Source organism: Streptomyces sp. NPDC088746, from assembly GCF_044751065.1.
Taxonomy (GTDB): Bacteria; Actinomycetota; Actinomycetes; order Streptomycetales; family Streptomycetaceae; genus Streptomyces.
Genome location: NZ_JBIVLA010000011.1, coordinates 62880 through 120550, shown reverse-complemented (window position 1 = coordinate 120550; position 57671 = coordinate 62880). Strand labels below are relative to the sequence as shown.

Sequence of the window (57671 nt, the reverse complement as noted above, 5' to 3'; positions counted from 1 at the left end):
GCCGGGCGTTTCGATGACGCCCTGGCCATCCTCGACGAGCGCGATGCCGAGTACATCGACGAGCACCCGTCCTGGTTCCACACGAACCGGATAGGGCTGCTGGGCGAGGCAGGCCGGTACGAGGAAGCCCTCGCCTACGCCAAGACCCTACCGACGGACGTGTACGGGCTGACATCCAGCACCGCGTGGATCCTGGAGCAGTCAGGACGCGTAGACGAGGCTCTCGGCCTGCTCCGGGCAGATGCCGACGTGGAGGCGTGGGAGGTGGCCACGCTACTCATCAAACACGGACGTGCAGAAGAAGCGATGGACAGCATGCCGTCTATCGCCGATCTCCGCGCAGCCGGCCGGTGGGGGTAGTCGGAACCGTTCTTGCTGCGAGATCCCGCCGGGCAGGCGGATCACGCAAGGCCGAAGAACCGCGTCCACCAAGTGGGCCGCGCTTCGAACAGCACCAGCGCACTTGGGCCCTCGTAGTCGCTTTCCAGCAGTTCCTCGGGGACGCTCACGTAGCCGATTTCGTCCAGCGCTCGCTCCACGGTGGCAAGGTCGGAGGGGTCCAGCGCGCCTTCCTCTCGGGCGTCGTCCGTGCCGAAGTAGGCCCCTGGATTGTCGGCGCAGACCTCGGCGAGAGAGCCGAACTTGCTCACGCAGACCACGATCCGCGTCCCACAGAGCGTCGCCTCGGCTGGCACGCGTACACGCCCGTACTCGCTGGAGTCCTGCGTTTCCTGCTCGAACTCGCACTGGACCCCGAAGTCCGCCTCGAGCCGGCGCACCAGCCTGCTGAACGTGAGGCTGGCTGCGGCGCGGTCGTAGTTCAGCGGCCACTCCAGCCGCTCGGGGTCGTCGAGTTCACGCAGGAGGGCCAGCAGTTCCGTCTCGCTCATCGCCATCCGTCCATCCTGCCGCTCGGCGGGTGGGAACAGAGAGGCGGGGGAAAGCAGCGACAAGATCCGAGAGAGACGGCCTAGCCTCCCGGAAGCAGCACACGCCCACGTCTGCCCAGCCTGTGTCGTATCGAACTGCGGGCCACACCACCAGTACGAGATCGGGCCCCCGCGCGATCAGGTGAGCGTCAGGCGTGCCGAGGTCGGGGAGCTGATACGCGAACTTGGCATATGACTAGTTGTCACCGTCCGGCTTCTGATAGTTGTTGCAGCGGGGTACGGGCGCAGGCCCGTAGCGGCGCTCACGGGCGCCCGCAGGGAGGATGCACATGGGCACCACCACGCACGACGAGGTAATCGCCACCGAGCAGACGGCGGTGGACCACGCGTACGCCTGTTACACCGCGAAGCTGGCCGAGATGACCGGGACGTCGGCCGCGACGGCTTCGGCGAGCGGGAAGGACGGCATCGCCAACCGGATGCACGCGGAGGCGCAGGCCGAAGCGTACGGAGGGCTCGGCGACGAGGCGCTGGTCTTCTCCCGGGTGGACGCGCCGGATGACCCGGGCGTGAAGCCGCGTCCCTGGTACATCGGTCGGCGGGGTGTGCGCGATGCCAAGAACGATCCGGTGGTCCTGCTGTGGACCAGCACGCTCGCCAAGAAGTGGGCCGAGGCCTTGCCCGAGGCACCCGGGGAGGTGGTTCTGCGGCGGCGGTTGCGTTGCGTACAGCGTGTCGTCCAGGACTACTTCGACGAGATCGCAGCTGCGGACCCTTCCCCCGCATCCGTCCCGCAGCCGCGCCCGGCCGCGGACGACGTGGCCGTGGCAGATTCGCAGACGGCCCGCGAGACACCCCTCGCGACGCGTCCGGAACCGGGCGACGAACAGCCCGTGGGACGTCCGCCTTCCCCGACGCCCGGCGACGTCGTCCGTCACCAGCGCCGTAAGCCGCTCCAGCCGGACGATTTTTTGCTGCGCGAGCTGCGGCGCTCGCGCGGCGGCCGGATGCGGGACATCGTCGAGACCATCCGCCGTGACCAGATGGACCTGGTCACCGGCTCGCCCTCCGACATCCTCGTCGTGCAGGGCGGCCCTGGTACCGGCAAGTCCGCCGTCGGGCTGCACCGCGTGACCTGGCTCGTCAACAACGAGCACTTCAAGGCCCAGGACATCCTCGTCATCGGCCCCCACCAGAGATTCCTCGACTACGTCGGTCAGGTGCTGCCCACGCTCGGCACACGCGACGTCAACGTCGTCCAGCTGAACCGGCTGTGGGAGGGCGAGACCCTCGGCACCGACTCCTCGCAGGCGCGGCAGGTGAAGTCCGACGAGCGGATGGCGGCCGTGCTGCAGCGCCGTGTCGAGAGCGACTGCCGTCCCGAGGCGCTCGACGACCTCACCACCGCGCCCTCCTACGAGGGCGACGAGCCGGCCGTCGTCGTCACCGCCGGGAGTACGACGCTCCGCGTGCCGAAGTCCGAGGTCCTCACACTCCTCGACGAGGCACGCGCCGTTGACGGCCCCTACCGGCAGCGCCGCGAACGCTTCCGCAGTCTGTTCGTCGACCGACTCCTCCAGGAACTGGCCACCGTCGCCCCCCGGCGAGGCCAGGGCGGCACGATCCGTCGCGACCTCGAACGCAACCGCCGCGTCGAGCGGCTCGTCGAACGCATCTGGCCGTCGCCCGGCGCAAGGGAGGCCTTGCGCAGCCTCTACGACTCGCCCGACCTCCTGCACGCCTGCGCGGACGGCATCCTCGACGCCGACGAGCAGGCAGCCCTGCACCGGCCCCGGGCCGCCAACGCCGACGCCGAGCCCTGGAGTCTCGACGACCACGTCTGTCTCGAAGAACTCCGGTTCCTCATTGCGGGGGAGACACCCCGCCGTTACGGGCACATCGTCATCGACGAGGCCCAGGACCTCACCCCGCTGCAGGCCCGCGCGCTGCGCCGCCGCTGCGCCGTCGGCGGCTCCATGACGGTCCTCGGCGACCTCGCCCAGGCCACCGGCCCCCACACCCACCTCAGCTGGGACCCTCTCGGCGCACTTCTGTCCGATCACGGGGACTGGCGCGTCGCCGAGCTCAACACCAGCTACCGCGTGCCGGCCGAGATCATGGACTTCGTCGCGCCCCTCGCCGGCGCGGTCGCCCCGGGACAGCTGTACCCGCAGGCTGTGCGAAGAGCGGGGAAGGACGCCGTACGAACAGTGGCGACCGAACCGGGGCAGCTGCTCGACGACACCCTCACCCAGATGACCCGCCTGGTCGGCACCAGCGACGGGAACACACCGCGCTCCGTCGCCGTCATCGTCCCCGACGACTCGCCCTGGCTGGAGGAGATCAGCCGTCGCCTCGATGAGGGCGCCGACCTCGCGGGAACGGGCCATGAGGCGGTGTCTGTTCTGGCCGCCGCTCAAGCGAAGGGCATGGAGTACGACCATGTCCTGGTCCTCGAGCCCGCCACCTTCGCCGACCGCGGTCCGACCGGCCTGCGGCAGCTGTACATCGCCCTCACGCGCAGCACGCAGAGCCTGACGGTGCTGCACACCTCGCCGCTTCCGGATGTCCTCACGGAGACGGATCCCGGCCACCAGGACGCCCCCTCCGCCGAGACAGGATCCGGTACGGACCGGGGCGACGTCCCCGAGATCGGGGCAGACATCCGCGTCCGGGTGCTCGGCCCCGGGCCGGGCGGCCGCTACAAGGTTCAGGCACTCAGCCCCGAGACGGACCGGCCCTTGGCCCTCACGGTCCGGCACGGTTCCACGCCTCCCCGCCCCGGCGACGAACTGGACTGCTGGGTGTTCGCCAACGAGACCGGCCAGAGTGTGCTCACCACTGACAGTCGGGGCCGCCTGCCCATCTCGACGAAGATGGCTCAGCGCTATCTGGCGGCGCTCGGCGTGCTCGACGACCTCGTCGTCGGCGAGCAGGGTGCTGTCGCAGATGCCCGCGCCCGGCTGTCCGATCTGCAGGGCATGGCCAACCGCATCCTCCGCCGCGACCAGGCGGACTGGGTGGACGTGTACCGCGTCCTCGGCTCCCCCGACCGGCAGCGCCTGGGCGTGCTGCGAGACCTCGCATCACGCACCAACCGCGCGCTGAAGGACAGCACACTGGAGACCGGCCGCCTGCGGGCCGAACTCGCCGAGTCCGGATGGGCCGCGGCTCTGGCTGAAGCACAGAAGACGCTCCGCACCCGCCTGGCCGACGCCGTGACCCTCGACAACACCACCGAACCCGCCGCCCACCAGCCCGAGCACGCAGATCAGAAGGAAGCCGAACTCGTGACCACCGTCGAAGAAGCACCCGCCGTACCGGCCGTGACCTCGAAGGAAGGCTTCCTGCGCGCCCTGGAGGCCTCGGCCGCCGCCGACCGCACCTGCAAGAAGCACGAGGCGGTGCGCCACGCCTTGAAGTCGGAGCTGCTGTGGGCGGACCTTCAGCCGAACGACTCCGAGGCCGTCGACGTCCTCTGCACCGTGGGCGACGGGCTGTACGTCTACGAGGTTCTGGGAGTGGGCCACTCCGCGTACGAGGATCTCCGCTCGGGAGCGACCCGTCTTCTCGAGATCAACCACACCCTGCACACGCCGGCCGACCGCCTGCACCTGGTTCTGTGCGAGCCGCCTACCGAGGACTGGGCTGCCGAGACCGTGCGCGAGGTCTTCGGAGTTCACGTCATGTGGCGTACTCGGGGTGGGTGGGGCGGCGACGATTCCGACGCCGCCTTCGGCCGCCCTCAGGCATGAAACCGCTGCCGGTACAGCGTATGGCTGGCTACGCCGCCGCTCGTCCAGCGCCCGCGATCACGTCCGCAAGCACCATACGAGCAGGGGAGAGCGACCATGAGCCACGATTCCCAGAGATCCAGCCTGGAGCACTCGATTCGCACGCTCGGTGGCCTGTGGGGCACGATCCGCGGCGTGACCGTCCTGCGCGATGCCGGATACACCCCCGACGAGAAGCACGTGCGCGGCACCTATCGGCGCCTCGCCAAAACCGGTCTGCTGGTCAAGGTGCAGGACCGGCCCGTTCAGTACCGCCTCATCGAGAAGTGAGGACCACGATCGTGGCCGACCAGCACTTCATCACCGCTGGTCCGGGGGGAACGATCACCGCTCCGACTGCACCACGGGGTTCCACTCCAGGCGAGCTGTTGACGCGGAGAAGGGACGCACGATTCACCTCATCCTGTGACCGAGGCTGAGGTCCGTGCCGCGAGGCCCGGTCTGGACCGGGTCACCAGCACGACCGCGGGTCTTGTACGTGCTCCGGCGAGTGCCGGTCTTCACCCCTTCCCAGGCCGGTCCGGACCAGGAAGCCGGGGTCCGCGTCCCGTAGCGAGGTAGCGGTGTGCACTCGCTGGGTGCCGGGAATGCCCACCTCGACGAGGACCTCGCCGCGGAACATCCACAGACCGAACAGGTCGTCGTCCTCGTCGTGCAGCATGACCTGCACGCAGGCGGGCTCGTTCCACGGCAGGGACTCCAGGTCCTTGAGCACGCCGCGGCGCCCGTTCCACCGTCCGAACTCGATGTGCCAGCCCCCTACGAACCAGGGGATCTGTACAAAACACCCGCTCCAGGTGCGGGTCTCGTCCGGCCGCGTCAGCGGCTCCATCACCTCGTCCTCGTACCGCGCCAACACGATGACCTGCGCCATTCTGCTCATGCCCACATGTCACACGGTGCCGGGCAGCGAGGGCAATCGATTTGGGAGCTGTCGCCTGTGCATTCCATAGCGCTGTCGCGGTCGCCTCGACCCAGCTTTTGAACTGGACCTGAGACAGAGCCACTCGCTTCCGGTACACCGCTCAGATCGGAGGGCGATTGGATGACGCGTACTCGTCGGCGACGTTGAAGACGCTGGCACAGCGTGGGCACTCCGCCTGGCCGAAGAGATGGGTGATTCCGTCGGCGAGCACGACTTCCCCGTCCCGCAAGACAGTCTCGTACATCCAGCGGCCGGTGCTGGAGAGCTCCTCGGCGGGCACCGGCCTCAAGGCGCGTCGGTCCACGTCGCCCAGGTTCCAGTCCCGGATGGCTGAATAGCGTCCGTGGTCGCCGATGGCGATCGTCACCTCCACGGCGCAGTGCGGGCAGGTGACCTGGTAAAAGTCGTCCGAGAAGTCCCCCAGGGCCGCACTCCAGTGGTAGTGCCCTTCGACGGCGATCAAGGCGCGGAAGGTCACGAGGTAGTCGCCCGGCCGTGACCGCAGGTGCCGATCCAGCAGCTCACGGAACTCCGCGATCGCTGCGACACAGCCCGCCAGCAGATCGTCGCAGCCGTGGTTCCCTGCCGCGCGCCGGACGATCGCCCCAGCCAGCTCGCGCGCCGCCGCACACCGCGAAGCCAGATGTACCAGGCGCGGCAGTGCGGCGAAACTGGCGGGGAACACCAAGTCGTGTTCGAGGATCAGCCGGTAACCCAGCTCATCCCATGCCTCTGCATCGTCCTCGCGCTCGACCCTCGCCAGGAGCTCGGGGACGCGATCGACGTCTCCGTAGCAGTCGTACATCTGTGCCCAGTTCACCACCTGAGCATCTAACCGTCCTGAGGCAACCGGGGACGACCCCGCAGCCCTGAACCCCGTTGCATGACCTATCAGACCTCCGACCCCCTCACTAGGGTGGGCACTTCGAAACACTCGAGGGGTGGGTGGCAGTGTGGCGAGACGACCGGACGGCGCCGAGGTCGCGGCCGTGGTGCAGCAAGTCTTCCGCGGTGGCTTAAGGAGCGGGAAGTCCGCGTTCCAGCCGGAACTGGCAGCCTGGACCGAGGCGACCGCGTCCGATCTGCGCGCCCGCTTCGTTGACCGGCCCGACGAATCGTCGGACACCTTTCTCGTCAAGCTGCGCCGGCAGCTCACCGACGCCCCCGACGAAACGATCGTCCTCGCCGCCGAACTGCTCTTCGTGAACATGGCCCCTCTGGTCCCCGAGCAAATCGGTCTTCGGCGGAAACTTCAGATACTCCGAGAGGTGCTGTCCTGGGCCGACCGCCGTATGGATGTGCCCCCGGACATGGAGCCCGCACTGAAGGGTTTCCTCCACGGTGGGCAGGGGTTCCTCAACTACCGCTGGGCGCAGTTCCAGATCCTGGTTCTCCTTGTCGAGCGACTGGCCGGGACGGAGCCCACCGAGCGGGAGGCACTCCTCAAGGACCCCTGGCGCTTCCGGAAGCTCTGCTTCGGCATCCAGGACTCCGTCGGTCACAAGAAGGGCCGTGCCCAGATCCATGTACTGCTCTTCGCCCTCTTTCCGGACCACTTCCAGCCCATCGCCAGCGCCCACCACAAGCACGAGATTCTCAAGGCCTTCGCGGACGAGCTCTCCGAGTCCACCGGCAACGACGACAAGGACCTGCTGACGCTCAGCAGAACGCTGGAGGTCCAGGTCGGCCGGCCCGTCGACTTCTACGACGAGCCCTGGGTCGGCCGCTGGCGCAAGGGCGCCGTAACGCACGAGCAGCGCGGCTGGCTGGTCCGCGGCCACAACGTCGACGGGCACGACTTCATCCCGGCCTGGCTCAGGCAGGGCTACTGCTCGCTCTCCTGGCGGGAGGCCCCGGAGATCCCCGTCGGCGCCACCAAGCAGCAGGTCCGGCAGGCGGTCGCCGAGGCCATGCCCGAGGCCACCGCCCAGCTGCGCGGGGCGGCCGCCTATCAGCTGCATGTCTTCCTGACCGTCATGCAGCCGGGCGACCTGGTCGTCACCGTCACCCCGGACGAGGTACACGTCGGCACCGTGCAGGGCGCACCGACGTACGACGCCTCCGAGGGCCTCGACAACGCCCGCCGTCTCCCGGTGCGCTGGGCGACCGCCGACCGCCCCCTGGTCCGGGCCGACCTCCCCGAGAAGGTCCAGGCAAGGCTGCCGCTGCCGCCGGCGGTGTACGACATCAGCAGTGTGGCCGCCGAGCTGGCGGAGCGTGCGGGTCTGGAGGACGCGGTCGACGATGTACTCGCCGAGGTCGACGTCACCAAGCCCCTTGAGTTCCCGCCGATCACCCAGGAGCTGGCGGACGAACTGCTCATGCCGCTGGAGTGGCTGCGGGAGACCGCCGAACAACTGCAGGACCAGCTTCAGCTGGTGCTCCACGGGCCGCCCGGCACCGGGAAGACCCACGTCGCCCGTGCGCTGGCCAGACATCTGGCGGGTCCGGACCGGGTGCAGCTGGTCCAGTTCCACCCCTCCTACACCTACGAGGACTTCTTCGAGGGCTTCCGTCCAGTTCGGGGCGACGGAGGCTCGGTGATGTTCGACGTGTTGCCCGGTCCGTTCAGACTGCTGGCCGAGCGGGCGCGGAAGGACCCGGCGAATCCGTACTTCCTGATCATCGACGAGATCAACCGGGCCAACCTCGCGAAGGTCTTCGGCGAGCTGTACTTCCTGCTGGAGTACCGCGAGGAGCCCATCACCGTGCAGTACAGCCCGCACGATCCGTTCCATCTGCCCGGCAATCTCTTCCTCATCGGCACGATGAACACCGCCGACCGCTCCATCGCGCTGGTCGACGCGGCGATGCGCCGCCGCTTCGCCTTCCGCCGGCTGTCCCCAGAGAAGCCGCCGGTGCAAGGTCTGCTGGCCCGCTGGCTACAGGCCCGCGGTCTCCCGGACACCGCCGCCCGGCTGCTGGACGAGCTGAACTCCCGCCTCGGCGACGCCGACCGTGCCATCGGCCCGTCGTACCTGATGAAGCCCGGCGTGGCCCGCCCCGGGGGCCTGGACCTCATCTGGCGCACCCAGATCCTGCCGCTCCTGGAGGACCAGCTCTACGGCACCGGCGTCGACGTCGAAGTGGAGTACGGCCTGGACTCCCTGCGGGCGGCCGTCGCGCTGCCGGGCCCCTCGGCCGGATTCCCGTCCCAGGCCGCCGCCCCGCAGGGCCGGCCGGTCGGTTCCCCGCTCCCGGCCGTCGAATCGTGAGCGCCGACCTCACCCTCACCGCCCAGGAGACCGGCCCCGGCAGCGCGTACGAACTGACCGGCGACCAGGTGGCGGCCCTGGTCGCCGTGCCGGACCTGGTACGGCTGACCCCGGCACCGGGCGGGCGCTGGAATGTGCGGGGCAACCAGAAGGTGGGCCTGATCCGTCTGCCCACCCGGTCCGGCGGAGCGGTCCACCTCCGGCTGCGCCCCAAACTCCCCATCAGAGACCTCCTCTTCCTCCTCTCCTACTCCTCCACCGACCCCTGGCACCCGGAGCCGGTCACTGCGGCGACAGCCGACGACCTCCTCCCCGCCCTCGCCGACCTGCTGGCCCGCACCGCCCGCCGCACCCTGGAGGCGGGCGTCCTGCACGGCTACAGCGAGGTGGCCGAGGAGCTGCCCCTGATCAGGGGCCGTATCCGCACCACGGACCAACTCCGCCGCACCGGTTTGCCGCTGCCGATATCGGTCCGGTACGACGACCACACCCCGGACATCCCCGAGAACCGCATCCTGCTGGCTGCCCTGAATCTGGCCGCTCACCTGCCGGGCGTACTGGACTCGACCCGCTTGACCCTCCGCCACCTCGCCCACCGCCTTCACGGTGTCCGCGCGCCTCACCCCGGCCAACCGCTTCCCGCCTGGATCCCGACGAGACTCAACGCCCGCTATGCCCCGGCCCTCAGGCTGGCTGAACTCCTTCTGTCCGGCCGCTCGATACGACAGGAAGGAGGCGTTCCGATCCCGGCGGACGGCTTCCTGCTGGACCTGCCGAAGGTCTTCGAACGCTTTGTGACGGTGACACTCGGCGAAGCCCTGGCCCGCCACGGCATCCGCTGCGCTCCCCAGGACGTCCACCGCCTGGACGAGGCGCGTCGGGCCGCTTTCCGCCCCGACCTGGTCCTGTACCGCGGGGGCCGTCCGATCTCGGTGATGGACGCGAAGTACACGTACCTCAAGGTCACGTCCCCACCCGTGGAACACCTCTACCAACTCCTGGCCTACTGCACCGCCCTGGGCATCAGCCACGGCCACCTCATCTACGCGGCGGCCGGCCCGGGCACGGCCTCCATCGACCACGTGATCCGCTGTTCCCCCGTCACGATCACCGCTCACGCCCTGAACCTGAACGAGCCCCCAGCCGGCCTCCTGGCGCAGATGGCCGCCCTGGCCGCCCTGGCCGGCAGAACGGCGACGGCCGCCCCGACAGCTTCGCCCGGGCAGGCATGCAAGGCCCATAGCTCACAACTCAGAGAGATCGAGGGCGGGAGCGCGCTCCCGCAGTAGCTGGCCCGCGTGCGGGCTCGCAGCGGTCGCAGCATCGCACGAAAGGACGGACCGATCGCCGCGAGTGCAATCAGGAGTTGACTTCTTCACTTGTCCTTTGAAAGGGAAATCTTTGCCTCCGGTTGAAAGCAGCGGGCTACTGAGAAGAGATACCTTCGGTCCCCACGGTGCTTTCGTCGCGGAGTTATGTTCTCAGCGTTGCCCCTAATCTCTGGGAACGTCTGCTGCGCGCGGGTCGTGATGACGCCGCCTGCCGCCTCGAGGCACTCCTCCGTATCCCCGTTTACGGTCCCGACAGGCATCCCGACCAGCAGGAACATTCCGCCGTTGAAACATCGGTGTCGCACGGGCGAGAAGCTGTTCGATTTTAAGCCATGTGACCGAAATTGATCTTCGGGTGACGTGTTGGCGGGGGCTGCTGCTTTGATGGATCAGCTGCACAATTGGGGTGCGGCTGATTGAGCGGGGGAGGGTGCTGTTGTTGTGCCGTGGGCGCGATCGTATGTGCAGGGACGGGACTGGGAGGAAAGGGCCTCGCTCGGATGGGATCCGGGATCCGCGGGAAGAGCGCCTCGCCCCGAGCGGCGAGTGCGGTGCGCCCCGCACGTTCCTGCCGTCGGTCCCTCCTGCCAGGAAGGCCAGGTCAGCGCCGCCGCCACCTTCGGTGACGCTGACCGCGGCTCCCTTCGCACCCCGCAGGATCTCGGCCTCGCGTGGCACCCGGGACGGAGTCCGGTCATGCCAAGACTGCGGACGGGAGTTCTGGGCTTCGCCTGTACGGCAGTGCACTCAGCGCGTATGACCGAACTATTTCCGAAGGCTTTGCAATTGTCGAGGTTTCCGGTGTCCATCCGTCGCCGTGTCAGCGAGAAGTCCCGTCTCCGATTGCCGGGTCGTGCCACGGAGCAATCCAGCCGGGAGGACGGCTCGGCGAGCGCCGGTGTGACGAGGCGTCCGCCGCCCGGGACCTGAGTGGCGGATGCCGGTCTCCGAATCCGCTCAGACAGCCACCGGATTCCGCAAAGCGGTCGGGTCGACTTCCGTGAGCCCCTGGACGGGGCGATCGCTTCGACCGACTGCCAAACGTGAGAAGACTCTCCTCGGCCATGTGTGGAAGGAAGATGCCCGCCTGCACAGACTTCTTTTCTCGTTCAGGAGGACCGACCCGTCTCGACCGCGGGTCCGAAAAAGGCTGACGAAACTACAGGGGGAAGCAACGTGGATATCGAAATTCTGGGAGCTCTGATCGTGACGGAGGGCCGGGTCTCCATCACGCCCACCGCGCCGAAGGCGCGACAGGTGCTCGCACTCCTGGCGTTCTTCGCCGACCAGGTTGTGCCCGTGTCCGCGTTGATCGAGGAGCTGTGGGCCGGCAGGCCGCCGCGCAGCGCCCGTACCACCCTCCAGACGTACGTGCTCCAGCTGCGAGAGCTCATCACCGGCGCCCTGGCTGCACAAGGCCCTGGAGCCGTGTCGGCCAAGGACATCCTCGTGACGTGTCCCGGGGGCTATCTCCTGAACACCAGGGGCGGAACCAGCGACGCGAAGGAGTTCGAGAGGCTCGCAGGACTCGGCTACCGAGCCGTCGGCGAGGGCGATCACGCGGACGGTGCGCGGCTGCTGCGCGACTCGCTCGTGTTGTGGCGCGGGGCGCCCTTCGCCGACGTCCAGCTGGGCAAGCAAATGGAGTTGGAGGCCGCACGCCTGGAGGAGAGCCGGCTGTGCGCGCTCGACCAGCGCATCGAGGCGGATCTGCAACTGGGACGGCACCGGGAACTGCTCGCCGAGCTGACCGTTCTGGTCAGCCGGTATCGCACCCACGAGAACCTGTGCCGACAGTTCATGATCGCCCTGCAGCGCTCGGGCCGCTGGAGCGAAGCACTGGACGTCTACCGGAAGCTGCGCGGGACTCTCGCACGCGAGTCGGGCCTGGAACCTTCGGTCGTGCTTCGCCAACTGCACCGCTCGATACTGCTGGCCCACACCCACACAGGGTCAACGGCCGCTGAGCCCGGCTCCCGTGTGGTCCGTGTCGTCTGACCCTTCAAGGACGCGTTACAGCGATTGACGCAGGTGAAGGGGGGAGCGCGCCGCAGCGGCACGCGGCCTGGCGGAGATCCGCTTGACGAAGACTCAAGAAATCCGAGGCGCCCTGTTTCAGTCAGTACGGTGCTTGAGGCCGTGCACGCAGATGCGGACAAAGAAGTCCGTATGCCTTGCTTCGGAGATCAAAACGAGAAGCTCTCGACGAGTCATGGGAGAACGTCAATGAGGATCCGGGTTCTGGGGCCGCTCAATGCTGACGTCAATGGTGTCTCCATCGTTCCCACAGCGGGAAAACCCCGACAAATCCTGTCGCTTCTCGCGCTGTACCCGGGGCAGATCATGCCTGTGCCGACGCTGATGGAGGAGATCTGGGGCGCTGACCCGCCGGTCAGCGCCCTGACGACGCTGCAGACCTACATATTGCAGCTGCGGCGTCGGCTGGGCACTGCCATGGGGCCCGATGCGCCGCACACCGCCAAGGACGTACTCGCCACCCGGCACGGCGGATATGTGCTGCAGATCCCGTCGGACAGCGCGGACGTGCACGAGTACGAGCGAAGGGTGTCGGCGGGGCAGGCGGCCTTCGAAGCCGGGGACGACGAAGGCGCCGCCCAGACCCTGCGTCAGGCTCTTGCCCTCTGGCGGGGGCCCGCCCTGGTCGACGTGCGCGTCGGCCCCGCGCTCACCATAGAGGTGCTCCGGTTGGAGGAGAGCAGGCTGGTCACGGTGGAGCGACGCATAGACGCCGACCTACGCCTGGGGCGGCACTGCGAGATCACCGCCGAGCTCCGGGACCTGACGGCACGCCACCCGCACCACGAAGGGCTGCACTCGCAGGCCATGGTGGCTCTGTACCGGTCGGGTCGGCAGGCTGCGGCTCTCGACCTCTATCGGAAGCTGCGGATGCGGCTCATCGAGGAGCTGGGCGTCGAGCCGTCGCCGCAGATGCAGCGTATGCACCAGGCGATGCTCGCAGTGGATCCTGCCCTCGACCTGTCCACCGGGCCCCGGCGCGGCTCGACCTTCGATCTCTACGCCGCCTGAGGTGCCGGCCGGTCGAGTTTCGAGCCCGCCTCTAGGGCTGTCAGCGAGCCTGAACAGGCACGCGCGATTCCGACGGGCCGAGGAGAGCAGAGATGGCGGACACAGGACAGCCCGTGCGGCTGTACTGCTTCGCGCACGCCGGGGCAGGAGTTTCGGTCTTCCACGGTTGGGCACGTAGAACCGGTCCGGGCGTCGAACCCGTGCCTGTGCTGCTGCCGGGCCGCGGGGGTCGGCGTCAGGAACCACGCCTGACCGGCCGTGACTCACTGGTCGCGCACCTGATGGACCGCATCAGCGTCACGGCCGGGCAGCCGTACGCGCTGTACGGGCACAGCCTCGGTGCGATGGTGGCCCACACCCTTACCCAGGCTCTGCACGAAGAAGGGATGCCACTGCCCGCGCTCCTCGCGGTGGGCGCCTGCCCACCCCCGGACGAGACCAGCAAGCTTTCCGACGCCTGCGAGAGCTCCGACGACGATCTGTTGGAGATGCTCCACATCATGGGAGCGCTGCCCGACGGCGCCGAAGCGCGGCGGTACTGGCGTCGTGCCTCGCTCCCTGTGCTCCGCGACGACCTGCGCCTGGCCGGTGCGCTACGCATCGCCGCCCGTACATCGGCGGCCGCGCACGGGCCGCTACCGGTTCCACTGCTCGCAGTGTCCGGGAACCGCGACCCGTTGGTGTCACCTGCCACGGTCGCCGGCTGGCGCAGGTGGAGTGCCGGGCCCGTCGCGACCCGCACCGTGGCCGGCGACCACTTCTTCGTGCGCGGTGGCGTGCTGCCTCGTCTGACGGGCCGAGCCTGCCGCGTCGTGCGGCGACTCGAGGCCGTAGCCGGGCGCGCGTCGGTGCCGGCCCCCGCCCCACAGCCCTGAAAGGTGCCGTCCGCCGGCGAACGGCCGGCCCGGCTCACCGATCCACAGGGACCCGAACCCTTAATCGTGCTCAGCACGAGGAGAGAGACATCATCATGCAGCAGCTCGACATCACGACCCTGATCGACCTTCTGCGCAGCAGCGGAGGCAGCGAGACCCATGAGCTGAACGCTGACGTGCTGGACATCGGGTTCGCCGAACTCGGTTACGACTCCCTGTCGCTGCTCCAGGTCACCGGCATCATCGAGCGCGATTCCGGTGTCACGCTCGACGAGGAGGCACTGGACGAGGCCGAGACCCCACGCCAGTACATCGTGGCCGTCAACAGGGCGCTGTCCACGCGCGCCACAGCCTGATCCAGACGGTCGGCAGAGGAAGACCGCACCCTGGGGCGGGCCCGCTGGGTCCGCCCCAGCCAGACGGGGCGAGGTCCCCTACGTCACTCCGGTAGCCAGTACTCAGCCTCCACGAAACATGGGGACCCGAGCAGCGGCGCGGGTACTCCCGGCAGATTCTCCCGCCGCAGCCCACGATGATCCGGTCTCCATCCGCAGCTGACCGTTTCACGAGTGGCATGGCCCACGGTCGGTCACGTGTGCCGGAGAAAGGAACAGACAACGATGCCCGAGACGGCCTTCCACCGCACGTCCCACCGTGTCGACATAACCGCGTCCGCCGGAGTCGTCTACGGAATCGTCGCGGACGCGGTGCGCTGGCCGCTGTTCCTCGCCCCGACGGTACACGTGGAGCAACTGGATTTGGAGGGTGCCGATCAGCGCCTGCGTATATGGGCGCTCGCGTACGGCGAGGTCACTTCCTGGGTCACCCGGCGCACACTCGACCCCGCCGCGCGACGGATCGACTTCCGTCAGGCGATGCCCGCACCACACATGCAAGGGGTGTCCGGCTCCTGGGTCGTCGAAGAGCTTCCGAAGGGCTCGTCTCGCCTGACCCTGCACCACGCCCTTCCGGTGTCCGCAGGACGCGGCGCCGGTGCCACCTGGCTGGAACTGGCCCGGGACACCGATCTCCGTGCCCTGTTGACGAACGTGAAACACCTGGCCGAACTCTGGACCACCCTCGACGAACGCGTCGTCGCGGTCGAGGACACCTTGCGCGTCGACGGGCCGGCCGAGCTCGTCTACGACTTCCTGTACAGGATGGAGAACTGGTCCGGACAGCTCCCGTGGCTGAGACGCCTCGATCTCATGGAAGAGACCCCCGGAATCCAGAAGATCAGAATGGATACGGCGACGGACGACGGCCGCACGCACACCGCCGAGGCCGTACGCGTGTGCTTCCCCCACAGCGGCCGGATCGTCTACAAGCTGACCGAGCCGCTCGCGTCGACAGCCGCGCAGACCGGTGAATGGTCGGTCGAGCCCGACGCGACCGGCGTGACCGTCGTCGCGCGGCACCAAGCGGTGCTGCACCGACAGGACATGACGGAGGCGCTGGGCACCCACGCCGACGCGACCGGTGCCCACCGGCACGCGCGCCAGGTACTCAGCCGGGACAGCACCGCCATCCTCCGGCTGGCCCGGCAGCACGCGCAGAGCGCCGTCCGCAGGATCACTCCGAAGTCATGACCGGGAGCCGCACATGCCCCCCTCCGCGGACCCCCCATCGAGTTCCCGGAACACCCTCGAACAAGCCGCCGGCACGCATGACCGGGCCACCGCGCTGCGGCGAGCTGCCCTCCTCGACGGGCTGCTCGGCGACCCCCTCGACCCGGGAAACCCGCACGGATTCACCGCACTGGCCGAGTTCGACAGGGACCGGCGTCCACCGGTGGAAACCGAGCAACTGCTCGCGGTGGCAGGGATGGGGAGCGAACTCGTCCCCGTCCGGCACGGGGGCACGTTGGCCCGTGCCGATCTGCTGATGCGGGTACTGCGTCCCGTGTTCCGGCGCGACGTGGCCCTCGGTCTCGGATGCATCTCCTCGTCGTTCGCCGCCTCGGCGGTATGGGCGGCCGGCAACGCCACCCAGCAGAGTTCGGTCGCCGCACTGCTGCTCGGTGGCGGCCGGATCACCGTCGTCCACCCAGGCCTCGGGCCGGCCGGTGGAGTGTCGCGGGACGGGTTCACCCTGCGTCGGCCGGCCGACGGGAGACCGGTCCTCGACGGCTGCAAGGACGTGATCATGGACGCCGAGCGGGCGGGCGCTTTCGTCCTCCACGCCGCGACCGCCACCACGGCCGGGCCCCACAGCCACTCCGCGCTGCTCCTCGATCCCGCCCGGCTCCCCGCCGGGCGCATGCGCCTGCTGCCGCGTGCGGTCACCCCGGGACTGCGCGCGGCAGTCTTCTCGGGCCTGCGGTTCACCCGGTGCCCCGTGCCCGAGGACGCGTTTGTGGGCCGCGCCGGAGAGGGCGTCGCCCTGGCCCTGCGCACGAACCACATCAACAGGTGTCTGCTCGCCGGCGCGGTGACCGCGGCGGTCGACCCGGTGCTGCGTTCGGCCGTGAGCGCCGCCACCGCGAACAGCGCCGCGTCGCCGGCCCGCTGTTGGCGCCGGCCGCTCGCCGGCGTCTTCGCCGATCTGCTCGCCTGCGACGCCCTGGCACAGGCATGCCTGCGGGCCGCGAGCCTGGTCCCCGAACGGGCTCACGTCCCGACCGTGGCGGCCACGTACATGATCTCGGCCCTGCTCGGGGACGCCCTGGACGAACTCTCCGCCGTCCTCGGCTCGGCGGGCCGGCAAGGCGATGGTCTTCCCCATGGCCTGCTTGCCAAGCTCACTCGCGACCTGCCCGCTGCGGGACTCGGCCGGGCAGGCGCAGCCGCGTGCCAGGCGGTGATCGTCCCGCAGCTGCGCACACTGGCGGACCGCTCGTGGTTCGTGGAGGCTGAACCGCCTCCGGGTCTGTTCGGGGAAAGCATCGACCTGCCGGGGCTGGATCACCGGCTGCTGACGTTCGCCGGGGACGCGGACTTCCTGGCCGCGTACCTGGCCGGTTCCGCCGAGCGGATCGCGTGCGCCCGGGCCGCCGACGGGCGAACGGCCCTGCTGGGGCGGTTCGCCGACGGATTCCTGGGCGAACTCCGCGTCCTGCGCGAGCAGTGCCGTGCCCTGCCCGGGCGGTTCGGAGCTTCGATGTCCGGCCCTTGGACAGCGGCGCTGAGCGATCGGTACGGGCTCGTCGTGACCGCGGCAGCCGTTCTGGGTACCTGGGAGGCCGAGGAAGACGGAGCGTCCTTCCTCGCCGACCCGGGCTGGGCGTTGCTCGCCCTGTCCCGCCTCGCCTACCGGGCGGGCATCGAGGTACCGAACCGACCGGAGGACTGCGTCACCGGCGTCCTCGACGAATTGCTGAGCCGCCATCGCACCGGCCGGGGCTTCGACCTCGACGGCGCGGAGCTGACGCGGTGAGGCACCGGAAACGCCTCGGGAAGGCCGGGGCGCCGCGCATCGCGCACCCCGTGCACATAGGAGGCCCGGGCGGCCCCTGGCAGGAACTCCACCGTGCCTGGGATGAGTGTGGCAGCGTGGTCGTCTTCACCACCTGGGGGGAGTGGTTGCCCGCTCTCGTCACCGAACCCCGGCTGCGCCACCTGCTCGGCCGCGACTGGCAGCGCTACCGGCGTACCGGCGACCCCACCGTGCGACATCGGTTCGCCGCCGCGAGGCTCCTCCTGAAACACACGGCGGCGGCTGCTCTGGAGACCGACGCCGCGGAACTGGATCTCGCTTACAAGATCGGCGGGCGCCCGCATCTGCGCGGCCTGCGCCAGATCGACGTGAGTCTCGCCCACACCGACGAACTCATCGTGGTCGGCATCAGCCGCACCGGGCGGATCGGCGTCGACGCGGAGCCGCTGTCACGTTCCCTCTCCCTCGACGTGATGCGCTCCCGCGTGTGCACGCCAGGCGAGCAGGCAGTCCTGGGAGCTGTCGAGGGCCCGGCCCTGACAGCTGCCATGCTGCGCCTGTGGACCCTGAAGGAGGCCTACACCAAGGCCCTGGGGCAGGGACTCCGCCTGCTCTTCACCGAGTTCGACATCCCCCACGTGATCGAAGGGGAGATCGCTACGAACGGTCACAGTGGTCTGCTCGCACCCGACGGTGCCCCGGCTGCCCTCGGCGCGTGGGCGTTCGGCGCCTACCGGGCCCTGGACCGGTATCTCGTCAGCGTGGCCTGCCACGACGCCGTTCCCGAGGCGCCCCCTGAGTTCGGCGGTGACGGCCTGTGCGACGAGGAGTCCATGAGCCTGGTGTCGCGACTGCTGTGCCAGGAGCCGTGACCGCTCCCGGACCCAGGGCCTCTGCGGCGATGGCGGGCGTTGTGCGCGGCGCGCTGCCTTGAGCCCACCTCCAAGAGGTCTTGAGCCCACCGTGTGACCGTGAACCGTCCGACATCACATCGAGGAGGACCCCTCGTGCCCGTACAGACGATCGGGTCCTCGGTTACGGAGAGGGATGTGGCCTTCTGGTCCAAGACCGCCGCTTTCCTGCGATGGGTCGGCCGGTCACTGGCCGCTGCCGGTGCCATATGGGTCCACGTCCCCCCACCCGATGACCCGGCCGGGCAAGGGGTGATGCTCCGGCCCCCGCCGGGCCATCCCGAACAGCTACGCCCCGACATCCCGCTCAGCGCGGAAGAACGGGACCTGGCACGCCGGCTTCTGAACCCGAAGGAGATCGCGTGATCACCGACACCGCCGCAGCCGCATCCGACCGGGCCGCCGAACTCGCCCAGCTCAAGGAGGAGGCCGTCGCCGGCCCTGACGAGCAGGCCACGGCCCGGCAGCACGCAAAGGGGAAACTGACTGCCCGAGAACGGATCGACCTGCTCCTCGACGAGGGCTCGTTCCATGAGATCGAGGCCCTGCGCAGGCATCGTGCGAGCGGCTTCGGCCTGGAGAACAAGCGCCCGTTCACCGACGGCGTCGTCACCGGCTGGGGAACGGTTCACGGGCGGACCGTGTTCGTCTACGCCCATGACTTCCGGATATTCGGCGGCGCCCTCGGTGAAGCGCACGCCACCAAGATCCATAAAATCATGGACATGGCACTCGCGGCGGGTGCCCCGCTGGTGTCGCTGAACGACGGCGCCGGCGCGCGCATCCAAGAGGGCGTCACCGCACTCGCCGGCTACGGCGGCATCTTCCGGCGCAACACCCTCGCCTCCGGAGTGATTCCGCAGATCTCTGTGATGCTCGGCCCGTGCGCCGGTGGCGCCGCCTACTCGCCCGCGCTCACCGACTTCATATTCATGGTGCGCGAGACCTCGCAGATGTTCATCACCGGACCGGACGTCGTCAAAGCCGTCACCGGCGAGGAGATCACTCAGAACGGGCTGGGCGGAGCCGATGTGCACTCCGCCGTGTCCGGCGTCGCGGCCTTCGCCCACGACGACGAGACCGCCTGTCTGGAAGACGTACGGTTCCTGCTCTCCCTGTTGCCGTCCAACAACCGTGAGACGGCGCCCCACCAGCCCACTGACGACCCGGCCGGCCGGCTCACCGGGGCCCTTCAGGAGATCGTCCCCGCCAACCCCAACCAGGCGTACGACGTGCGGGCGGTCATCGAGGAGATCGTCGACGACGGCGAGTACTTCGAGATCCAGCCGGACTGGGCGGCCAACGTCGTGTGCGCGCTGACCCGCCTCGACGGCCATGTGACAGGTGTCGTCGCCAACCAGCCCGCCGCCTTGGCGGGCGTGCTCGACATCCACGCCAGCGAGAAGGCTGCCCGGTTCGTGCAGTTCTGCGACGCCTTCTCCATCCCGCTGGTGACCCTCGTCGACGTCCCCGGTTTCCTGCCAGGTGTGGACCAGGAACACGGCGGTGTCATCCGGCACGGCGCGAAGCTGCTCTACGCGTACTGCAACGCCACCGTCCCACGCGTGCAGCTGATCACGCGCAAGGCATACGGCGGCGCGTACATCGTCATGGACTCGCGTTCCATCGGCGCCGACATCTCCCTGGCGTGGCCGACGAACGAGATCGCGGTCATGGGCGCCGAGGGAGCCGCCAACGTGATCTTCCGACGGGAGATCGCCGCGGCGGATGATCCGGACGCCGTGAGGGCCCAGAAGATCAAGCAGTACCAGACCGAGCTGATGCACCCTTACTACGCCGCTGAACGCGGCCTGGTGGACGACGTCATCGACCCTGCGGCCACCCGCTCCGCGCTCATCGGCGCGCTCGCCATGCTCCGGCCCAAGTACACGGACCTCCCCTCCCGCAAGCACGGCAACCCACCGGTGTGAAGGACGGGCGACGACCATGACGACCTGGCACATCACCAAGGGCGCCCCCACCGTGGAGGAGACAGCCGCCCTCACCACGGTTCTGGTGACCGTCCTGAGCCGCGTGGCTGCCGTCGGGCAGGCCGCGAGGACGACGCCGGAGAAGACCGGGGCCGGCTGGCACCGACCGGACCGTGGCCGGCACCCGTCCACCGGCATGTGGCGCGGCAGATGATCTCCGGCTCCACGCCCGGCTGCAGGCCCGTTCAAGTGCCGCTCCAGCCCGGGACGGAACCGTACCCATGGCACACCACGCGAACCGGACCCACGTCAGGAGAGACCCACCATGACCGACGCCAGGCTTGTCGGAACCTGGACCACCGAGCTGGAGGACGACGGCAAGTCCGTGTTCGGACTCGCATCCTTCACGGGTGACGGCGGCGTCACCTGCTACCAGGTCAACGCCAAGAACATCGGCCTGGGCAACTGGGAGTCCACCGGAAAGGACTCCTTCCAGTACAACTTCCACATCCTCGCCGTGAACCCGCAGGGCGAGCACGTCGGCGAGGCGCACGTCTTCGTCACCGGTGAGTTCCTCTCCGAGGACCACTGGGAGGGCACCGGCGGAGCCAACTTCTACTCACCCTCCGGCGACCTCCTGCGAGGCCACGAGGGCTCGAAGGTCGCCGCCCGCAAGTTCGGCGTCGACAAGTAGGCCGGGGCGCCGGACAAGCCCCGTACCCCGGACCGGTGACTCACGGAGGAAACACTCCCATGCTGCGCGATGAACTCAAAGGCGAGCTCGTTCTCCCCTCCGATCCGGGGTACCAGCTGGCCAAGCAGTTGCAGAACACCGAGTACGACTCGGTCACGCCCTACGGCGTCGCCTACTGCGCAACCCCTCAGGACGTCCTGGCCTGCGTACGCCACGCGCGGGAGACCGGTATCGCGGCGCACGTCCGGGGAGCAGGCCACAGCTTCAACGGCTGGTCCACCGGCACCGGCCTGGTCATCGACCTGTCCCGCATGAACCGAGCCGCGGTGGACGGCCCCAACGTCCGCATCGGGGCCGGCATACAGTCGCTCGACGCGCTCGACGCCCTCAAACCGCACGGCCGCCAGATCATCACCGGTACGTTCCCCACGGTCGGACAGGGCGGTTTCCTCAGCGGTGGCGGGCTGGGCTGGCAGACCCGCAAGTTCGGCGTCGCGAGCGACCACATCGTCTCGGCGCAGGTCGTCCTCGCCGACGGCCGGACCGTGCGCGCGTCGGCGGACGAGCATCCGGACCTGTTCTGGGCCTTGCGGGGCGGCGGCGGTGGGAACTTCGGCATCGTCACCCAATTCGAACTGCGCCCTGTCGACGCCCCGCGCCTGACCGGCTTCGAGACGCTCTGGTCCTTCAGGGACGCCGCCGATGTGCTGGCTGCCTGGCAGTCCTGGGCCGTCGAGGAATCGGAGGACCTCGGCACCTCCCTCGTGGTGCTGCCGGGCATCTTCGGGCCCGGCGGCGAGCCGGTCGTCAAGGCCTGGGGTGTGCACCACGGCGCGTCCGAGGAACTCGAACGCGCCCTTGACGCGCTCACCGATCGCGCGGGCGTCAAGCCCGTGCACCGCGAGGTCTCGGCGCCCGGAGCGTACGCCGACGTCATGCACGAGGCGCTGTGCGGGTCCAAGACCGTCCAGCAGTGCCACCGCACCGGTACCCACCCGGATGCGGTCGGCCACCGGCACCCCTACACCCGACAGGCCTACCGCCTCACCGGCAGGGCCGTCACGCGCACCGAGGCCGAGTCCCTGCTGCAGGCGTGGGACCCCGGCCTGGACGACGAGCGCTACCTGCTGTGCATCGCGCTCGGCGGTGCCGCCAACCGGGTCGGCCGCACCGAAACCGCCTATGTGCACCGTGAAGCCCAGTTCCTGACGGGCTTCCAGATGGCCACCCGCGACGCAGCGGCGGCCGCGCAGGGCCCGGCCGGGCTCGACGCGTGGGCCGACCGGTGCGGCGCGGCCCTTGCCCCGCTGGCCACCGGCTCCTACATCAACTTCCCCAGTTCCCGGACGCAGGCCGGCTGGGAGACCGACCACTACGGGGAGAACGCCGCCCGACTGCGCGAGATCAAGCAGGCCTACGACCCCGACGGCTTCTTCCGGCACGGCCGAAGCATCGACTCCGGCCGGAAGCGCGGTCAGCAGACGACGAAAGCAGGACGATGAAGACAGGACTGACGGACAAGGCGGTGCTCGTCACCGGTGCTTCTCGCGGCATCGGCCGGGCCACGGCTCTCGCCTACGCGGCGGAGGGCGCACGGGTTGCGATCACTTACCACTCCGACGAGGCGGGAGCGAAGGAGACAGCCGATCAGGTCGCTGCTGCCGGCGGCATCCCGTACGTGGTTCGCTACGACCTCGGTGACGAGGACTCCATACGGGCCGCGGTCGCCGCGGTGGGCGCCGAGTGGGGCGGGCTCGACGTCCTGGTCGCCGGCGCGGTCGAGTGGGGCGACGCGATTCCGCGGCCCGGCCGGCAGATGCCCGCCTTCGAGGACGTCCCGCCCCAGCAGTGGCAGCGGGTCCTGCGCACCTCCGTGGATGCCGTCTTCCACACGGTCCAAGCCGTGCTGCCCCTCATGCGCGGTCGGGAGTGGGGCCGCATCGTGCTGATCGGCGCCGGCCTCGCGGACACCGGCATGACGGGCGCGGGCGCATACGGAGCCGGCAAGGCCGCCCTGCACGGGCTGGTGCGCAGTCTCGCCTGGGAACTCGGCCCCGCCGGGATCCTGGTGAACGAGGTCGTGCCCGGTCAGACCCTTACCGAGAACGTGCTCACGCACGCCTCGCCGCCCTTTCTGGAGAACAAGGCCAGATCCCTTCCCTCGGGCCGGATGAACACTCCCGAGGACGTCGCGCGCACGGTCGTCTTCCTCGGCTCCGCCGCCAACGGAAACGTCCACGGCGAGGCCCTGCGTGTCACCGGTGGGCTGTGAAGCCCGTCTTGAATCCTCGCCCAGCCGTAACGCCCGGCCCACCGGCCGCACACCCAGGAGCTCCGATGACCGACACACTCGACGAGACGAAGACGCTGGCGGACGGACCCGAGGACGCCCCCGCCTATCCGATCGGGCGCACCTGCCCCTACCAGATGCCGCCCGGCTACGAGCAGCTCCGGGAGAAGGGCCCCATCTCCCGGGTCACCCTCTGGAACGGGCGCATCGCCTGGCTGATCACCGGCAACGAGCTCGGCCGCAGGCTGTTCCCGGACGGCCGGCTCTCCTCCGATGTCCTCGACCCGAACTTCCCACTGCTCGCGCCCCGGATCGAGGCCCAGCGCCAGCAGGCCGCCGCGCCCCCGCTGGTCGGCGTCGACGACCCGGTGCACGCCCGCCAGCGCCGCACGGTGCTGCCCAGCTTCGGCGTCCGCCAGGTCAACGCCCTGCGCCCGGCGATCCAGAAGTACGCCGACGAGCTGCTCGACAAGATGCTGGCCAAGGGCCCGGGCGTCACCGTCGACCTGCTCAGCGAGTACGCGCTGCCGATGCCGTCCGCCGTCATCTGCATGCTGCTGGGCGTCCCGTACGAGGACCACCACTACTTCGACGAGCGCTCGCGGCACGTGCTTTCCTCATCCGGCCAGGAGCAGGCGGCACAGGCGCAGACGGCCTTCACCGAGATCCTCGCGTACCTCGACGACCTGATCAGCCGCAAGCAGGCCGAACCCGGAGACACCCTGCTCGACGAGTTGATCGCCCGCCAGCTGGACGAGGGCAAGGTCGACCGTCAGGAACTCGCGATGATCGCCACGGTCCTGCTGGTCTCCGGCCACGAGACGACGTCCAACATGATCGCCCTTTCCACGATGGCGCTGCTGGCCCACCCGGAACAGTTGGAGGCGCTGCGCTCCGACGAGTCCCTGATGCCCCAGGCCGTGGACGAGCTGATGCGGTTCACATCCATCGGCGACATGCTGATGCGCGTGGCCAAGGAGGACATCGAGATCGAGGGCCACCTCATCAAGGCCGGGGACGGGGTGATCCTTTCGACGATGCTGATGAACCGGGACCCCGGCTCCTTCGAGGGCGCCGACGACCTGGACATCTTCCGGCCTTCCGGCCGCCACGTCGCATTCGGGTACGGCATCCATCAGTGCATCGGCCAGAACCTGGCCCGCGCCGAGATGGAGATCGCCCTGGCGACCCTGTTCCGCAGGGTGCCGACGCTGGAACTCGCGGTCCCCGCCGACGAGGTGCCGGTCAACGCGCCCTACGTACTCCAGGGAGTCTCCGAGCTCCCTGTCACCTGGTAGCCGCCGTGCACATCTCGGTCGACTCCGACCGGTGCATCGGCTCCGCCCAATGTGCCGTCACCGTGCCCTCCGTCTTCGAACAGGACGAGGACGGACTGTCCACCGTCATCCCCGGCCGTGAGGACGGCGGCGGCGAGCCGCTGGTGCGCGAGGCTGTCCGGGCATGCCCGGTGCGAGCCATCACCATCAAGGAGACGGAGGACGCGTGACCACGCGCCTGCCGGGCCACGTGAGCCCGGCAGGCCACCCTCGACGGCTCGGGGCACGGACGGTGCGGCGTCCGCGCCCCGAGCCGTTCTTGACGGAACCTCAAGTGGTCCCGGCAACGATGAATCCATGGACATTCGCAGCCTAGACGGCGACGATCCCGCCACGATCGCCCTCCTCCTGCCGGGCTTCCAGGAGACGATGAGCCTCGAACTGCCCGGCGATCCGCCGGTGTCGCAGGCCTTGCTGGCCCGGCTGCTTCAACGCCGCCACGGCGCCGACCGGATCGTGCTCGCGGCCTTCGACGGTGACCGGCCGGCCGGCTGCACCAAGCTCGGCCTCGACCTCGGTGTGCCGAACGGACCCGGCCACGGCTCGCTGTGGGTCTTCCCGTCCTGTCGCCGCCGTGGCGCGGGTACCGCCCTCGTCGATGCCGCTCGTGCCGAACTGCGCACCCGAGGCCGGGACCGCCTGATGGTCGACGCCCCCCGCACCCCGGCCGCGGAGGCCTTCGCCGCCACCTGCGGCGCCGAGCTGCACGGCACCAACCTGCGCAACCGGCTCTTCTTGAAGGGCCCGGCCCGTGCCGGCGTCGACGAGCTTGCCGACCGTGCGGTGCCGGGCCACCGGCTTGTCCACTGGAGCGACCGCTGCCCCGATGCGCTGGTCGGCCTCTACGCCCGCGCATGGGGTGCCCTGGACGTGCCCGTCAACGGCCAGGCGGAGGTCCGTGCCCCCACCTCCGCCGACGTCCGCTCCCGCGAGGCCGAGGCAGCGCGCGCCGGACACCGTCAGTACGTGACCGCTGCCGTCGACACGGCCACCGGCGAGATCGCCGGGTATGCCACCCTCTTCGTCCGCGACAGCCCGATGGCCGATGCGGGGGAGACTCTGGTCCTCACCGACAGGCGCCGCCAGGGCATGGGTACCTGGATCAAAGCCGGTCTCATCGCCCGGACCGCGGTCGAGAACCCCCACCTCGCCCTGGTGCAGGCGTGGAACGACGTACGCAACGACGCCGTCCTCGCTCTCAACCGGCGCCTCGGCTTCGTCGCGGACAGCTCCTGGTCGACGTACTCGGTCAAGGCATGAGCTCCCGAGGGAAGTTCGAGTTCTGGTCCACCGGTCACTGCCACGATCCGCACAGACCGGAAACCGCGAGAGGGGTTCTCTGTGAGTAGCAGCGGCGCACGTGTACTGATCGTCGGTGGCAGCCTCGTCGGCCTGTCCACCGCCGTCTTCCTCGCCCATCACAAGGTGCCGGTCACCTTGGTCGAACGGCATCCCAGCACCTCCATCCACCCCCGCGCGGTCGGCTACTACCCGCGCACCGCCGAGCTGCTGGCCACGGTCGGTGTGGAGGAAGCCGCCAAGGCCGCCGCCGCCGGCTTCGAGAAGCACAAGACCCGCGCGGGCGTCGAGTCCCTCTCGGGCAAGGTCTTCTTCGCCAAGGAGGAACTGGAGGGCGGAGACGAGCTCGCGGACCTGACCCCCTCCACGCTGCTGCTGCTGCCCCAGGACCGCCTGGAGCCGATCCTGCGCGCCCGCGCCGAGGAGCTCGGTGCCGACCTGCGGTTCAGCACCGAGCTCCTCTCCTTCACCCAGGACGACGAGGGGGTCAGCGCCGTCGTCCGCGGCGCCGACGGCAGTGAGACCGCTGTGGCAGCCGACTACCTGGTGGCGGCCGACGGGCCGCGCAGCTCCGTGCGCGAGTCCCTCGGGGCCGAGCGGGAAGGCCGGGGCGTGCTCTCCCGGCACGTGAGTATCGCGTTCGGCGCGGACTTCGGCGCAGTGCTGGGTGAACGCCGCTACAGCGTGGTCCACGTCGAGAACAACAAGGTCACGGGCATCCTCGTTCACGACGACACCCTCACCGAGGGCACTCTGATCGTCGGCTACGACCCTGCGAAGGGCGAGGGGCTGGACGATTTCACCGACGCCCGCTGCACCGAACTGGTCTCCGCCGCCATCGGCTCGGACGAGGTCGAAGTCACCATCCGCTCCCGTTTCCCGTGGGACATGGCGGAGCTGGTCACCGGCGACTTCGTGCACGGCCGTGTACTCATCGCGGGCGACGCCGCCCACCAGATCCCGCCCACCGGGGGGTACGGCGCCAACACCGGCATCGCCGACGCCTTCAACCTGAGCTGGAAACTGGCTTCGGTACTCGAGGGCACCGCCGGCCGTGCGCTGCTGGACACGTACCAGGACGAGCGCCGGCCGGTCGGCGTGTACACCGCGCAGCAGGGGTCACTTCAGCTCGCCGTACGGTCCCGGACCGCGACCGAGGAACAGCGGGCCGCCACTCACGACGCGATGCGCGTCACCATGGGACAGGCCTACCCTTCCGGTGCGTTCGTCGACGAGGAGGGCGCGGAGCGGCTGCCGCTGACCTCCGATCCGCGTGATCTGCGCGGCGAGCCGGGCACTCGCGCCCCGTATGTGGTGCTGGAGCGCGACGACGCGCCGGTGACCACGCTCGACCTGTTCGGCGACGGCTTCGTGCTGCTTGCCGGGGCCGAGGGCGGATCCTGGGCGGAGGCGGCCGCAACGGCTGCATCGGAGCTGGGTCTGGACCTCACCTTTCACCACATCGCACCGGCCGCCGGGGAGGGTGCGCTGACCGACGTGGAGGGCCGCTGGGCCGAGGCGTACGGAGTGGGCGCGGCGGGCGCCGTGCTGGTCCGCCCCGACGGCATCGTCGCCTGGCGTACACGTGAGGGCGTCCCCGCCGGTGAGCGGGGCAGGGCGCTCGGAGCGGTGCTGCGCACCGTTCTGGCGCGATGACCGGAGGTCAGCTGTGGGCGGAGGCACTCTGTGCCTGCGCGACCGAGTCGACGTACTTGATCAGCAGACGGGCGAGCTGCTGACGTTCGTCATCGGGCCAGTCCCGGGTGATGAACTCGAAGGCCGCCCGCTGATGCCGGCGGAAGGCCGCCAGCATCGCCAGTCCCTCGTCCGTCATCTGCAGGATCGTGCGGCGCCCGTCCTGCTGAGAGGCGGCGCGGATCAGATATCCGGCGGAGATGCAGTCGGTGACCATGCGGCTGGCCACGGAGGGGTCCACGGCCAGCCGCTCGGCGACGACGCCGACGGTGATCTCCTGCCCGTCGTGCTCGGGTCCCTCGTCCACGATGTTGAGCACCAGCGTCCGTGTCATGTCCTTCCGGGACACCGGACTCTCCACGTTCAGCGCTGAAGCACGGCGCAGCCGCGAGAAGGCCGGACCGACCGCGTCGAGCGGGTCCACGGCGGCCAGTGGGCCCTGCGTGGACGGGAGCTGGGTGGGCTTCTGCCTGGTGGTCGAGGTCTCCATGGCAAACATCCTAGGCGCGGCGATTGAGGACAGCGAGCATGTGTATGCTCGCAATCTGTTGCATGTTGTCAAGCATATAATTTTCCTCCGATCAAAACCACCTCCATCCCCCTGGAAGGATCGCAATGCCGGACACCAAGGACTTCGACTTCGACGTGATCATCGTCGGCGGCGGCCCGGTGGGCATGCTGCTCGCCTCCGAGCTCCGTATCGGCCGCGCCAAGGCCGTCGTACTGGAGAAGCTCACCGAGCGCACCCCCCACTCCAAGGCGTTCGGGCTGCACGCGCGCTCGCTGGAGTCCCTCGATCGCCGAGGTCTGGCCGACCGCTTCCGCGACGGTGCCCGCTCGTGGAGCAACGGTCACTTCGCGGGCCTCGACGTCTGGGTCGATTTCTCGCTCCTGGACAGTGCCCACAACTACGCCCTGCTCTCCGAGCAGACCCGGACCGAGCGCCTGCTCGAAGAGCGCGCCGAGGAGTTCGGCTGCACGATCCGCCGCGGCCACGAGGTCACGGCCGTCCGTCAGGACCAGGACGGCGCCGAGGTCGACGTCATCGGCCCTGAGGGGTCGTACACCCTGCGCGCGCAGTACGTCGTCGGAACCGACGGCGGCCGCAGTCTGGTCCGCAGGTCCGCGGCGATCGCCTTCCCCGGCACCGGTGGCCGCGTCACCGCGCGGCTGGCCGACGTCGTCCTCGCCGACCGTGAGAACGCCCCCATGGGCATGGAGCGCACCGAGCGCGGGCTGCTCTTCTGTGTGCCGCTCGACGAGAAGTACCACCGCGTGGCCACCTTCGACTTCGAGAAGGGCAAGGAAGCGGGCACCGAGCTCGGCTTCGAGGAGTTCAAGGACAGCGTCCGCGAGGTCTGGGGCGACGACATGGGCGCCTCCGAGCCGCGCTGGCTCTCCTGGTTCACCGACTCCGCCTGCCAGGCCGAGACCTACCGCAGGGGCCGCATCCTGCTCGCCGGCGATGCCGCCCACACCCACTTCCCGGTCGGCGGCCAGGGGGTCAACCTGGGCCTGCAGGACGCGCTCAACCTCGGCTGGAAGCTTTGCGCCGACATCAACGGCTGGGGTGGAGAGGGGCTGCTCGACACATACGACGAGGAGCGCCAGGAGCCTGCGCGTCAGGTGCTGGCCAACACCCGCGCCCAGATCGCGCTGATGAACCCCGACCCCTACGTCACCCAGCTGCGCGAGCTCTTCCAGGACCTCATGCAGAAGGATCAGGTCAACCGTCATGTCGCCGAGATGCTCAGCGGTGTACGAGTCCGCTACGACCTGCCGGGTCCCGCGCACCGGCTGCTCGGCGACTTCGCCCGCGACCTGAGGCTCAGGACCGAGGAGAAGGTCGAGACCCTCCCGAAGTTCCTGCGCCGCGGCAACTTCGTCCTGCTCGACCTGGCCGGCCGGCCGGAGATCGCCGAGGAGTACGAGAAGTGGGCCGCGCCGCTCGACTGGGCCGGCCGTGTCCTCCGAGTCGTCGCCGAGTGCGAGGACGAGCCGGAGCTGGCCGGTGTGCTCATTCGCCCCGACGGTTACGTCGCCTGGGCCGCGGACCGCAGTGCCTCGCCTGCCGAGATCGCCGAGGGCCTGCGTACGGCCATCGAGACCTGGGCCGGAGTCACCGACCCGACCCGTGCGGTCTTCAGCTGACCCGGTCGCCGTCCGTAAGGGACTGGCAAAGAATGCCCGCATCACTCAAAAGATGTGGACCGACAATCAAATGCATGCAAGCATGCACATGTATCCGGGCTGGGCGACAGCGACCCGCGACGGCCCGACGGAAACCTGTTTGGAGAAATCATGCGAATCATCCGCCACTACGAGCACGGCGCACCGTCCGTACTGCGCCTCGAAGAGGTGGAGAAGCCGCAGCCCGGGACGGGCCAGGTCCTGATCCGCGCCGAGGCCATCGGAGTCACCTTCGCCGAGGTCCAGCGCCGTCAGGGCATTCCGATCGGCGGCCACGCCGGGCTTCCCGGTGCGCCCGGCGGCGATGTCGCCGGCACGATCGAGGCGGTCGGTGACGGCGTCACCGGCTTCGCCGTCGGTGACCGCGTCGTCGGCGACATCGACCAGAGTGCCTACGCCGACTACGTCGTCGCCGGGACCGACTGGCTCATCAAGATCCCGCAGGACCTCGACGCCGCCGCGGCGACCCTCCTGCCCAGCCCGGCCCAGACCGCGTACCACGCGATCAGGGAAGCCGGCCGCCTCCAGCCCGGCCAGACCATCCTGGTCGACGCGGCCTCCGGCGGTGTCGGCCACCTGGCCGTCCAGATCGCCAAGGCTCTCGGCGCCGGCAAGGTCATCGCCACCGCCAGTACCCAGGCCAAGCTCGACTTCGCGCGCGAACTCGGCGCCGACGTCACCATCAACTACAGCGACGAGGACTGGACCGACCAGGTCCTCGCCGCCACCGACGGCCGCGGCGCCGACATCGTCCTCGAGACCGTCGGCGGCGACGTCCTGCTGAAATCCCTGGGCATCACCGCCCAGTTCGGCACCCTCGTCTTCTACGGTTCGGCCTCCGGCGACATCCCGGATCTGCCCACCCTCGCCCTGTCCCGAATGAAGAACGTTGCGGGCTTCAGCCTCTACGCGATGCTCTACAACAAGCAGGACGCCGTCGCCGAGGGGCGGCGCCACCTGTTCGAGCTCATCGCTTCCGGCCAGGTGAAGCCGATCGTGCACGACCGCCTTCCGCTCGACGAGGCCGTCAAGGCTCACGAGCTCCTGGAGGCGCGCGCGCAGCTCGGCAAGATCGTTCTCGTTCCCTGAGACGCCGCTGAGCAGGCGGCCGACCGGTCAGCCAGGACAGGTCAGCCGCCCTCTCGGTCCCGCAGTAAAGAGCACGACATTCCCCTGAGCCCTTTTCGGGGCCAAGAGCCAGGTGACGCCGACCCGCTTCGAGCGGCCGGTGCGACGGGGAGCACACACCGATCCGAAAGGCGGCACCACCTTGCCCGCTCCCACTGCTCAGGTACCCGGGGGCCTGCACCCCTCCGGCACCAGGACCACCCCGGTCATGGTCGCCTGCATGCTCTCCGCCTTCGTGGCCATCCTCGACCTGCAGATCGTCGCCACCGCCCTGCCCCGCATCGCGGGTGACCTCGGCGGTATCGACCTCTTCGCGTGGGTGACCATCGCCTACGTCATCGCCTCCAGCGTCACCACGCCGGTCTACGGCAAGCTCGGCGATCTCTTCGGCCGAAAGGTCACCTACCTCTCGGCGATGGGCCTGTTCCTGCTGGGCTCCGCGCTCGCGGGCGCGGCCGGCTCCATGGAGCAGCTCATCGTCTTCCGCGTCGTGCAGGGTCTGGGTGCCGGAGGCCTGTTCGTCTCCGTCCTCGCCATCATCGGTGAACTGTTCACCCCGCGTGAAGGCGCCAAGTACTACGGCATGTTCGGCATGGTCTTCGCCGGGGCCTCCCTCGCCGGCCCCGCGATCGGCGGCATGCTGACCGACGCGCTCAGCTGGCACTGGGTCTTCCTGGTCAACCTGCCTGTCGGCGCCGTGATCGTCGTCCTGCTCGTCAGGTACCTGCACCTGCCCAGGACGGTCCGCGGGGTGGCCAAGCTCGACTACGCCGGTATCGTCACCCTTTCCGGGGCCATCATCGCCCTCACCCTCCTCACGTCATGGGGTGGTGTCGAGTACGCATGGACCTCTCCGCAGATCATCGGCCTCGGCCTCGGCACCCTGCTGTTCCTCGGCCTGTTCATCAAGGCGGAGTCCACCGCCGTGGAGCCGATCGTGCCGCTGCGCCTCTTCAGGGACTCCACCTTCACCATCTCGCTGCTCGGCACCATCATCTGCGGCATCGTCTTCGTCGGCGCCGTGCAGTTCCTCGCCCTGTACGTCCAGGTTGTCACCGGTGCCAGCCCCACCACGTCCGGCTTCATCCTGCTGCCGATGATGCTGGGCCTCGTGCTCTCCTCCGTCGGCTCCAGCAAGATCATCGGCAGGACCGGCAGGTACAAGGTCTTTCCCGTCCTGAGCATGGCCCTCGGCATCGTCGGCGCTCTCCTGCTGTCCACCATGGACACCGAGACCCCGCGCGCCCTCGCCATCCTCTACATGGCCGTCTTCGGCTTCGCCTCAGGTCTCTCCGCCCAGGTCTTCACACAGGCCGCCCAGAACACCGCGCCCCCGCAGGACATGGGAGCTGTCTCCGGCACCGTGACCTTCGGCCGCTCCTTCGGCACGTCGATAGGGATCTCGCTCTTCGCCGCCATCTTCTACGGCCGCCTCACCGACGAGCTCGCCACCCGCGTGCCGGCCGGCGCGCTCAACGGCATCGAACACAACTCGCTCTCCTCGAACGAGGTCCTGGACACGCTCGCCGCCCCGGTGCGCAGCGCCATCGAGGAGTCGTACTCCGCCTCGCTCACCCCGGTGTTCACCGCCGCGGTGCCGATCCTCGCGCTCGGCCTGGTCCTCACCCTGCTCATGAAGAACCTCGAGCTCCGGTCCCGCCACCACGGCGGGGACCAACAGGCCGACGGCCCGGCCTCCGCCGACAGCACCCCCGAAACGGCCTGATCACATCATCCCCCGTATGTGACTCAAGGCCGGAAGTGCCGCCCCCACCGCGATCCGCGGCAGGGGCGGCACTTTCGGCGTGCCCGGGGCAGGCACCGGACGCTCGCGCTTCAGAGCGCTTCGAGCGGGACTCCACGCGAACCGGCCATCGTCAGGAGGAGGACCGAAGCGGTCCCTCACGGCTCGCTAGGAGGCTCGCGTGACAACGACCGATGACCGTACGACGGCCGCGGCGGTCGACCCCGGTCCGCTGATCAAGCTGACCATCGCGGACTGCGCAGCCAAGGTGCTGCACAGTGCGGTGACCCTCGGCGTGTTCGCCGCCCTCGCCGAGGGCCCAGCCGGTGCGGACCACGTCGTCGCCGCGACCGGCCTGCACAGGCGCATGGCCGCCGACTTCCTCGACGCGCTGGCCGGCCTGGGCCTGCTGGAGCGTACGGGGGACCAGTACGGCAACGGCCCGCTGGCCGAGGCGTACCTCGTCCCGGGCACCGCCACCTACCTGGGCGGCTTCGTCGAGCTGACCAACGAGACCCTGTACGGCACCTGGGGGCGGCTCACCGAGGCTCTCACCACCGGAGCCCCGCAGCACCTCGACCCCGACAAGGGCGGCTTCGTCGGGGACCGACACAAGGACCCGGAGAAGATGAAGCGCTTCTTCGCGGGCCTCGACGCCTACAGCGACCGCATGGGCATCGAGATCGCCGGCGCCGTCGACTGGAGCAGCCACACGTCCTTCGTCGATCTCGGTGGCGCGCGCGGAAACCTCGCCTCCGTCCTGGTCAAGGAACACCCGCACCTCAAGGCAGGGGTCTTCGACCTGGAACGCACCCGCCCGCTCTTCACCGAGCACACCACCCGCCTGGGCCTGAACGACCGCATCGGGTTCACCGGCGGCGACTTCTTCACGGACGACATCCCGAAGGCCGACGTCATCGTGCTCGGCCACATCCTGCACGGCTTCGACACCGACCGGCGCCGGGATCTGCTGCACCGCGTCTTCTCCGCGACCAACCCCGGCGGCCAGGTCCTCATCTACGACCGGATGATCGACGACGAGCGTCGCGACGCCGAACGCCTGCTCTCCAGCCTGCACATGCGCCTGGTCAGCCAGGACGGCTCCGAGTACCGCGTCGGCGACGTCCGCACCTGGCTCGCCGAGGCCGGCTTCACCAGCAGCACCGCGGAGCCGCTGCTCGGCACCCACACGCTGGTCACCGCCACGCGATGACCGCTCGGACGCAGCCGCCCGACCCGACCACCCAAGGAAGCAGCATGAGCCAGGAGAACGTTCCCGTCCTCATCGTCGGCGGTGGCCTCACAGGCCTGTCCGCCGCCGTGTTCCTCGCCCACCACGGGGTGAGGTCCACGCTTGTCGAGCGTCACCCCGGGACCTCCACCCACCCCAAGGCCCGGGCCATCAACCCGCGCACCATGGAGCTCTACCGCGCGGTGGGCATGGAGGAGCGCGTCAGGTCAGGCCGTTCGCCGATCTCCGGCAACACCGACCTGGTACATGTCGAGACCCTCGCCGGCAACGAGCGGGTCCGCATGCCCAATGCCTCCATCGAGGACATCGGCCGGATCAGCCCCGCCCGGTGGACCCTGATCGACCAGAACCAGCTCGAGCCCATCCTGCGCAAGCGGGCCGAGGAGGTCGGCGTCGACCTGCGCTTCCATACCCGTCTGGACGCCGTCACCGAGGACGCCGACGGCGTGACCGCGACCCTCACCGACGTCGGCACCGGCGAAAGCACCGAGCTGCACACCGAGTACGTCATCGCCGCGGACGGCAGCCGCAGCCCGGTCCGCGAACTCCTCGGCATCGGTTCCCACGGCCGCGGCACCCTCACCAATCTGGTCAGCTTCTTCTTCGACGCCGACCTCGAGGAACCGCTTCGCGGCCGGAAGATCATCGCCGCCTACGTCAACAACCCTGAAGTCCGGGGCACGATCATCCCGATCGACAACGACCGCAAGTGGGTCATCAACGTCTCCTTCTTCCCCGACAAGGGCCAGAGCGCCGAGGACTTCACGCAGGAGCGCTGCGTCGAACTGGTCCGCGCCGCGGTCGGCGTCCCGGACCTGCCGCTGACCATCGAGTCGGTCGACATGCCGGCCTGGGACATCTCGGCGCGGGTCGCGGACACCTTCGTACGCGGCCGCCACCTCATCGCCGGCGACGCCGCGCACGTGATGCCGCCGACCGGCGCCTTCGGTGCCAGCACCGGCATCCAGGACGCCTACAACCTGGCCTGGAAGCTGGCCCTCGTGCTCGCGGGCAAGGCCGGGCCGGCGCTGCTCGCCTCATATGACACCGAACGCCGTCCGGTCGCCCAGGAGACGGTCCGTCAGGCGATGCTGCGTTTCGCCGTCCGCGAGGGCAAGCAGTTCCAGGACGTCGCCAAGGACCTGGTCGACGAGACGACGATGACCTTCGGATATGTCTACCCGGCCGGTGCGTTCGCCGGCGACGACGCCGGGGGCCGGAGCATCACCGAGAACCCGGACAAGCCCAGCGGCCACCCCGGTGCCCGTGCCCCGCACGTGGTCATCGAGGGCGCCCACGGCCCGTTCTCCACCGTCGATCTCTTCCCGGTCGGCTTCACGCTGCTCACCGCGGGCCCGGCCGCCCCATGGGCGGCAGCGGCTGACGCCGGCCGCGAGCTCGGTCTGGTTCTCAACGTCCGCGGCATCGGTGCGAACGGCGACTACTCCGACACGGAGGGCACCTTCAAGGAGCGCTACGGCCTCGGGGACGGCGGCGCGGTCCTGGTCCGCCCCGACGGCATCGTCGCCTGGCGCTCCGAAGGCAGCCTCCAGGGCGACGTCGGCCGGACCGTGACCGGCCTGCTGCGGGACATACTCAGGCTCGCCTGACCGTCGGCAACCCCACGCAGGACCGGCGCGCCTCCCGGATCTCCGGGAGGCGCGCCGGTCTTCGGTCATCCGGCCGGATGACCGGCTCCGGTGCTGCCGCGGCCGGCCCGTGACGAGCGGGCGGGCCGGTGCCCCTTACGGCTGCTGCTCAGGCCGAGCGCCCGAGCAGCAGCTGAACGGCGGCCGACAGCTCGACCGCCGGGTCCGCGGGCTGTTCGACCGAGCGCCAGGCCACGAACCCGTCCGGGCGGACGAGCACGGCGCCGCCGGTCGTGATCCCGTACTTCTTCAGGAAGCCCTCGGTCACCTCGACCGGCTCCTCCCCGCCCACTTCGTGAAAGTCGACGACGAGGCCGGTGAGCCGGGACACCTGTCCGGCCGCCCGCTCCCACAACCCGGCATCGGGACCGGCCAGCAGCCACCAGCCGCCCTTGAGCAGGTCGTGCAGCGGGGTGTCGGCGCCGCCGGCCCGCAGCTGGAAGTGCGGTGCCCTGGTGCCGGGACGCCCCGACGGCTGGGTCGGGTCCTCCACCAGGGGGCCTTCGTCCCCGCCGGACTCCGGCAGCACCGCGCCCGAACGGTAGACATGACCGAACAGCACAGTGGTCTCCGGCCGGTGCCGGGCCGCGACCTCCTCGTCCAGACCGCTGCGCTGCAGATAGCGGATCACGCCCTGCTCGACGGTGAACTCCGCGACCGGGACCCGCTCCTGCTCGTAGGTGTCCAAGAGTTCGGCACCGGCCTGCCCACGCAGGACCGACGCCAGCTTCCACGCCAGATTGTGCGCGTCCTGCACCCCCATGTTGCCGCCGAACCCACCTGTGGGTGGCATCACGTGGGCCGCGTCCCCGGTCAGGAACACCCGTCCGGAGCGGAACCGGTCAGCGATGCGCGCGGCGACCTCCCAGCTGGTGCTCGACTCGACGGCCACCTCCAGATCCGGCACGCCGACCGCGGCGCGCACCATCTCGACGCAGTCCTCCTCGGAGTACTCGGCGTGGGTCTCCTGCGGAGGCAAGCTCGGCGCCAGCACCCAGCGGTCCGCGTCGTCGAGCCGGCCGAGTACGCCCTTGACCTTGTCGTTGCTGACGAAGCAGAGGAAGAACCGGCGGTCCGCCACGTACTCGTCGAGCGCCGCGTGGAAGATGACGTTCATCTGGCGACCGAAGACACCCTGACCGTGCGTGCCGATTCCCAGCCCCTCGCGGACAGCGCTGCGAAAGCCGTCCGCCGCCACCATGTACGGGGCGCGGACGGTGTTCTCTTCGCCGCTCCGCACATCCCGCAGCACAGCGGTGACCCCGTCGGCGTCCTGCTCGTAGCGCACCATCTCGGTGGCGAAGCGGATGTCCGCCCCCAGCTCCCCGGCCTTGGCACGCAACAGGGGCTCGAAGCGGTCCTGCCCTATCAAGGTCCATCCGGTCGTACTGACCTCGTTCGGATCGTGACGGAACGGCCCGTCGAAACGGCCCAGCTCGCGGCCCGTGAGCGACTCCACCTGCAGGATGTCGCCGTACTGGGCGTGCGGATTCTCCTGCGCGCGCACCTTCTGCTCCAAGCCCAGCGCACGCATCAGCTCCATCGTGCGGGGGCTCGCAGCCTGGGCCCGCGGATGTGCCGAGATGTGCGCATGGCGTTCCACAAGGATCGACCGGATGCCCTGCTGGGCCAGGAACAGGGCCTGCGCCAGGCCCACCATGCTGCCGCCCACGATCAGTACGTCGGTTCGCTCCGCCACCGGATGTGCTCCCTTGTCTCGATGCCGTTCCGTCTCGATGCGGTTCCGGACACTCCCTGCCAGCGAACACCGCTCGGCTAGAGGACCGCTCGGGCTGTGAACGCGCCCCGCGGCGTCCTTTCGGCCGCCTTCGGTCACGGTCCGGTCCGTCCAGACCGCTTCGAGCGGCACGCGAGGCCCGGCTGAAACCGTCGGAGCGCTGCTGACCCCTGCTGGACGGGAGGACCAGGGACGTGGTGGAAACCCTGAGTGTGCTGGTGCTGTTGGGCACCGGCTTGGTGGCGGGGGTGCTGTTCGCCGTGGCGGTCAGCGTCATGCCCGCCCTGATCGCGATGCCGCCCGAGCGCTACGTCGACACCCACAAGCTGCTCGGCAAGCGGTACGACCGCATCATGCCGTTCATCGTGAGCGGCTCCGTCGTCATCGACGCGGCCTTCGCCGTCGGCGCCGACGAGAGCGGACCACGCGTGCTCTTCATCGCCGGCGCCCTGGCGATGGCCGGCGTCGCCGTCGTCTCGCAGACCCGCAACGTACCCATCAACAACCGGGTCAAGAAGACGCAGCCCGAAGACCTCGGGCCGGGCTGGGAGGACCCGCGCATCCAGTGGCGTGACTGGCACCTGCTGCGCACCTGCTTCGCCGTCATCGGCTGCTCCCTGACCGCTGCCGCGGTGGTGCTCTCATGACCGCCGGGACCGGAGCAGGCCCCGCGGCGGGGCTGAGCATCTTCCGGGCCCTGCCCGCCGCCGAGGAACAGGCCGCCGCCAACGCCCGCATGATCGCTGTCCTCACCGGTCCGGAGCCGGGCCCGGTCGCCGAACACCTTGCCCTGCTGCACTTCACGGGCCGGCGCAGTGGCCGCGCACACACCGTGCCTGCGGGCGTGCACCGCATCGGCGGCGCCCTCTTCGTCGCCACCGGCAGCGCATGGCGCCACAACTTCACCGACGGGGCACCCGGAGAGATCACCTGGCGTGGCCGCCGCACGCCTGTTCACTTCGCGCTGGTCACCGACCTCGAGCAGACCGCACGCGGATACCACGACCTGTACGAACGCTACGGCGCCGAGGCCGCCCAGCGGCGCTTGGGCATCGTCGTGGTCCCCACCGCCGCGCCCCCCACCCTGGCCGACTTCCGGGCCGCCGCCGCGGGCATTCCGCTCGCCCTGGTGGCCGTGACCCCCACAGACGAATCCATCACGAACGAGAGGACCTCCCGATGAGCGCAATCGCCGGCTGGGTCGACTTCGAGCGGGACCTGTCCCCGGAGGCCGGGACCGTCGAGGCCATGGCGGCCGCCCTCGCCCACCGCGGCCCCGACGGCCGTGGCATCTGGGCCGAAGGGCACGCCGCCCTCGCCCACCGGCGCCTGGCCCTGCTCGACGTGACGGTGAGCGGCGCGCAACCCGCCGTCCACACCACCGAAGGCGGTGCCACGGTCGCCGTCCTCACGCTCGACGGAGCCCTCACCAACCACACCGAGCTACGAGGCGAACTGGCCACGAGGGGGCACCGGTTCACCGGCGGCGGCGACGGTGAGACCGCCCTGCACGCCTACCTGGAATGGGGAGCAGGCTTTCTCACCCATCTCGAGGGCCTCTTCGCGATCGCCGTGTGGGACGTACGCACCCAGGAACTGCTGCTGGCCCGCGACCGTCTCGGCGTCAAGCCGCTGAGCTACTACCCGACCCACGACGGAGTCCTGTTCGGGTCGGAACCCAAGGCGATCCTCGCCCACCCCGGCGTCGAGCCGGTGGTCGACGCCGACGGCCTGCGCGAGCTGTTCGCACACAGCCGGAAGCCCGGCACCGCCGTCTTCCGGGGCATGCGCGAGGTCGTCCCCGGCCACGCGCTCATCGTCCGCCGCCCCGGCAGACAGGAGCAGCGGTACTGGTCGCTGCCCGCTCGGCAGCACACCGACGGCCTCGAGGACACCATCACCACCGTCCGCGGCCTGCTCGCCGAAGCTGTCGCCTCCCACTTGCGCGCCGACGTCCCCGTGGGTGCCATGCTCTCCGGCGGCATCGATTCCAGCGCTCTGACCGCCCTCGCCCACCAAAACCTTGCCGCCGGCGGTGCCGGGCCGCTGCAGAGCTTCTCGGTCAACTTCACCGGCTACACCGAGAACTTCGAGCCCCACCCCACGATGCGCTCCACGCCCGACGCGCCGTTCGCGGCACTCGCCTCCCGGCACATCGGCTCCCAGCACTCCGAGATCCTGCTCGACACGGCCGCCCTCACCGACCCCCAGGTGCACGCCGCCGCCCTGCGAAGCCAGGACGCCCCCTCGCCGCTCGGCGACATGGACGTCTCCCTCATCCAGTTCTTCGCCCGGCTCCGCAATGCAGGGTTCACCGCCGTGCTCTCCGGCGAGACCGCGGACGAGGTCTTCAACGGCTACTTCTGGGCGTACGACCAGAAGCACAGCAACTCGCAGACCTTCCCCTGGGTCTCCTTCGAACGAGGCCATGACGCGGCAGCGGGCGGACTGGGAACCTCCATGATCGACCGACAGCTGCGCAAGCAACTGGACTTCCTCGGTTACGCGGACCAGCACTACCGGGACGCCCTCACCGAGGTGCCGCACATCGACGGGGACACCCCCGCCGAACGCCGGGCCCGTGAGGTCACCTATCTCGCCCTGACCCGCTGGGCGCCCACCCACCTCGACCGCGCCGACCGTATGAGCATGGCCCACGGCGTGCAGCTACGGCCGCCGTTCTGCGACCGGGCGCTCGTCGAGTACGTCTACAACGTGCCGGCTGCCATGAAACGGGTCGACGGCGTCGAGAAGAGCCTGCTGCGCTCCGCCGTCGCCGACCTGCTGCCCGACGCCGTCCTGCACCGCAGGAAGAGCGCCTACCCCACCACGCAGGAAGCCGCCTACGGCGACTTCGTGCGCCGCCGCTTCGCCGAGCTGGCCACCGACCGGGACGCAGCCGTCGCCGGCCTGCTCGACACCACCACCACCGCCGAGGCGCTGACCGCCGACGGCTCCCCGCAGGGTGCCTTCGCCTGGGTCGAGAGGGCCAGCATGGAGATGGTGCTCCAGCTCGAGACCTGGCTGACCGAATACCGGATCGACCTGCGGCTCTGACGTCGCCGGACCGCCGGTCCAGGCCGCTTCAAGACAGCTTTGAGAACCACCCACGAGGGTGGGACCACGACCGAAGAAGCCAGGAGGGCAACGTGCACCGCACACTGATCGTGGCCAGGATGAACCTCGCCGACGCCGAGGGCGTCGGCAAGGTCTTCGCGGACTCGGACAGCACCGACCTGCCGCACATGGTGGGCGTCTCCCGGCGAACCCTGTTCGCCTTCCACGGCCTGTACTTCCACCTTGTCGAGGCGGAGCAGGACATCAGCCCCAACCTCTACAAGGCGCGCAGCCACCCGCTCTACAACGACGTCAACACCCGGCTCCAGGAGTTCATCTCCCCCTACGACCCGGACTGGCGCGAGCCACGTGACGCGATGGCCGTTCCGTTCTACTCCTGGACGCCCGACAGCGGTCCCGTCGTCACCCAGCCGTCCACACCGAACATGGGCGGTGGCCGATGACGACCGCAGCGAGCACTCCCACCAAGGTCAACCTGGAAGAGGTCGTCCCCAACCGCAAGCGCGGCGGCGACATCCGCATCACCCTCAGCCCCCGCACGGTCAGCTGCACCTCCGGCTTCGGCGGCACGCTACGGCTGGCACCGGGCGAGCACGTCACCGAGCACCTTCACCCGTATTCGGAGGAGTTCCTGCACGTCGTCACCGGCGAGCTGGAGATCACCCTCAACGGTGAGCCCGTCGTCATCGGCCCCGGTGACTCGCTGCTGGTCCCGATCAACATGCGCCACCGCCTGGTGAACACCGGCACGGAGCCGGCCCAGGTGGTCTTCCACCTGTCCCCGCTCGCTCCCCGCCCGGAACTCGGACACGTCGACACCGAAGCCCCGCTCGTCGAGAACGGCAGCAACCCGGACGTCGGAGGAGCTCGATGAGCCGTCGCGCCGTCATCACCGGGGTCGGCGCCGTCGCCCCCGGCGGCATAGGCCGGGACGCCTACTGGGACCTGCTCTCGCACGGCCGTACAGCCACCCGGCAGATCACTCTGTTCGACGCGTCGAAGTTCCGCTCCCAGGTCGCCGCCGAGTGCGACTTCGACCCGGTGGCCGCCGGCCTGAGCCCCCAGGAAGTGCGCCGGATGGACAGAGCCGCCCAGTTCGCCGTAGTCGCGGCCCAGGAGGCGATCGAGGACAGCGGCCTCGACATCGCAGCCGGCGATCCCGGCCGGACCGCCGTCAGCATCGGCAGCGCCGTCGGCTGCACCACCGGCCTGGAGGACGAATACGCGGTCCTGTCGGACGGCGGCAGGAACTGGCTCGTCGACCACACCTACGGTGTCCCGCACCTGTACGGCTACATGGTCCCCAGCACACTGGCGGCCGAGGTCGCCTGGCGGGCCCAGGCAGAGGGTCCCGTCGCACTGATCTCGACCGGCTGCACCTCCGGCCTCGACGCGATCGCCCACGGCGTCCAGCTCATCGAGGAGGGCGCCGCCGACATCGTCCTCGCGGGCGCCACCGATGCCCCGCTGTCGCCCATCACCTCCGCCTGCTTCGACGCGATCAAGGCCACGACACCGAACACCGACCATGACCCCGGCACCGCGTCCCGCCCCTTCGACGGCCGCCGCGACGGCTTCGTCCTGGGCGAGGGCTCCGCGGTCATGGTGATCGAGGAAGCGGAGTCGGCCCGTCGCCGCGGCGCCACCGTCTACGCCGAGGTGGTCGGTTTCGCCAACCGCTCCAACGCCTTCCACATGACCGGACTCAAGCCCGACGGCCGTGAGATGGCCGAAGCCATCACGGTCGCCCTGCAGCGCGCACAGCTCGACCCGCACGACATCGACCACATCAACGCGCACGGCTCCGGTACCAAGCAGAACGACCGGCACGAGACGGCCGCCTTCAAACGGAGCCTCGGAGAACGCGCTCATGAGATCCCGGTCAGCTCCATCAAGTCGATGATCGGGCACTCGCTGGGCGCGATCGGTTCCCTGGAGGTGGCCGCCTGCGCACTCGCCCTGCGCCACCAGGTCGTGCCGCCGACGGCCAATCTCACGGTCCCCGACCCCCAGTGCGACCTCGACTACGTGCCGGTCGCCGCCCGGGAGCACCACATGGACCATGTCCTGAGCGTCGGCAGCGGGTTCGGCGGCTTCCAGAGCGCCATGATCCTCAGCCGCCCGGGAAGCCGGAAGAAGGCGGCGGCATGAGCGCGCTCGGTATACCCGAAGGACGTCGCCGCCCGGCGGTCGTCACCGGTCTCGGCGTGGTCGCCCCCACCGGCATCGGGGTCCGCCGGCACTGGGAGTCCGTGCTCGCCGGCAAGAGTGGTCTCGGCCGCATCACCCGGTTCGACCCGGCGGACTATCCGGTCAGAGTGGCCGGGGAGGTGCCCGGCTTCGCAGTCGGCGAGCAGGTACCCAGGGGCCTGATCGACCGGACCGACCGGTTCACCCACTTCGCCCTGGCCGCGGCCGAGGCGGCCCTCGCCGACGCGGACGCCGATCCGGAACAGCTGCCCGAGTTCGAGATGGCCGTGGTCACCGCGAGCTCCTCCGGCGGGACCGAGTTCGGCCAGCACGAGATGGAGCAGCTCTACCAGCAGGGCCCGGCCTGGGTCGGCGCCTACCAGTCCATCGCCTGGTTCTACGCCGCCACCACCGGCCAGGTCTCCATCCGCCACGGCATGCGCGGGCCCTGCGGAGTCGTCTGCGCCGAACAGGCGGGCGGCCTGGACGCGCTGGGCCAGTCCCGGCGGCTGCTGGACACCGGATCCCGCCTGGTCCTGAGCGGTGGCACGGACGCCTCACTGTGCCCGTACGGCCTGACCGCTCAGCTGTCCACCGGCGCGCTGTCCACCACGGACGACCCGGCGCGCGCGTACCTGCCCTTCGACGAGGCCGCCGACGGCTACGCTCCCGGCGAGGGCGGAGCCATGCTGCTCGTCGAGACCGAACAGGGCGCCCGTGAGCGAGGCGCCCAGCACTACGGGCGGATCCTCGGTTACGCGGCGGGGTTCGACCCGCTGCCCGGCACCGGCCGCCCGCCCGTCCTGGCCTCCGTCGTCCGCCGGGCGATCAGGGACGCCGGGATCACCGCGGACTCCGTCGACGCAGTCTTCGCCGACGCCGCGGGCACGCCGGATCTGGACCATGCCGAAGCCGCCGCGATCAACGAGGTGTTCGGCGCCGGACAGGTACCGGTGACCGCCCCCAAGACCCTCACAGGCCGGCTGTACGCGGGCGGGGCGCCCCTGGACGTGGCAACCGCCCTGCTCAGCCTGAGTGCCGGCGTGATCCCGCACACCCCCGGCGTCGACCGCCCCGCACCCGGCCTGGGAATCGACCTGGTCGTCGGCAGCCCGCGGCACACCGCTGCCCGCACCGCCGTGGTTCTCGCCCGCGGCCACGGCGGTTTCACCTCCGCCCTGGTCGTGGACGCAGGCAACCGCACCGACCACACCAAGTGACCCGTCCGCAACGGAGAAGGCAGGAAGTCATGAGCGAACCTACCGAGGAGGCCCGAGTCTGATGGCAGGCCACACCCGCAACTCCGTCGTCATCGACGCCCCGATGGACCTGGTCTGGGAGCGCACGAACGACGTGGCGTCCTGGACCGAGCTGTTCAGCGAGTACTCCGTCGCCGAGATCCTGGAGCAGGACGGTTCCACCGTCACTTTCCGGCTCGCCCTGCATCCGGACGAGGACGGCAAGGTCTGGAGCTGGGTCTCTCGGCGCACCACCGACGCGGCGACCCGCACCGTCCGTGCCCACCGGGTCGAGACCGGCCCCTTCGAGTACATGAACATCCACTGGGAGTACGCCCAGACCGACGAAGGCGTTCGGATGCAGTGGACCCAGGACTTCCACATGAAGGACGGGGCACCGCTCGACGACGAGGGCATGACCGACCGGATCAACCGCAACAGCCTGGTCCAGATGGAGGTCATCAAGTCCAGGATCGAGGCCGACGCCCGTGCGCGGCGCACCCCGTTCGCGGACCTGGCGGGCAAGCGGATCCTGGTCACCGGCGGTTCCAGGGGCATCGGGCGCGGCATCGTGCTCGCCGCCGCTCGCGCCGGTGCCGACGTGGTCACCTGCTACCGCCGGGAGAACGACCACGTCACGTCGCTGGCCAAGGAGCTCGCGCCGTTGCCCGGCACCCAGCACGTGCTGCGGGTGGACGCGAGCGAGGCTTCCGGCGCCCGGCGGCTGGCGGACCGGGCGGAGAAGCTGCTCGGAGGTCTCGACGCGGTCGTGAACAACGCCGGCGACTTCGCGCCTGTGCCCTACGCGGAGCTGACCGACGCGGCGTGGGCCACGGCGCTGCAGTCGAATCTCACCGGCACCCACCAGGTCACACAGGCCGTGCTGCCGCTGCTCGGCACGGGCGCGTCGATCGTCAACCTCGGCTCCACGGTGGCGCGTATCGGCATGGCCGGGGGCGTCCACTACACCGCGGTCAAGCAGGCCCTGGTCGGCCTGACCCGTTCCCTGGCCCGCGAACTGGGACCGCAGGGCATCCGGGTCAACACGGTCTCGCCCGGCCGGATCGCCACCGAGGCACTCGACGAACTGCCGCCCCAGGCTGCCGCCCAGCAGCGTGCGGTCTTCTCGAAGTTCGCCGCCCTCGGTCGCCTCGGCACCCCGCAGGAGATAGCCGATGTCGTGCTCTTCCTGATCAGCGACCAAGCCTCCTACATCACCGGACAGAACATCCACGTCGACGGCTGCGTGTGAGCCACCGTCGCACCACGGAAAGGACAGACACGTGGAACTCGGACTGCAGGGAAAGAAGCTTCTGATCACCGGCGGCTCCAGGGGCATCGGGCGCGGCATCGTGCTCGCCGCGGCCCGCGCCGGCGCTGACGTACTGACCTGTTACGTGCACGACAGCGAGCACGTCGAGAGCCTGCGCCGGGAACTGAAGGGGACCGGCGGCGACCACGAGGTCGTACGCGCGGACATCGGCGACCTGGAACAGGTCGATGGGCTGGTGGCGAGGGCCAAGGAGAAGTACGGAAAGCTCGACGGCATCGTCAACAACGCCGGTGTCATCAGCCACATACCCTTTGCCGAGCTCCCGCCGGACGAGTGGTCGCGCGTCCTGGACACCAACCTGACGGCTGCCTACCGGGTGATTCAGCAGTCGCTGCCGCTGCTGGGGGCCGGCGCATCGGTCATCAACATCGGTTCACGCGGTGCAGCCGCAGGCATTCCGCTGCGCGCCCACTACACCGCGGCCAAGGCGGCGATGATCGGCCTCACCCGCTCGCTCGCGAAGGAGCTGGGCGGCAAGGGGATCCGGGTCAACGTCGTGGCGCCGGGCGTCATCGAGACCGAGGCCTTCGACTCCATGCCTGCCGAGCGTGCCGAGGGCCTGCGGGCGACGTACGCCCAGAAGACGGCCCTGGCGCGGCTGGGCCGGGTCGACGAGCTCGCCGCACCGGTCCTGTTCCTGCTCAGCGACCTCTCGGCGTATGTCACGGGTGAAACCCTCAATGTCGACGGAGGCATCTGACCGTGTCCGACGCCACCTTCCGGGTCATGCTCCGCATGCAGATAAAGCCCGGCATGGAAGCCGATTTCGAGCGGGTGTGGAAGGAGGTCGGGGGCTCGGTCACCAGCCACCCGGCCAACCGCGGCCAGTGGCTGTCCAGGAGCACTACCGTCGACGAGGACGACATCTACTACATCATCAGCGACTGGGTCGACGAACCGCAGTTCCGCCGGTTCGAGACCAGCGATACCCACCTGCAGCACCGCACCAAGCTGCACCCGTACCGCAGCGGTGGCTCCATGGCGACGATGAACATCGTCGCGAGCCTCTCGAGGACAGCCGCATGACGGTCGCTCCCGCTGTGGAAGTGGTGCTCTATCACCTGTCCCCCAGGGGTGAGGACGTTCTGGCGGCCTACCACGAGACCAGTCGCCGTATGGCCGGCACCCCGGGTCTGCTGGGCAACCAGCTGATGAGCGAACTCGGCCGCCCCGACTCCTATGTCGTGGTGAGTCATTGGGACACGTGGGAGTCCTTCGAGAAGTGGGAGAGCGGCCCGGAGCACAAGGGCCAGACGGCACTTCTGCGCGAGTTCCGCGACACCGAGCGGGCCCGCCCGTTCGAGATCTACAAGGTCCTCGCCAGTTATTGAGGCCGGACCCGTGCGGGGGCTCCGGGGAGGCACTCGTGGTTTCCCCGGAGCCCCCGCACGGCGATCCGGTGCTCCGACATCGCACGGAGGAGAGAGCGTGGAGAGCCCGAGCCGGACGCACGACCACAGCACGGGCGCACCACCGCCCCCGACCGGAGGGAGCCGGCAGCCCGGCACAGGCGGGCACTCCTTCCCGTCACGCGGCGGCGCTGCCCCCGTGCCCCAGACCCGACGGGCGTTCGTCACGCTGCTCGGCGTGGATCTCTGGGAGCGGTTCAGCTTCTTCGGGATGGCCGCGATCCTGGTCCTCTACCTCACCGCGGTCCCAGCCGACGGTGGCTTGGGCATGGGCTCGCAGACCGCCACCGCCGTGTTCGCCACCTACATGTCCTTGAGCTTCATCGCCGGCCTGCCCGGTGGCTGGCTCGCCGACCGGGTGCTCGGCGCGCGCCGGGCCGTGCTTCTCGGCGGCGGCCTCATCGCCACCGGACACGCCGTCCTCTCCCTCTCCCTCGCTCCCGCGCTCTATGCCGGACTCCTGCTCATCGTCGTCGGTACCGGCCTGTCCAAGCCTTCGCTGGCCGCCATGGTGGCTGCTGTCAGTGGTGCCGAGAAGCGGGAGGAGGCGTTCTCCCGCTTCTACATGTGCATCCAGGTCTCCGCGCTCGTCGCCCCCGTCGTCACCGGACTGCTGGCGGAGAAGGTCACCTGGCACCTCGGCTTCGCCGCAGCCGCCCTCGGTATGGCAGCGGGCCTGGCTCAGTTCGGCATCGGGGATGCGCGCCTTCGAAGGGATCGGCCGAGGTCCGGCGCGTCCCGTCTCGCGTGGAAAAGCCCGTACGGCAGTCCGGCGGGGCGGCGTCATCGTTGCGGTCGCCGCGGCCGCCGTCACCGCGGTATCGCTCGGCGCGCTGCCGCTCACCGCGGTACTGGCGGTGCTGGGGCTGGTCACCGTGGCTCTGCCCTTCCTTTATCTGCGGACGCTGAGCCGCCGCACGTCCATGGGCGGCAAGCAGCTTTCTGCCTTCACCGTTGTGATGGGTGCGTCGGCGGCCTTCTGGATGATCTTCGCGCAGAGCGGTTCGGTGCTCTCCCTCTTCGCGGAGCGCCACACCGACCGCGTCGTTCTCGGTTTCGACGTACCCGCGAGCTGGATGCAGTCGGTGCACCCGCTGTTCGTGCTGCTGCTGGCCCCCTTCGTCACGCGGCTGCGCGGTGGGGTGACCACGAAGGTCGCGGGCGCGCTGGGCGTGGCCGGTCTGAGTTTCGTCGTCATGGCGGGGGCCGCACTGCTGGCCCAGGAGCACCGGGTCTCGGTTGCCTGGCTGATCGCGGTCTATCTGCTCTACTCCCTCGGCGAGATCGTCCTGGCCCCGGCCGGTCTGGCACTCAGCGCGGCGGTCGCTCCTCCCGGTTTCACCAATCGCTTCCTCGCGCTCAACGGCATGTTCGCCGCGGTCGGTGTGGTGCTGGGCGGTCAGCTCTACCGGCTGACCGCGGTGCTCCCGCTGCCCGCCTACTTCCTGCTGATGGGTACTGCTGTGCTCACGATCGGTGTCGCTCTGGCAGCCGTTGCACGGCGTCTGCGTCCGGCCCTGCCGGTCTGAGCTGTCTCAACACATGCAGATAACAGCAAGAAGCAAGGAGGAGACCCAGGGGCTTGCACCGGGAGGCCGGAGGGGCGTCATGACCGTACCGGACCAAGACGTTGCGATTCGGTTCGACACGGACCGATACGAAAGCTGCAGCTGAACGGGAAGGAGGCATTGTTCGGCTTCTTGCTGTTATCCATCATTCCGGGGCCAGGATCCGTACGCTGGGGCGCATGCCGCCCAACCGCACCCGCACGGCCGACGCCTCCACCGCGATCGGCCACTTCCTCGAAGCACTCGAAGCCCGCGGGTACGCGTACGAGACGCGACGGCTGCGCGCCCACTTCCTCGACGAGTACCTGGAGCACGCGCTCGGCGAGCAGCGGACCACCGCGCTCCCCGTCGACGAGCTCATGGACCTCACCCGCGCCGAAGCGTGGCTCGCTGCCGCGGCCACCGGCCGGACCCGCAGCCGCAACACGCTCACCGGCCCCGCCGCCGCGGCGGCCGGCAACACCCAGCGCACCCGCGCCCAGACCTGGAACTCCTTCGCCGAACACCTCGGCCTCCCCCTGCGCCTGGAGACGCCCCCCGCCGCCCACGGCGACTGGCTCGAGCCCGAGGAGTCCCACAAACTGCTGCGCACCCTCGCGGTGAAGCGCCCCGTCGGCTCCAACGCCGCGACCGCCATCCGCACCGCCGCGGTGGCCGCCCTCGTCGCCGCGACCGGCCGCTCCGTCCCCGGCCTCCACCGCCTGGACGTCACCGACGTCGACCTCGAGCACCGGCCCTTCCCCCAGATCCGCCTGGACACCGGCCCCCACCCCCTCGACAAGGACACCGCCGACATCCTGCGCCGCTGGCTCAAGGTCCGCGCCGGCATCACCCAGCAACTCGAAGGCACCGACCCCGGCTACCTCTGGATCCCCACGAAGCCCGGCCGGCCCCGCGGCGGCGAGGAGCCACCCAAGCCCGGACTGACCCGGGCCGCCGTACGCACCCTGCACTCCGCCCACCGCAACCTCGTCCTACAGGTCTTCGGCGCACCGCTGCGCCCCGGCGCACTGCTCCTGCCCCGCCCGTGACGGAGCGGCTCACCGACGCCGGCCGATTCTTCACCTGAACCAAGCGGCGTCACGTTCAGCCCAACCCTGAAGTTGTGACACCTCTGGGCTGGGCCGGACGGAGAACGGCCTCGGGACTGGTATTCACGCATGTTGAGGTGTCGTGTATTCACCAGCCGAGACGTGTTCATGGCCTGATGGGGTGACGGACAGTGATGTCAGGGAGTCTCGCTCTCTGCTCTTTGACCTCGTCTTGTGACTGCGAGCTTCCGCTTACTCCAGATAGAGAGCTGCCAAGCGGGGCAGTCGACGAGTCATTTCGTCGTGGTCATCGAAATCGAAGTTCCAGGCGGGGTCCAGATCCCGGTAGCGGATGGTGGGTGGGCTCGCAGGAAGCTGATCACCGGTCGCCGAGATGTGTGCGTTCCAGGCGATGCCCAGCATGTCCTCACCTTCCAGGTCGACGCCGTCGGCTGCGGTGGCTTGAACGATGGGCAGTTCTGCCAGGGCATCGGGGTCAGCGGCTACGCGCTCGAAGACTTCACGGCCCTGAGTGATCAGCCAGCCTCGGAAGTAGTCGAAGCCGTCGTCAGAGCACCCGCCGTTGGCAATGTATGCAGCGGCCCATAGAGGATTGGTGTAGGAGTCAACCATCAGGTCCCACAGCACCTGCTCAGCTGCGACGATCTCCTCGACCGGCCGGGAGGCCAGCAGCGAGGTCGCCTCGCGAGCGACCGCTTCGCCGTCGTTCGGATTGGACGCCTGATTGCGGGCTGCCTCAATGAGCTGCCAGAACTGCTGCTTGTTCATGGAGGCAGAGCCTGCCACCAGGTACTGACATTGGGCCGGTCGCGGGAGCTCGGCCCATCAGAGCAGCCACGTCGCTCGTGTCAGCGTGTGTGGTCGCCGGGTGCATATCGGCTCCAGGTTCCTCCGGCTTCGGTGACCAGGCGGGTGGCGGGCTTGTCGTGGTAGCCGAGCGCCTTCGCGATGACGGGGGCTGGGGCTTGGAGGACGAGTTGGCGGATCGCGGAGGTCCTGCCGCGCTGTGGCGGGACCCCGATCTTTCGCAGGTGGACTTGGAGACTGACCGGATTTATGGGCTGTCCGGGCTGGCGGCCGGGGAAGAGCCACTGTGAGCTTCTACTGTTGGCGTAGGGCAAGTGCTGGCGGGACTGGACGTATGCCCGCATGAGGTCAGCGACGGGTTCCGGAAGCGGGGACGGCGGGTCTCCCAGCCGGACGGTGAGGGTGGCCCCGTCGTCGATGACGTCGTCCACGGTGAGGCGGACGATGCGGGTGACGGGTTGCGCGTAGAACAGAACGAGCGCGGCCGCGACCCGGGCCCGCAGGGGCAGGGAGTCGTCGTTGAGGGTCCGCCGGAGAATGGCGAGTCGGCGGTGCTGGTGCAGCGGCGCTTGGTCGTGGTTGATGACTTGGGGTGGCAGGGGAGGCGAGGCATCCGGCTCGTCTTCATGCACCAGCGCAGGAACGTCTGGGCCGGGCGACGGGTGGCCAGCTTCTCTGTGTGCCAGGCGTCGACGTCGGCCTGCTGGCAGTGTTCGAGGGTGCGGCCTCGGTTGGCGAGCCAGGAAAGGGAGGTGCTGGCCTGAGTGATTCCCTGTCTCGCCTGGCCGGTCTGGGAACGTCCCAGAGGCCCCTTCTCGGCCTTGCTCCGCAGGCGCCGCATCTGGTGCCAGGTGGCGAAATGCTGAAGAAGCCGACAGTGTTCAGGATCCTCGATGACGCCGAGCCGTTCGGTCAGCCAGCGCTGGTAGAGCATGAGCTGTCGGTCGACGCGTGGCAGGGCGCCACTGTCCATCAGCAGGTCACACAGGTGGACGATGGTTCGCCAGGGTGTTTCCTGGTGGCCCATCGTGGGTGAGCGGGAGGGCGCCGGCGGCCAAGCCGTGGAGGAGACTGACGACGTTGGGGTTGCGGAGCCAGATCAGGCGGCTCTTGGGCTGGTCCATCTCCAGCAGGATGGTGACCAGCGGTTGCAGCGGAGGGGCGACGTGCCCGGTGCCGTCGTCGAGGAGGCGGGCGAGAGTGTCGGCGAGGGTGCAGCGTTCGCAGAGACGCCTGCCGAGTAGGAATCCTTCGAAGCGGCGCCGGTGTAGCAACATCCAGTGACGTGGGTCACCGCGGGATCGGTGGGCCGCATGTGGAAGGCTCAAGTCCGTCTTGGCCTGGGCAGCAGAGGCCACTCATCGCGGCGTTCCGGCTCGCTGATTCTGAAGTGGTCCTTCTCGAAAAGTCTTCGCTAGGAGACGGGTAGTCGCTGCATCGAAGGATCAGAACAAATGAGCCTCTAGGCCAACGTCTTACGACCCTGGAGGGTATTTCTCAGGCCGAGCGCCTGATGACCTCCACTTTTCCGTAGGCAGCAGACCTGCCAGGGCGAGCGAAGAGTGCTCAGTGCAGCAGTTGAGATCAGTACAGCGATGAGACTGCCGGCGTGCGTTGGGCAAACGTCGGACAGGGGCTGTTGCTGAACCGACCGCTTTCCCGGATTGACCGTGGTTGACCATCTGGTTGACCCACGCCTCCCAGTCATGCACGGGACTCTCGACTGTCCGGACAGAGCTCCCGGACAGGAGGACACGACTCTCGACTGTGCCCGGCGCAGTCTGCGGCGACTCCTGGAAGAAGAGGCGCTCGGCCCGTATGTACGGCTCGCGGAGTCCGGAGCGCTACGGCACCGCAGGGTCGAGGGCGGTCTCCCGCCGACATCGGAGGCGACCAACGAGATCCGCCGCCGGTGCGTCGACCTGCTGCGCGAGGCGCTGGGTATGCCCGCGCTGCGCCTGGGTGGCGGGGAGATTCCGCTGCAGCCCACACCGGAGGCGGCCACCCTCTCCGCGCTGGCCCGCCAAGCTCGGCGCGCTCGGCGAGGCGAAATCCCTGACCTGATTGCGCAAACGGGTCGAGAAGATGCTCCCGAAGATCGACCTGCCGGACCTTTTGTTCGAGGTGAACGCCTGGACCGGCTTCCTCGACGCCTTCGTGCACCTCGGGGACGGCACGATCCGGATGAAGGACCTGTCCACCTCGGTGGGCGCGCTGATGGTCTCGGAGGCGTGCAACATCGGCCTGGCGCCGGTAGTGAACCCTGGCTACGAGGCGTTGACCCGGGCCCGGCTCGTGCACGTCGACCAGTACTGCCTGCGCGCCGACACCATCGCCGCGGCGAACGCCGCGCTGATCACCGCCCAGGCCGAGGTGCCGATCGTGAAGTTCTGGGGCGAGGGACTGCTCGCCTCGGTGGACGGGCTGCGGTTCGTCGTCCCCGTCCGTACGGTCAGCGCGGCCCCGTCGCCGAAGTACTTCGGGTTCAAGCGGGGCATCACCTGGCTCAACGCCGTCAACGACCAGGTCGCGGGCATTGGGCAGATGGTCGTCCCCGGCACCCCGCGCGACTCCCTGCACATCCTGGACGCGCTGCTGAACCTGGACGGCGGCGTGAAGCCGGAGATGGTGGCGACGGACAACGCCTCGTACTCCGACATGGTGTTCGGCCTGTTCAAGATCCTCGGCTACAACTTCAGCCCGCGGTTCCGCGACTTGGACGACCAGCGGTTGTGGCGGGCCACGATGCCCGGCGTAGAGACGGGCAGCTACGGCGCGCTGGAGGACCTGGCCCGCAACCGCGTGAACCTGAACAAGGTAATCACGCACTGGCCGGACATGCTGAAGGTCGCCGGTTCTCTGGTCACCAATCAGGTCCGCGCCTACGACCTGCTGCGCATGTTGGGGTGCCGGTAAGAACGCTGTCACCAGCCGCAAACGGCGGTGATCTTGCAAGTGTGTCACCCGTGTGGGTGAGTTCGGGGTCGTACAGCTGCGCGGGGTGAGTCCCCGGGAGGACGATCGATGACCGTGGCCCGTACCCCTTTGGACCTGGACGACCTGGTCGAGCACTGGACGCTGTTGAAGGACGAGCAGGGGCTCGTGTCCGGCAAGCGTGGTGCGACGCGACTGGGCTTTGCCGTGTTGCTGAAGTTTTATACGCAGTACGGCCGGTTTCCCCGGGGCCGGTTCGAGTTGCCGGGCGAGGCGGTGGAGTTCGTCGCCCGGCAGGTGCAGGTGCCCGCAGCAGAGCTGGACGCGTACGAGTGGAACGGCCGGACGGTCGAGTACCACCGTGCGCAGATCCGCGGACACCTGGGCTTTCGTGAGTGCAGCGTTGCGGATGCGGACAAGCTGACCGCCTGGCTCGCCGAGCACGTCGCGTGCAAGGAGCGGCGGCCGGAGCAGGTGCGGGTGGAACTGCTGGCCCGCTGCCGCACGGAGAGCATTGAGCCGCCTACCCCCGGCCGGTGCGACCGGATCGTGGGCGCCGCGCTGCGAGTGGCCGAGGAGACGCTGACGGCGAGGATCTCGGCGCGGATCACGGTCGAGAGCACGGAGCGGATCGTCGCCCTGGTCGCCGGCGCCGACCAGGAGGAAGACGCCGTACCCGGTGTAGTCGGTGTCGGTGTCGGTGACGGTGAGGACGGCCCGCCGGTCCTGGGGAAGATCAAGGAGGCTCCGGGCAATGTGAGCCTGGAGACGATGCTCACCGAGATCGACAAGCTGCTCGCGGTCCGCGCGGTCGGGCTGCCGGCGGACCTGTTCATCGACATCGCGCCGAAGGTGGTGGCTGGATGGCGGGCACGGGCCAGGGTGGAGTCCCCTTCCCACCTGCGGACGCACCCGCTGCCGCTGCGGGTAACGCTGCTGGCCGCGCTGCTGCACGAGCGGGAGCGGGAGATCACGGACACGCTGGTGGAGCTGCTGATATCCACGGTGCACCGGATCGGGGCGCGGGCGGAGAAGAAGGTCACCGAGCAGCTGGTCAACGCGTTCAAGAAGGTGTCGGGCAAGGAGAACATCCTCTTCAAGCTCGCCGAGGCGGCGCTCGTCGAGCCGGAGGGCACAGTACGCGAGGTCGTCTACCCGGCGGTCTCCGGCGGAGAGCAGACGCTGCTCGAGCTGGTGCACGAGTTCAAGACCCGCGGCCCAGTCTACCGGCGCACGGTGCAGACCACCTTGAAGGCGTCGTACACCAACCACTACCGGCGCGGGCTGATCAAGCTCTTGGACGTGCTGAAGTTCCGTTCGTCCAACCACACCCACCGGCCGGTGATCGAGGCCCTGGCGCTGGTGGCCCGGTACGCGGCGGCGGGCAACACCACGTACTACCCGCTGGGCGAGACCGTGCCCGTGCACAAGGCGATGGGCGGGGGCTGGGCTGAGGTCGTCCACCGCACCGACAAGCGCGGTCGGCGTCGGGTGGTGCGCATGGTCTACGAGGTCGTCGCCTTCCAGGCTCTGCGCGACCAGCTCAAGTGCAAAGAAATCTGGGTCGTCGGTGCCGACAAGTGGCGCAACCCCGACGAGGACCTGCCCCAGGACTTCGCCGAACGGCGCGAGGAGAACTACCGCGAGCTGCGCAAGCCCCTGGACGCGGCCGACTTCATCGACGAGTTGCGCGAGCAGATGATGACCGGAAGAGGGCGGAGCCTTCGCAGGTGCAGGCAAAACAGTAGCGGGGCGGTTGCGGACCCTGCCACCTGTGCCGGTCTGCGGCAGGGACGGGCGGTTTCAACCCGAGTGGGGAACTGATGGTTGTGCAGAGACGTCCTGTGCTAACAGTTAGAGGCCATCAGTACTGCTGAGGGCGCACGTTCGTCGGCTACGGGGAGGGGCAGGTGTGTCGCGACGTAGGAAGATCACGGTCATGGTGACGGCGGTCATGTTAACCGTGTCGACGCCATTCTTCTGGCTGCTGGACAGCCCGGATACCGGCCAGCTGGTTGCCGCCTCAGTCCAGGGCGTCACTGGTATTGCCGCCCTGGTCTGGGCACTGATGCAGTCCTCAGCCACCCCACAGCCCGGGGTTGTGGCGGTCGATACCGGGAAGGCCAAGGCCACCGGTGGAGGCCGGGCGTCTACCGGCGTGCGACGCCCGCAAGATGCCGGGAGTGGGGCGATTCGGGCGGAGCGAACCGGGGACGCCACTGCGGACGGGCCTGGCAGCAGCGCAAGCACAGGTATCGACTTCAGCTGACCGAGCCGGAACGGCCAGAGCACGCGTGGGAGGTCTCCGTCCGATGGCACGATGGTCCAACCGCCCCCCCGACCCGCGCGGTGACCCCAACACTGATTGTGAGGTCGCGGATGCAAAACGCGAGCCGTCGGTCACCGCCGCGGACACCGGCACCGCCACCGCCACCGATGGCGCCACGGCGGTGACCGGTTACACAGGACCGGACCCAGGCACCGCCAGCCTGGTGCACGTGAGCCATACGGGGGACGCCACCGCCAGCGAGGGCAGCCTGGCCAACACCGGGAACCTGACGATTGACCGCTTCACCCTGGTGCAGCAGGCCGCACCGCGCACACCCGCCACCTGGCCACACCAAGTCGGCGTACTCCCGCCCCGCGCCCAGTCCTTCCAGCACCGGGCCGAAGCCGACCAGCTGCGCGCGGCGGTCGACAGCGGGGGCACCGCGGTGCTCACCCAGGTACTGACCGGGACCGGCGGGGTGGGCAAGACCCAACTAGCCGCCGACTACGCCCGCACCGCCTGGGACAACGACGAGGTCGACGTACTGGTGTGGATCAGCGCAAGCAGCCGCTCAGCAATCACAGCCGGGTACGCACAGGCCAGCGTAGAGGTCCTTGCCGCTGATCCCAGCGATCCGGAGCAGGCCGCACGGGCGTTCCTGGCCTGGCTGGAGCCCAAGGCCGAGCAGAAGCCGTGCCGGTGGCTGGTCGTACTCGACGATGTCGCGGATCCCGCCGATATGCGCGGCTGGTGGCCGCCCACCAGCCCCTACGGCCGCACCCTGGTCACTACGCGTCGGCGAGAGGCCGCCCTGACCGGAGCAGGCCGGTACCGGGTAACCGTGGGCTTGTTCACCCCTCAGGAAGCCGTCGCCTACTTCACCGCCGTACTTGCCGCGCACGACCGTCACGAGCCAACCGATCAGATCAACAGTCTGGCCGCCGACCTTGGATACCTGCCCCTCGCCTTGGCCCAGGCCGCCGCCCACATCATCGACGCGGACCTGACCTGTGCCTCCTACCGGGAGCTGCTGGCCGACCGGATCAGGAAACTGGCCGACCTGCTGCCGGAACCCGGGGCACTGCCCGACGATCAGACCGCCACCGTGGCCGCCACTTGGTCCCTGTCCATCGAACGCGCCGACCAACTTCGCCCGGCGGGCCTGGCCCGCCCCATGCTCCACCTCGCTTCCTTCCTCGACCCCAACGGCATCCCCGCCACGGTCCTCACTAGTCAGCCCGCCCTCGCACACCTCATCGCCCATCGGACCCCACCTGGCACGGGTGGCGCCCACCAGCCGGCCCTGGTTTCGGTGGAGGAGAGTGTGCTCGTGTTGCGGGCTCTCCACCGGCTCAGTCTGATCGACCACACTCCTGACACCCCCCACCAAGCCGTCCGCGTCCACCAGCTTGTCCAGCGCGCTACGCGTGACACGCTTACCCCCGACCAGTATGACCGGATCGCTCTTACCGCCGCCGACGCCCTTACTGCCGCCTGGCCCGACATTGAACGCGACACCGGCCTTGCCCAGACCATGTGTGCGAACGCCTTCTCTCTCGCTCGCACCGCCAAGGACGCCCTGTATCAGCCCGCTTGCCACGTGATGTTCTTCCGCGCTGGCAAGAGCCTCGGCGAAAGTGGCCAGACAGCCGCCGCGGCGGCTGCGACCGAGGAGCTGCTGGCCGACTTGGTGCGGGTGCTGGGCCCCGACCACCCTGACACCCTGGCCACCCGTGGCAACCACGCTTACTGGCAGGCTGAGGCTGGGGATGCGGTGGGCGCGGCGGCTGCTTACGAGGAGCTGCTGGCCGACCGGCTGCGGGTGCTGGGCCCCGACCACCTCAACACCCTGGCCGCCCGTGGCAACCTCGCTTCCTGCCGGAGGCGGGCGGGGGATGCGGTGGGCGCGGCGGCTGCTTACGAGGAACTGCTGGCCGACCAGCTGCGGGTGCTGGGCCCCGACCACCCTGACACTCTCCTCACCCGCCATAACCTCGCTGCCTCGCAGAGTGAGGCTGGGGATGCGGTCGGTGCGGTGGCCGCGACCGAGGAGCTGTTGGCCGACTTGGTGCGGGTGCTGGGTCGCGACCACCCCAACACCCTGGCCACCCGCAGCAACCTTGGTGCCTTGAGGGGGGAGGCAGGGGATGTGGTGGGCACGGTGGCCGCAACCGAGGGGCTGCTGGCCGACTTGGTGCGGATGCTGGGCCCCGACCACCTCAACACCCAGACGGTCCGTGGCAACCTCGCCCACTTGCGGGGTGAGGCGGGGGATGCGGTGGGCGCGGCGGCTGCTTACGAGGAACTGCTGGCCGACCGGCTGCGGGTGCTGGGCCCCGACCACCCCGACACTCTGGCCACCCGCCACGAGCTCGCCTACTGGCAAGGTGAGGCGGGGGATGCGGTGGGCGCGGCGGCTGCTTACGAGGAACTGCTGGCCGACCGGCTGCGGGTGCTGGGCCCCGACCACCCCGACACTCTG

At 69.4% G+C, this 57671-nt stretch carries 50 protein-coding genes and 3 pseudogenes (1 of these 53 only partly in view); 46 read left to right on the top strand and 7 right to left on the bottom strand.

Annotation, left to right across the window (positions count from 1 at the left end; translation table 11 throughout):
• A protein-coding gene (locus ACIP63_RS34935; RefSeq protein WP_401524079.1) for a hypothetical protein crosses the window boundary here: on the top strand, positions 1-360 show its final stretch. 966 nt of this gene lie to the left of the window's left edge; the window shows 360 of its 1326 coding nt (coding positions 967-1326); its start codon lies beyond the left edge, outside the window; the stop codon is at positions 358-360.
• Positions 361-401: 41 nt separating this feature from the next.
• Here the strand turns inward: ACIP63_RS34935 and ACIP63_RS34930 are convergent, their stop codons facing one another.
• Positions 402-896, bottom strand: coding sequence for a hypothetical protein (locus ACIP63_RS34930; protein ID WP_401524076.1), 495 nt, complete (start codon positions 894-896; stop codon positions 402-404).
• 323 nt (positions 897-1219) lie between these two features.
• On the opposite strand from ACIP63_RS34930, the gene ACIP63_RS34925 reads away from it, so the two are divergent.
• Positions 1220-4645 (top strand): HelD family protein, encoded by a 3426-nt coding sequence (locus tag ACIP63_RS34925; RefSeq protein ID WP_401524073.1) that lies wholly within the window; start codon positions 1220-1222, stop codon positions 4643-4645.
• 96 nt (positions 4646-4741) lie between these two features.
• Entirely contained in the window at positions 4742-4954 is a 213-nt protein-coding gene (locus ACIP63_RS34920) for a hypothetical protein (RefSeq protein WP_401524070.1), read from the top strand.
• Between the two features lie 181 nt (positions 4955-5135).
• On the opposite strand, the gene ACIP63_RS34915 is transcribed toward ACIP63_RS34920, so the two are convergent.
• Positions 5136-5567 (bottom strand): hypothetical protein, encoded by a 432-nt coding sequence (locus ACIP63_RS34915; protein ID WP_401524067.1) that lies wholly within the window; start codon positions 5565-5567, stop codon positions 5136-5138.
• 142 nt (positions 5568-5709) lie between these two features.
• Complete coding sequence (locus tag ACIP63_RS34910) at positions 5710-6429, bottom strand: hypothetical protein (RefSeq protein ID WP_401524064.1); 720 nt, start codon at positions 6427-6429, stop codon at positions 5710-5712.
• Between the two features lie 133 nt (positions 6430-6562).
• On the opposite strand from ACIP63_RS34910, the gene ACIP63_RS34905 reads away from it, so the two are divergent.
• From ACIP63_RS34905 to ACIP63_RS34815, 19 genes are all read left to right on the top strand, one after another.
• The gene (locus ACIP63_RS34905; protein WP_401524062.1) at positions 6563-8824 is read left to right on the top strand and encodes an McrB family protein; all 2262 of its coding nucleotides are present in this window, start codon (positions 6563-6565) and stop codon (positions 8822-8824) included.
• Positions 8821-10113: an McrC family protein gene (locus ACIP63_RS34900; RefSeq protein WP_401524059.1), complete on the top strand. Its 1293-nt coding sequence runs from the start codon at positions 8821-8823 to the stop codon at positions 10111-10113. Before ACIP63_RS34905 ends, ACIP63_RS34900 begins: the two co-directional genes overlap by 4 nt.
• 1218 nt (positions 10114-11331) lie before the next feature.
• Complete coding sequence (locus ACIP63_RS34895) at positions 11332-12153, top strand: BTAD domain-containing putative transcriptional regulator (RefSeq protein WP_401524056.1); 822 nt, start codon at positions 11332-11334, stop codon at positions 12151-12153.
• Positions 12154-12381: 228 nt separating this feature from the next.
• Positions 12382-13203, top strand: coding sequence for a BTAD domain-containing putative transcriptional regulator (locus ACIP63_RS34890; protein ID WP_401524053.1), 822 nt, complete (start codon positions 12382-12384; stop codon positions 13201-13203).
• 92 nt (positions 13204-13295) lie between these two features.
• A complete protein-coding gene (locus ACIP63_RS34885) occupies positions 13296-14078 on the top strand; it encodes a thioesterase II family protein (RefSeq protein ID WP_401524051.1) in 783 nt (260 codons plus the stop codon).
• 95 nt (positions 14079-14173) lie between these two features.
• Positions 14174-14434, top strand: a complete 261-nt coding sequence (locus ACIP63_RS34880; RefSeq protein WP_401524048.1) for an acyl carrier protein — start codon at positions 14174-14176, stop codon at positions 14432-14434.
• 264 nt (positions 14435-14698) lie between these two features.
• Complete coding sequence (locus ACIP63_RS34875) at positions 14699-15667, top strand: SRPBCC family protein (protein WP_401524045.1); 969 nt, start codon at positions 14699-14701, stop codon at positions 15665-15667.
• Between the two features lie 13 nt (positions 15668-15680).
• Entirely contained in the window at positions 15681-17453 is a 1773-nt protein-coding gene (locus ACIP63_RS34870) for an acyl-CoA dehydrogenase (RefSeq protein ID WP_401524042.1), read from the top strand.
• Between the two features lie 116 nt (positions 17454-17569).
• The gene (locus ACIP63_RS34865; RefSeq protein WP_401524039.1) at positions 17570-18325 is read left to right on the top strand and encodes a 4'-phosphopantetheinyl transferase family protein; all 756 of its coding nucleotides are present in this window, start codon (positions 17570-17572) and stop codon (positions 18323-18325) included.
• A 135-nt stretch (positions 18326-18460) separates the two neighbouring features.
• On the top strand, positions 18461-18730 hold the full coding sequence (locus tag ACIP63_RS34860; RefSeq protein WP_401524036.1) for a DUF6059 family protein: 270 nt from the start codon (positions 18461-18463) through the stop codon (positions 18728-18730).
• Positions 18727-20295, top strand: a complete 1569-nt coding sequence (locus ACIP63_RS34855) for an acyl-CoA carboxylase subunit beta (protein ID WP_401524033.1) — start codon at positions 18727-18729, stop codon at positions 20293-20295. Before ACIP63_RS34860 ends, ACIP63_RS34855 begins: the two co-directional genes overlap by 4 nt.
• Before the next feature lie 16 nt (positions 20296-20311).
• Positions 20312-20509, top strand: coding sequence for an acyl-CoA carboxylase subunit epsilon (locus tag ACIP63_RS34850; RefSeq protein ID WP_401524030.1), 198 nt, complete (start codon positions 20312-20314; stop codon positions 20507-20509).
• A 111-nt stretch (positions 20510-20620) separates the two neighbouring features.
• Entirely contained in the window at positions 20621-20989 is a 369-nt protein-coding gene (locus ACIP63_RS34845; protein WP_329239514.1) for a hypothetical protein, read from the top strand.
• A gap of 59 nt (positions 20990-21048) precedes the next feature.
• On the top strand, positions 21049-22491 hold the full coding sequence (locus ACIP63_RS34840; RefSeq protein WP_401524027.1) for an FAD-binding oxidoreductase: 1443 nt from the start codon (positions 21049-21051) through the stop codon (positions 22489-22491).
• A complete protein-coding gene (locus ACIP63_RS34835; protein WP_401524024.1) occupies positions 22488-23261 on the top strand; it encodes an SDR family NAD(P)-dependent oxidoreductase in 774 nt (257 codons plus the stop codon). The genes ACIP63_RS34840 and ACIP63_RS34835 overlap by 4 nt, the downstream gene beginning before the upstream one ends.
• A 65-nt stretch (positions 23262-23326) precedes the next feature.
• Positions 23327-24577, top strand: coding sequence for a cytochrome P450 (locus ACIP63_RS34830; protein WP_329239523.1), 1251 nt, complete (start codon positions 23327-23329; stop codon positions 24575-24577).
• Positions 24578-24582: 5 nt separating this feature from the next.
• Positions 24583-24786 carry a ferredoxin gene (locus ACIP63_RS34825; protein ID WP_329239526.1) on the top strand — a complete coding sequence of 68 codons (204 nt, stop codon included), beginning with the start codon at positions 24583-24585 and terminating at the stop codon, positions 24784-24786.
• Between the two features lie 127 nt (positions 24787-24913).
• Positions 24914-25876, top strand: coding sequence for a GNAT family N-acetyltransferase (locus tag ACIP63_RS34820; protein ID WP_401524019.1), 963 nt, complete (start codon positions 24914-24916; stop codon positions 25874-25876).
• 81 nt (positions 25877-25957) lie between these two features.
• A complete protein-coding gene (locus tag ACIP63_RS34815) occupies positions 25958-27571 on the top strand; it encodes an FAD-dependent monooxygenase (RefSeq protein ID WP_401524015.1) in 1614 nt (537 codons plus the stop codon).
• Between the two features lie 7 nt (positions 27572-27578).
• Here the strand turns inward: ACIP63_RS34815 and ACIP63_RS34810 are convergent, their stop codons facing one another.
• Positions 27579-28100 (bottom strand): MarR family winged helix-turn-helix transcriptional regulator, encoded by a 522-nt coding sequence (locus tag ACIP63_RS34810; RefSeq protein WP_401524012.1) that lies wholly within the window; start codon positions 28098-28100, stop codon positions 27579-27581.
• Positions 28101-28225: 125 nt separating this feature from the next.
• Between ACIP63_RS34810 and ACIP63_RS34805 the strand changes: the two genes are divergently transcribed.
• From ACIP63_RS34805 to ACIP63_RS34785, 5 genes are all read left to right on the top strand, one after another.
• Complete coding sequence (locus ACIP63_RS34805; protein WP_401524009.1) at positions 28226-29761, top strand: FAD-dependent monooxygenase; 1536 nt, start codon at positions 28226-28228, stop codon at positions 29759-29761.
• A gap of 150 nt (positions 29762-29911) precedes the next feature.
• Positions 29912-30889 carry a zinc-binding dehydrogenase gene (locus tag ACIP63_RS34800; protein WP_329239540.1) on the top strand — a complete coding sequence of 326 codons (978 nt, stop codon included), beginning with the start codon at positions 29912-29914 and terminating at the stop codon, positions 30887-30889.
• Between the two features lie 181 nt (positions 30890-31070).
• Entirely contained in the window at positions 31071-32654 is a 1584-nt protein-coding gene (locus tag ACIP63_RS34795; RefSeq protein WP_401524006.1) for an MDR family MFS transporter, read from the top strand.
• Between the two features lie 199 nt (positions 32655-32853).
• Positions 32854-33885, top strand: coding sequence for a methyltransferase (locus ACIP63_RS34790; RefSeq protein ID WP_401524003.1), 1032 nt, complete (start codon positions 32854-32856; stop codon positions 33883-33885).
• A gap of 44 nt (positions 33886-33929) precedes the next feature.
• Positions 33930-35534 (top strand): FAD-dependent oxidoreductase, encoded by a 1605-nt coding sequence (locus ACIP63_RS34785; RefSeq protein WP_401524000.1) that lies wholly within the window; start codon positions 33930-33932, stop codon positions 35532-35534.
• 148 nt (positions 35535-35682) lie between these two features.
• On the opposite strand, the gene ACIP63_RS34780 is transcribed toward ACIP63_RS34785, so the two are convergent.
• The gene (locus ACIP63_RS34780; protein ID WP_401523997.1) at positions 35683-37272 is read right to left on the bottom strand and encodes an FAD-dependent monooxygenase; all 1590 of its coding nucleotides are present in this window, start codon (positions 37270-37272) and stop codon (positions 35683-35685) included.
• Between the two features lie 233 nt (positions 37273-37505).
• On the opposite strand from ACIP63_RS34780, the gene ACIP63_RS34775 reads away from it, so the two are divergent.
• From ACIP63_RS34775 to ACIP63_RS34705, 15 genes and pseudogenes are all read left to right on the top strand, one after another.
• A complete protein-coding gene (locus ACIP63_RS34775) occupies positions 37506-37958 on the top strand; it encodes a DUF1772 domain-containing protein (protein WP_329239553.1) in 453 nt (150 codons plus the stop codon).
• Positions 37955-38494, top strand: a complete 540-nt coding sequence (locus tag ACIP63_RS34770) for a hypothetical protein (protein WP_401523994.1) — start codon at positions 37955-37957, stop codon at positions 38492-38494. Before ACIP63_RS34775 ends, ACIP63_RS34770 begins: the two co-directional genes overlap by 4 nt.
• Positions 38491-40368, top strand: coding sequence for an asparagine synthase (glutamine-hydrolyzing) (gene asnB / locus ACIP63_RS34765; RefSeq protein ID WP_401523992.1), 1878 nt, complete (start codon positions 38491-38493; stop codon positions 40366-40368). The genes ACIP63_RS34770 and asnB overlap by 4 nt, the downstream gene beginning before the upstream one ends.
• A 92-nt stretch (positions 40369-40460) precedes the next feature.
• Positions 40461-40832 carry a TcmI family type II polyketide cyclase gene (locus ACIP63_RS34760; protein WP_401523989.1) on the top strand — a complete coding sequence of 124 codons (372 nt, stop codon included), beginning with the start codon at positions 40461-40463 and terminating at the stop codon, positions 40830-40832.
• Entirely contained in the window at positions 40829-41263 is a 435-nt protein-coding gene (locus tag ACIP63_RS34755) for a cupin domain-containing protein (protein ID WP_329239564.1), read from the top strand. The genes ACIP63_RS34760 and ACIP63_RS34755 overlap by 4 nt, the downstream gene beginning before the upstream one ends.
• Positions 41260-42540 carry a beta-ketoacyl-[acyl-carrier-protein] synthase family protein gene (locus ACIP63_RS34750; RefSeq protein ID WP_401523986.1) on the top strand — a complete coding sequence of 427 codons (1281 nt, stop codon included), beginning with the start codon at positions 41260-41262 and terminating at the stop codon, positions 42538-42540. Before ACIP63_RS34755 ends, ACIP63_RS34750 begins: the two co-directional genes overlap by 4 nt.
• Positions 42537-43799 (top strand): ketosynthase chain-length factor, encoded by a 1263-nt coding sequence (locus ACIP63_RS34745; protein WP_401523983.1) that lies wholly within the window; start codon positions 42537-42539, stop codon positions 43797-43799. The genes ACIP63_RS34750 and ACIP63_RS34745 overlap by 4 nt, the downstream gene beginning before the upstream one ends.
• A gap of 61 nt (positions 43800-43860) precedes the next feature.
• Positions 43861-44319, top strand: a pseudogene (locus ACIP63_RS34740) (SRPBCC family protein); the annotation flags it as partial.
• Between the two features lie 12 nt (positions 44320-44331).
• Positions 44332-45069: an SDR family NAD(P)-dependent oxidoreductase gene (locus ACIP63_RS34735; RefSeq protein ID WP_401524165.1), complete on the top strand. Its 738-nt coding sequence runs from the start codon at positions 44332-44334 to the stop codon at positions 45067-45069.
• A gap of 31 nt (positions 45070-45100) precedes the next feature.
• Entirely contained in the window at positions 45101-45850 is a 750-nt protein-coding gene (locus ACIP63_RS34730) for an SDR family NAD(P)-dependent oxidoreductase (protein WP_401523980.1), read from the top strand.
• A gap of 2 nt (positions 45851-45852) precedes the next feature.
• Positions 45853-46176, top strand: coding sequence for an antibiotic biosynthesis monooxygenase family protein (locus ACIP63_RS34725; protein ID WP_401523977.1), 324 nt, complete (start codon positions 45853-45855; stop codon positions 46174-46176).
• On the top strand, positions 46173-46481 hold the full coding sequence (locus tag ACIP63_RS34720; RefSeq protein WP_329239574.1) for an antibiotic biosynthesis monooxygenase family protein: 309 nt from the start codon (positions 46173-46175) through the stop codon (positions 46479-46481). Before ACIP63_RS34725 ends, ACIP63_RS34720 begins: the two co-directional genes overlap by 4 nt.
• 289 nt (positions 46482-46770) lie before the next feature.
• Positions 46771-47229: pseudogene (locus ACIP63_RS34715) on the top strand (MFS transporter); the annotation flags it as partial.
• Positions 47230-47434: 205 nt separating this feature from the next.
• Complete coding sequence (locus tag ACIP63_RS34710; RefSeq protein WP_401523974.1) at positions 47435-48088, top strand: hypothetical protein; 654 nt, start codon at positions 47435-47437, stop codon at positions 48086-48088.
• A gap of 218 nt (positions 48089-48306) precedes the next feature.
• Positions 48307-49158, top strand: a complete 852-nt coding sequence (locus ACIP63_RS34705) for a hypothetical protein (RefSeq protein WP_401523971.1) — start codon at positions 48307-48309, stop codon at positions 49156-49158.
• 252 nt (positions 49159-49410) lie between these two features.
• Here the strand turns inward: ACIP63_RS34705 and ACIP63_RS34700 are convergent, their stop codons facing one another.
• Positions 49411-49947 (bottom strand): DUF4240 domain-containing protein, encoded by a 537-nt coding sequence (locus tag ACIP63_RS34700; RefSeq protein ID WP_401523969.1) that lies wholly within the window; start codon positions 49945-49947, stop codon positions 49411-49413.
• Positions 49948-50027: 80 nt separating this feature from the next.
• Entirely contained in the window at positions 50028-50618 is a 591-nt protein-coding gene (locus ACIP63_RS34695) for a hypothetical protein (RefSeq protein WP_401523966.1), read from the bottom strand.
• A 227-nt stretch (positions 50619-50845) separates the two neighbouring features.
• Between ACIP63_RS34695 and ACIP63_RS34690 the strand changes: the two genes are divergently transcribed.
• The 4 genes and pseudogenes from ACIP63_RS34690 to ACIP63_RS34675 all read left to right on the top strand — a co-directional run.
• Positions 50846-51022, top strand: a complete 177-nt coding sequence (locus ACIP63_RS34690) for a hypothetical protein (RefSeq protein ID WP_401523964.1) — start codon at positions 50846-50848, stop codon at positions 51020-51022.
• 1028 nt (positions 51023-52050) lie between these two features.
• Positions 52051-52890 (top strand): annotated as a pseudogene (locus ACIP63_RS34685) (Tn3 family transposase); the annotation flags it as partial.
• A gap of 120 nt (positions 52891-53010) precedes the next feature.
• Positions 53011-54744 carry a DUF4158 domain-containing protein gene (locus tag ACIP63_RS34680; RefSeq protein ID WP_401523962.1) on the top strand — a complete coding sequence of 578 codons (1734 nt, stop codon included), beginning with the start codon at positions 53011-53013 and terminating at the stop codon, positions 54742-54744.
• A 488-nt stretch (positions 54745-55232) separates the two neighbouring features.
• A partial coding sequence (locus ACIP63_RS34675) for a tetratricopeptide repeat protein (RefSeq protein ID WP_401523960.1) occupies positions 55233-57671 on the top strand: 2439 nt, incomplete at its 3' end.

Excerpts from the sequence above, each read along its gene's own strand:
- ACIP63_RS34930 (WP_401524076.1), bottom strand. The coding sequence starts at position 896 with ATGGCGATGAGCGAGACGGAACTGCTGGCCCTCCTGCGTGAACTCGAC.
- ACIP63_RS34925 (WP_401524073.1), top strand. The coding sequence starts at position 1,220 with ATGGGCACCACCACGCACGACGAGGTAATCGCCACCGAGCAGACGGCG.
- ACIP63_RS34920 (WP_401524070.1), top strand. The coding sequence starts at position 4,742 with ATGAGCCACGATTCCCAGAGATCCAGCCTGGAGCACTCGATTCGCACG.
- ACIP63_RS34915 (WP_401524067.1), bottom strand. The coding sequence starts at position 5,567 with ATGAGCAGAATGGCGCAGGTCATCGTGTTGGCGCGGTACGAGGACGAG.
- ACIP63_RS34890 (WP_401524053.1), top strand. The coding sequence starts at position 12,382 with ATGAGGATCCGGGTTCTGGGGCCGCTCAATGCTGACGTCAATGGTGTC.
- ACIP63_RS34885 (WP_401524051.1), top strand. The coding sequence starts at position 13,296 with ATGGCGGACACAGGACAGCCCGTGCGGCTGTACTGCTTCGCGCACGCC.
- ACIP63_RS34880 (WP_401524048.1), top strand. The coding sequence starts at position 14,174 with ATGCAGCAGCTCGACATCACGACCCTGATCGACCTTCTGCGCAGCAGC.
- ACIP63_RS34875 (WP_401524045.1), top strand. The coding sequence starts at position 14,699 with ATGCCCGAGACGGCCTTCCACCGCACGTCCCACCGTGTCGACATAACC.
- ACIP63_RS34870 (WP_401524042.1), top strand. The coding sequence starts at position 15,681 with ATGCCCCCCTCCGCGGACCCCCCATCGAGTTCCCGGAACACCCTCGAA.
- ACIP63_RS34850 (WP_401524030.1), top strand. The coding sequence starts at position 20,312 with ATGACGACCTGGCACATCACCAAGGGCGCCCCCACCGTGGAGGAGACA.
- ACIP63_RS34845 (WP_329239514.1), top strand. The coding sequence starts at position 20,621 with ATGACCGACGCCAGGCTTGTCGGAACCTGGACCACCGAGCTGGAGGAC.
- ACIP63_RS34840 (WP_401524027.1), top strand. The coding sequence starts at position 21,049 with ATGCTGCGCGATGAACTCAAAGGCGAGCTCGTTCTCCCCTCCGATCCG.
- ACIP63_RS34835 (WP_401524024.1), top strand. The coding sequence starts at position 22,488 with ATGAAGACAGGACTGACGGACAAGGCGGTGCTCGTCACCGGTGCTTCT.
- ACIP63_RS34830 (WP_329239523.1), top strand. The coding sequence starts at position 23,327 with ATGACCGACACACTCGACGAGACGAAGACGCTGGCGGACGGACCCGAG.
- ACIP63_RS34820 (WP_401524019.1), top strand. The coding sequence starts at position 24,914 with ATGGACATTCGCAGCCTAGACGGCGACGATCCCGCCACGATCGCCCTC.
- ACIP63_RS34810 (WP_401524012.1), bottom strand. The coding sequence starts at position 28,100 with ATGGAGACCTCGACCACCAGGCAGAAGCCCACCCAGCTCCCGTCCACG.
- ACIP63_RS34805 (WP_401524009.1), top strand. The coding sequence starts at position 28,226 with ATGCCGGACACCAAGGACTTCGACTTCGACGTGATCATCGTCGGCGGC.
- ACIP63_RS34800 (WP_329239540.1), top strand. The coding sequence starts at position 29,912 with ATGCGAATCATCCGCCACTACGAGCACGGCGCACCGTCCGTACTGCGC.
- ACIP63_RS34785 (WP_401524000.1), top strand. The coding sequence starts at position 33,930 with ATGAGCCAGGAGAACGTTCCCGTCCTCATCGTCGGCGGTGGCCTCACA.
- ACIP63_RS34770 (WP_401523994.1), top strand. The coding sequence starts at position 37,955 with ATGACCGCCGGGACCGGAGCAGGCCCCGCGGCGGGGCTGAGCATCTTC.
- asnB (WP_401523992.1), top strand. The coding sequence starts at position 38,491 with ATGAGCGCAATCGCCGGCTGGGTCGACTTCGAGCGGGACCTGTCCCCG.
- ACIP63_RS34755 (WP_329239564.1), top strand. The coding sequence starts at position 40,829 with ATGACGACCGCAGCGAGCACTCCCACCAAGGTCAACCTGGAAGAGGTC.
- ACIP63_RS34750 (WP_401523986.1), top strand. The coding sequence starts at position 41,260 with ATGAGCCGTCGCGCCGTCATCACCGGGGTCGGCGCCGTCGCCCCCGGC.
- ACIP63_RS34745 (WP_401523983.1), top strand. The coding sequence starts at position 42,537 with ATGAGCGCGCTCGGTATACCCGAAGGACGTCGCCGCCCGGCGGTCGTC.
- ACIP63_RS34720 (WP_329239574.1), top strand. The coding sequence starts at position 46,173 with ATGACGGTCGCTCCCGCTGTGGAAGTGGTGCTCTATCACCTGTCCCCC.
- ACIP63_RS34705 (WP_401523971.1), top strand. The coding sequence starts at position 48,307 with ATGCCGCCCAACCGCACCCGCACGGCCGACGCCTCCACCGCGATCGGC.
- ACIP63_RS34700 (WP_401523969.1), bottom strand. The coding sequence starts at position 49,947 with ATGAACAAGCAGCAGTTCTGGCAGCTCATTGAGGCAGCCCGCAATCAG.
- ACIP63_RS34690 (WP_401523964.1), top strand. The coding sequence starts at position 50,846 with ATGCTGAAGAAGCCGACAGTGTTCAGGATCCTCGATGACGCCGAGCCG.
- ACIP63_RS34680 (WP_401523962.1), top strand. The coding sequence starts at position 53,011 with ATGACCGTGGCCCGTACCCCTTTGGACCTGGACGACCTGGTCGAGCAC.